Annotated in this window: 52 protein-coding genes and 2 pseudogenes (1 of these 54 running past the window's edge); 30 read left to right on the top strand and 24 right to left on the bottom strand. The window is 74.0% G+C overall.

Annotated features, from left to right (window positions below):
- The 7 genes from ACFXHB_RS25230 to ACFXHB_RS25200 all read left to right on the top strand — a co-directional run.
- On the top strand, positions 1-1,097 hold the 3' portion of the coding sequence (locus ACFXHB_RS25230; protein WP_380576886.1) for a sulfate adenylyltransferase subunit 1. 229 nt of this gene lie to the left of the window's left edge; 1,097 of the gene's 1,326 nt are visible here — the last part of the coding sequence; the start codon falls outside the window, past its left edge; it ends in the stop codon at positions 1,095-1,097.
- Between the two features lie 269 nt (positions 1,098-1,366).
- On the top strand, positions 1,367-2,539 hold the full coding sequence (locus ACFXHB_RS25225; RefSeq protein WP_380576885.1) for an aliphatic sulfonate ABC transporter substrate-binding protein: 1,173 nt from the start codon (positions 1,367-1,369) through the stop codon (positions 2,537-2,539).
- Between the two features lie 248 nt (positions 2,540-2,787).
- Positions 2,788-3,591 (top strand): ABC transporter ATP-binding protein, encoded by an 804-nt coding sequence (locus ACFXHB_RS25220; RefSeq protein ID WP_380576884.1) that lies wholly within the window; start codon positions 2,788-2,790, stop codon positions 3,589-3,591.
- Complete coding sequence (locus ACFXHB_RS25215; RefSeq protein ID WP_380576883.1) at positions 3,578-4,480, top strand: ABC transporter permease; 903 nt, start codon at positions 3,578-3,580, stop codon at positions 4,478-4,480. The genes ACFXHB_RS25220 and ACFXHB_RS25215 overlap by 14 nt, the downstream gene beginning before the upstream one ends.
- A gap of 310 nt (positions 4,481-4,790) precedes the next feature.
- Entirely contained in the window at positions 4,791-5,240 is a 450-nt protein-coding gene (locus ACFXHB_RS25210; protein ID WP_380576882.1) for a hypothetical protein, read from the top strand.
- Between the two features lie 128 nt (positions 5,241-5,368).
- Positions 5,369-6,502 (top strand): hypothetical protein, encoded by a 1,134-nt coding sequence (locus ACFXHB_RS25205; protein ID WP_380576881.1) that lies wholly within the window; start codon positions 5,369-5,371, stop codon positions 6,500-6,502.
- Positions 6,503-6,621: 119 nt separating this feature from the next.
- On the top strand, positions 6,622-7,374 hold the full coding sequence (locus tag ACFXHB_RS25200; RefSeq protein WP_380576880.1) for a sirohydrochlorin chelatase: 753 nt from the start codon (positions 6,622-6,624) through the stop codon (positions 7,372-7,374).
- A gap of 119 nt (positions 7,375-7,493) precedes the next feature.
- On the opposite strand, the pseudogene ACFXHB_RS25195 reads toward ACFXHB_RS25200, so the two are convergent.
- The 4 genes and pseudogenes from ACFXHB_RS25195 to ACFXHB_RS25180 all read right to left on the bottom strand — a co-directional run bounded on the left by ACFXHB_RS25195 (position 7,494) and on the right by ACFXHB_RS25180 (position 12,886).
- Positions 7,494-8,121, bottom strand: a pseudogene (locus ACFXHB_RS25195) (class I SAM-dependent methyltransferase).
- Between the two features lie 249 nt (positions 8,122-8,370).
- A complete protein-coding gene (locus tag ACFXHB_RS25190) occupies positions 8,371-10,140 on the bottom strand; it encodes a DEAD/DEAH box helicase (RefSeq protein ID WP_380576879.1) in 1,770 nt (589 codons plus the stop codon).
- Between the two features lie 70 nt (positions 10,141-10,210).
- Positions 10,211-10,414 carry a cold-shock protein gene (locus tag ACFXHB_RS25185; protein WP_380576878.1) on the bottom strand — a complete coding sequence of 68 codons (204 nt, stop codon included), beginning with the start codon at positions 10,412-10,414 and terminating at the stop codon, positions 10,211-10,213.
- 297 nt (positions 10,415-10,711) lie between these two features.
- Positions 10,712-12,886 carry an MMPL family transporter gene (locus tag ACFXHB_RS25180; protein WP_380576877.1) on the bottom strand — a complete coding sequence of 725 codons (2,175 nt, stop codon included), beginning with the start codon at positions 12,884-12,886 and terminating at the stop codon, positions 10,712-10,714.
- Between the two features lie 531 nt (positions 12,887-13,417).
- Between ACFXHB_RS25180 and ACFXHB_RS25175 the strand changes: the two genes are divergently transcribed.
- The 3 genes from ACFXHB_RS25175 to ACFXHB_RS25165 all read left to right on the top strand — a co-directional run bounded on the left by ACFXHB_RS25175 (position 13,418) and on the right by ACFXHB_RS25165 (position 17,915).
- Complete coding sequence (locus ACFXHB_RS25175) at positions 13,418-15,706, top strand: MMPL family transporter (protein ID WP_380576897.1); 2,289 nt, start codon at positions 13,418-13,420, stop codon at positions 15,704-15,706.
- A gap of 151 nt (positions 15,707-15,857) precedes the next feature.
- Positions 15,858-16,751, top strand: a complete 894-nt coding sequence (locus tag ACFXHB_RS25170; protein ID WP_380576876.1) for a phosphotransferase enzyme family protein — start codon at positions 15,858-15,860, stop codon at positions 16,749-16,751.
- A 171-nt stretch (positions 16,752-16,922) separates the two neighbouring features.
- Positions 16,923-17,915: a polysaccharide deacetylase family protein gene (locus ACFXHB_RS25165; protein ID WP_380576875.1), complete on the top strand. Its 993-nt coding sequence runs from the start codon at positions 16,923-16,925 to the stop codon at positions 17,913-17,915.
- 471 nt (positions 17,916-18,386) lie between these two features.
- Here ACFXHB_RS25165 and ACFXHB_RS25160 read toward each other — a convergent pair whose 3' ends face one another.
- The 5 genes from ACFXHB_RS25160 to ACFXHB_RS25140 form a co-directional block, all read right to left on the bottom strand.
- On the bottom strand, positions 18,387-19,088 hold the full coding sequence (locus ACFXHB_RS25160; RefSeq protein ID WP_380576874.1) for an exonuclease domain-containing protein: 702 nt from the start codon (positions 19,086-19,088) through the stop codon (positions 18,387-18,389).
- Between the two features lie 93 nt (positions 19,089-19,181).
- Positions 19,182-20,459 carry a Dyp-type peroxidase gene (locus tag ACFXHB_RS25155; protein ID WP_380576873.1) on the bottom strand — a complete coding sequence of 426 codons (1,278 nt, stop codon included), beginning with the start codon at positions 20,457-20,459 and terminating at the stop codon, positions 19,182-19,184.
- 258 nt (positions 20,460-20,717) lie between these two features.
- Positions 20,718-21,119 carry a hypothetical protein gene (locus ACFXHB_RS25150; protein WP_380576872.1) on the bottom strand — a complete coding sequence of 134 codons (402 nt, stop codon included), beginning with the start codon at positions 21,117-21,119 and terminating at the stop codon, positions 20,718-20,720.
- A 48-nt stretch (positions 21,120-21,167) separates the two neighbouring features.
- Positions 21,168-21,641, bottom strand: a complete 474-nt coding sequence (locus tag ACFXHB_RS25145; protein WP_380576871.1) for a GNAT family N-acetyltransferase — start codon at positions 21,639-21,641, stop codon at positions 21,168-21,170.
- 114 nt (positions 21,642-21,755) lie between these two features.
- Entirely contained in the window at positions 21,756-23,033 is a 1,278-nt protein-coding gene (locus ACFXHB_RS25140) for an SAV2148 family HEPN domain-containing protein (protein ID WP_380576870.1), read from the bottom strand.
- Positions 23,034-23,544: 511 nt separating this feature from the next.
- Here ACFXHB_RS25140 and glgX point away from each other — a divergent pair.
- From glgX to treZ, 3 genes are all read left to right on the top strand, one after another.
- Positions 23,545-25,677, top strand: coding sequence for a glycogen debranching protein GlgX (gene glgX / locus ACFXHB_RS25135; RefSeq protein WP_380576869.1), 2,133 nt, complete (start codon positions 23,545-23,547; stop codon positions 25,675-25,677).
- A gap of 80 nt (positions 25,678-25,757) precedes the next feature.
- Positions 25,758-28,277, top strand: a complete 2,520-nt coding sequence (gene treY, locus ACFXHB_RS25130; protein ID WP_380576868.1) for a malto-oligosyltrehalose synthase — start codon at positions 25,758-25,760, stop codon at positions 28,275-28,277.
- The gene (gene treZ, locus ACFXHB_RS25125; protein WP_380576867.1) at positions 28,274-30,019 is read left to right on the top strand and encodes a malto-oligosyltrehalose trehalohydrolase; all 1,746 of its coding nucleotides are present in this window, start codon (positions 28,274-28,276) and stop codon (positions 30,017-30,019) included. Before treY ends, treZ begins: the two co-directional genes overlap by 4 nt.
- Before the next feature lie 103 nt (positions 30,020-30,122).
- On the opposite strand, the gene ACFXHB_RS25120 is transcribed toward treZ, so the two are convergent.
- Together ACFXHB_RS25120 and ACFXHB_RS25115 are read right to left on the bottom strand one after the other, a co-directional pair.
- Positions 30,123-31,016 carry a transketolase family protein gene (locus ACFXHB_RS25120; protein ID WP_380576866.1) on the bottom strand — a complete coding sequence of 298 codons (894 nt, stop codon included), beginning with the start codon at positions 31,014-31,016 and terminating at the stop codon, positions 30,123-30,125.
- A gap of 72 nt (positions 31,017-31,088) precedes the next feature.
- Positions 31,089-31,790 carry a transketolase gene (locus ACFXHB_RS25115; protein WP_380576865.1) on the bottom strand — a complete coding sequence of 234 codons (702 nt, stop codon included), beginning with the start codon at positions 31,788-31,790 and terminating at the stop codon, positions 31,089-31,091.
- A gap of 56 nt (positions 31,791-31,846) precedes the next feature.
- On the opposite strand from ACFXHB_RS25115, the gene soxR reads away from it, so the two are divergent.
- The 6 genes from soxR (at position 31,847) to ACFXHB_RS25085 (ending at position 35,522) form a co-directional block, all read left to right on the top strand.
- Positions 31,847-32,395, top strand: coding sequence for a redox-sensitive transcriptional activator SoxR (gene soxR, locus ACFXHB_RS25110; protein ID WP_380576864.1), 549 nt, complete (start codon positions 31,847-31,849; stop codon positions 32,393-32,395).
- Between the two features lie 97 nt (positions 32,396-32,492).
- A complete protein-coding gene (locus tag ACFXHB_RS25105) occupies positions 32,493-32,942 on the top strand; it encodes a hypothetical protein (RefSeq protein ID WP_380576863.1) in 450 nt (149 codons plus the stop codon).
- A gap of 183 nt (positions 32,943-33,125) precedes the next feature.
- On the top strand, positions 33,126-33,995 hold the full coding sequence (locus ACFXHB_RS25100) for a helix-turn-helix domain-containing protein (RefSeq protein ID WP_380576862.1): 870 nt from the start codon (positions 33,126-33,128) through the stop codon (positions 33,993-33,995).
- Positions 33,985-34,188, top strand: coding sequence for a DUF397 domain-containing protein (locus tag ACFXHB_RS25095; RefSeq protein WP_380576861.1), 204 nt, complete (start codon positions 33,985-33,987; stop codon positions 34,186-34,188). The genes ACFXHB_RS25100 and ACFXHB_RS25095 overlap by 11 nt, the downstream gene beginning before the upstream one ends.
- Positions 34,189-34,324: 136 nt before the next feature.
- Positions 34,325-34,984 (top strand): HAD family hydrolase, encoded by a 660-nt coding sequence (locus ACFXHB_RS25090; protein WP_380576860.1) that lies wholly within the window; start codon positions 34,325-34,327, stop codon positions 34,982-34,984.
- Positions 34,985-35,024: 40 nt separating this feature from the next.
- Positions 35,025-35,522, top strand: coding sequence for a class I SAM-dependent methyltransferase (locus ACFXHB_RS25085; RefSeq protein ID WP_380576896.1), 498 nt, complete (start codon positions 35,025-35,027; stop codon positions 35,520-35,522).
- Between the two features lie 180 nt (positions 35,523-35,702).
- On the opposite strand, the gene ACFXHB_RS25080 is transcribed toward ACFXHB_RS25085, so the two are convergent.
- Entirely contained in the window at positions 35,703-35,843 is a 141-nt protein-coding gene (locus tag ACFXHB_RS25080) for a hypothetical protein (RefSeq protein ID WP_380576859.1), read from the bottom strand.
- Positions 35,844-36,007: 164 nt separating this feature from the next.
- Between ACFXHB_RS25080 and ACFXHB_RS25075 the strand changes: the two genes are divergently transcribed.
- On the top strand, positions 36,008-36,430 hold the full coding sequence (locus ACFXHB_RS25075; protein ID WP_380576858.1) for a hypothetical protein: 423 nt from the start codon (positions 36,008-36,010) through the stop codon (positions 36,428-36,430).
- A gap of 72 nt (positions 36,431-36,502) precedes the next feature.
- Here the strand turns inward: ACFXHB_RS25075 and ACFXHB_RS25070 are convergent, their stop codons facing one another.
- Positions 36,503-36,982 (bottom strand): MarR family transcriptional regulator, encoded by a 480-nt coding sequence (locus tag ACFXHB_RS25070; RefSeq protein WP_380576857.1) that lies wholly within the window; start codon positions 36,980-36,982, stop codon positions 36,503-36,505.
- Positions 36,983-37,079: 97 nt separating this feature from the next.
- On the opposite strand from ACFXHB_RS25070, the gene ACFXHB_RS25065 reads away from it, so the two are divergent.
- Positions 37,080-37,463, top strand: coding sequence for a hypothetical protein (locus ACFXHB_RS25065; RefSeq protein ID WP_380576856.1), 384 nt, complete (start codon positions 37,080-37,082; stop codon positions 37,461-37,463).
- Positions 37,464-37,543: 80 nt separating this feature from the next.
- Here the strand turns inward: ACFXHB_RS25065 and ACFXHB_RS25060 are convergent, their stop codons facing one another.
- Entirely contained in the window at positions 37,544-38,731 is a 1,188-nt protein-coding gene (locus ACFXHB_RS25060; RefSeq protein WP_380576855.1) for a hypothetical protein, read from the bottom strand.
- 475 nt (positions 38,732-39,206) lie between these two features.
- Here ACFXHB_RS25060 and ACFXHB_RS25055 point away from each other — a divergent pair, with 475 nt between their 5' ends.
- Positions 39,207-39,623, top strand: coding sequence for a hypothetical protein (locus ACFXHB_RS25055; protein ID WP_380576854.1), 417 nt, complete (start codon positions 39,207-39,209; stop codon positions 39,621-39,623).
- Between the two features lie 59 nt (positions 39,624-39,682).
- Here ACFXHB_RS25055 and ACFXHB_RS25050 read toward each other — a convergent pair whose 3' ends face one another.
- Positions 39,683-40,564: a LysR family transcriptional regulator gene (locus tag ACFXHB_RS25050; protein ID WP_380576853.1), complete on the bottom strand. Its 882-nt coding sequence runs from the start codon at positions 40,562-40,564 to the stop codon at positions 39,683-39,685.
- A gap of 76 nt (positions 40,565-40,640) precedes the next feature.
- Here ACFXHB_RS25050 and ACFXHB_RS25045 point away from each other — a divergent pair, with 76 nt between their 5' ends.
- A complete protein-coding gene (locus ACFXHB_RS25045; RefSeq protein ID WP_380576852.1) occupies positions 40,641-41,375 on the top strand; it encodes a hypothetical protein in 735 nt (244 codons plus the stop codon).
- Complete coding sequence (locus tag ACFXHB_RS25040; RefSeq protein WP_380576851.1) at positions 41,372-42,010, top strand: HD domain-containing protein; 639 nt, start codon at positions 41,372-41,374, stop codon at positions 42,008-42,010. The genes ACFXHB_RS25045 and ACFXHB_RS25040 overlap by 4 nt, the downstream gene beginning before the upstream one ends.
- 33 nt (positions 42,011-42,043) lie before the next feature.
- Here the strand turns inward: ACFXHB_RS25040 and ACFXHB_RS25035 are convergent, their stop codons facing one another.
- From ACFXHB_RS25035 to ACFXHB_RS25025, 3 genes are all read right to left on the bottom strand, one after another.
- Positions 42,044-42,574 carry a GNAT family N-acetyltransferase gene (locus ACFXHB_RS25035; RefSeq protein ID WP_380576850.1) on the bottom strand — a complete coding sequence of 177 codons (531 nt, stop codon included), beginning with the start codon at positions 42,572-42,574 and terminating at the stop codon, positions 42,044-42,046.
- A gap of 38 nt (positions 42,575-42,612) precedes the next feature.
- A complete protein-coding gene (coaE, locus tag ACFXHB_RS25030; RefSeq protein ID WP_380576849.1) occupies positions 42,613-43,209 on the bottom strand; it encodes a dephospho-CoA kinase in 597 nt (198 codons plus the stop codon).
- Between the two features lie 108 nt (positions 43,210-43,317).
- Positions 43,318-43,959 carry an MBL fold metallo-hydrolase gene (locus tag ACFXHB_RS25025; protein ID WP_380576848.1) on the bottom strand — a complete coding sequence of 214 codons (642 nt, stop codon included), beginning with the start codon at positions 43,957-43,959 and terminating at the stop codon, positions 43,318-43,320.
- Between the two features lie 63 nt (positions 43,960-44,022).
- Between ACFXHB_RS25025 and ACFXHB_RS25020 the strand changes: the two genes are divergently transcribed.
- Positions 44,023-44,448, top strand: a complete 426-nt coding sequence (locus tag ACFXHB_RS25020; protein WP_380576847.1) for a MarR family winged helix-turn-helix transcriptional regulator — start codon at positions 44,023-44,025, stop codon at positions 44,446-44,448.
- Positions 44,449-44,515: 67 nt separating this feature from the next.
- Positions 44,516-45,577 (top strand): cell division protein ZapE, encoded by a 1,062-nt coding sequence (gene zapE, locus ACFXHB_RS25015; protein ID WP_380576846.1) that lies wholly within the window; start codon positions 44,516-44,518, stop codon positions 45,575-45,577.
- A 48-nt stretch (positions 45,578-45,625) separates the two neighbouring features.
- Here the strand turns inward: zapE and ACFXHB_RS25010 are convergent, their stop codons facing one another.
- Positions 45,626-47,854: an MMPL family transporter gene (locus ACFXHB_RS25010; protein ID WP_380576845.1), complete on the bottom strand. Its 2,229-nt coding sequence runs from the start codon at positions 47,852-47,854 to the stop codon at positions 45,626-45,628.
- Positions 47,855-48,087: 233 nt separating this feature from the next.
- Positions 48,088-49,578 carry a 30S ribosomal protein S1 gene (gene rpsA, locus ACFXHB_RS25005; RefSeq protein WP_329487183.1) on the bottom strand — a complete coding sequence of 497 codons (1,491 nt, stop codon included), beginning with the start codon at positions 49,576-49,578 and terminating at the stop codon, positions 48,088-48,090.
- 413 nt (positions 49,579-49,991) lie between these two features.
- Between rpsA and ACFXHB_RS25000 the strand changes: the two genes are divergently transcribed.
- The 3 genes from ACFXHB_RS25000 (at position 49,992) to ACFXHB_RS24990 (ending at position 53,989) form a co-directional block, all read left to right on the top strand.
- Positions 49,992-50,846, top strand: a complete 855-nt coding sequence (locus ACFXHB_RS25000; protein ID WP_380576844.1) for a class I SAM-dependent methyltransferase — start codon at positions 49,992-49,994, stop codon at positions 50,844-50,846.
- Between the two features lie 68 nt (positions 50,847-50,914).
- Positions 50,915-53,473, top strand: coding sequence for an ATP-dependent helicase HrpB (gene hrpB, locus ACFXHB_RS24995; RefSeq protein WP_380576843.1), 2,559 nt, complete (start codon positions 50,915-50,917; stop codon positions 53,471-53,473).
- A gap of 39 nt (positions 53,474-53,512) precedes the next feature.
- Positions 53,513-53,989, top strand: coding sequence for a hypothetical protein (locus ACFXHB_RS24990; RefSeq protein WP_380576842.1), 477 nt, complete (start codon positions 53,513-53,515; stop codon positions 53,987-53,989).
- Between the two features lie 25 nt (positions 53,990-54,014).
- Here the strand turns inward: ACFXHB_RS24990 and ACFXHB_RS24985 are convergent, their stop codons facing one another.
- The 4 genes and pseudogenes from ACFXHB_RS24985 to ACFXHB_RS24970 all read right to left on the bottom strand — a co-directional run.
- A complete protein-coding gene (locus ACFXHB_RS24985) occupies positions 54,015-54,482 on the bottom strand; it encodes an NUDIX domain-containing protein (protein ID WP_380576841.1) in 468 nt (155 codons plus the stop codon).
- Between the two features lie 29 nt (positions 54,483-54,511).
- Complete coding sequence (locus ACFXHB_RS24980; protein ID WP_380576840.1) at positions 54,512-54,703, bottom strand: DUF397 domain-containing protein; 192 nt, start codon at positions 54,701-54,703, stop codon at positions 54,512-54,514.
- Positions 54,700-55,287, bottom strand: coding sequence for a DUF5753 domain-containing protein (locus tag ACFXHB_RS24975; RefSeq protein WP_380576895.1), 588 nt, complete (start codon positions 55,285-55,287; stop codon positions 54,700-54,702). The genes ACFXHB_RS24980 and ACFXHB_RS24975 overlap by 4 nt, the downstream gene beginning before the upstream one ends.
- Positions 55,288-55,332: 45 nt before the next feature.
- A pseudogene (locus ACFXHB_RS24970) lies at positions 55,333-55,530 on the bottom strand (helix-turn-helix domain-containing protein); the annotation flags it as partial.
- 148 nt (positions 55,531-55,678) lie between these two features.
- On the opposite strand from ACFXHB_RS24970, the gene ACFXHB_RS24965 reads away from it, so the two are divergent.
- Positions 55,679-56,107: an ATP-binding protein gene (locus ACFXHB_RS24965; RefSeq protein WP_380576839.1), complete on the top strand. Its 429-nt coding sequence runs from the start codon at positions 55,679-55,681 to the stop codon at positions 56,105-56,107.
- The last annotated feature ends 225 nt before the right edge of the window (positions 56,108-56,332 follow it).

Raw genomic sequence — 56,332 nt, 5'->3', positions numbered from 1 at the left:
CCATCGATGTCGCGTACCGCTACTTCGCCACCCCCCGCCGGCGGTTCATCCTCGCCGACACCCCCGGGCACGTGCAGTACACCCGCAACATGGTGACCGGCGCCTCCACCGCCGAACTCGCCGTCGTCCTGGTGGACGCCCGCAACGGCGTGGTCGAGCAGACCCGCCGGCACGCCGCCGTCGCCGCGCTGCTGCGCGTGCCGCACGTGGTGCTGGCCGTCAACAAGATGGACCTCGTCGAGTACGCCGAGCCCGTCTTCGCCGCCATCGCCGAGGAGTTCACCGCCTACGCGGCCTCCCTCGGGGTCCGGGACGTGGTCGCGGTGCCGATCTCCGCCCTCGCCGGCGACAACGTGGTCGAGCCGTCCGCCCACATGGACTGGTACGGCGGCCCGACCCTGCTGGAGCACCTGGAGACGGTGCCGGTCGGCACCGACCCGAGCGACCGGCCCGCCCGCTTCCCGGTCCAGTACGTGATCCGCCCGCAGAGCGACGAGCACCCCGACTACCGCGGCTACGCGGGGCAGTTGGCCTCCGGCGTGCTGCGGGTCGGCGACCCGGTGACCGTGCTGCCCTCCGGCCACACCACCACCGTCGCCGGCATCGACGCACTCGGCCGGGAGACGGACCTCGCGTGGGCCCCGCAGTCGGTCACCGTCCGTCTCACCGACGACATCGACATCTCCCGCGGCGACCTGATCGCGGCCGGACCGGTCCCGGCGCCCACCAAGGACATCGAGGCCACGGTCAGCCACCTCAGCGAGCGCCCGCTGCGCGCGGGTGACAAGGTGCTGCTCAAGCACACCACCCGCACCGTGCGCGCGCTGGTCAAGGAGATCTCCTACCGGATCGACATCGACTCCCTCGAACAGCGTTCCGGCGCCGAGGGCCTGGACGTCAACGACATCGGCCACGTGGTGCTGCGCACCGCCGAGCCGCTGGCGCTCGACGGCTACAGCGAGAACCGCCGGACCGGCTCGTTCCTGCTGATCGACCCGGCGGACGGCACCACCCTCACCGCCGGCATGGCGGGCGAGGCCTTCGACACCGTACGCACCGACGCACCCGGCGTCCCCGAAGAGGAGGACTGGGTCTGATGCCCAGCGAGGCGTTCTCGGGCATGGACAAGGAAGGCGGCCGCATCGGCAGCGGCGTCCTCGGCAGCGGCCAGGGCGGCCTGACCCGATGTGTGGGCCGACAGGGCTGACCCCAGCCCTGTCACCGGGCCGGTCGCTGTCCCACCCCACAGCTGGTGCAGCCCACCGACCCGGCTTGCCCGGCATCCCCCGATGCCGCAAGCACGACCGACCGACTTTCCGCCCGGGACCGCTCTTCTGCCGGTCCGTCCGTGAACAGGACTTCGCCCATGGCACCGCACCAGGCACTTCCGCACTCGCCCGTCGCGCATAGCCCCGCACACCCCGCCGCCGGCCGGATCAGACGCTCCGCCGCGGCCGCGCTCGCCGGCCTCACCGCCGTGGCACTGCTGTCCGCCTGCGGCTACGGCTCGAAGAGCGAGGACAACAAGTCCACCACCCCGCCGGCGGCCGGTGACGCCACCTCCGGCCCGAAGCTCTCCGCCGACACGGTCAAGATCGGCTACTTCGCCAACCTGACCCACGGCACTCCCCTGGTCGGCCTCCAGGAGGGGCTCTTCCAGAAGGAGCTGGGCGCCACCCAGATCAAGCCCCAGGTCTTCAACGCGGGCCCGGCGGAGATCGAGGCGCTGAACGCCGGCTCCATCGACATCGGCTGGATCGGCCCCTCCCCCGCGATCAACGGCTTCACCCAGTCGAACGGCGAGTCGCTGAAGATCATCAGCGGCTCGGCCTCCGGTGGCGTCAAGCTGGTGGTCAACCCCGAGAAGATCCAGAGCCTGGACGACCTCAAGGGCAAGAAGATCGCCACCCCGCAGCGCGGCAACACCCAGGACGTGGCGCTGCTCAACTACCTGGCGGGCAAGGGCCTGAAGGTCAACCCCGACACCGGCGCCGGCGACGTCTCCGTCGTCCGCAGCGACAACAAGGTCACCCCGGACGCGTACAGCTCCGGCTCGATCGACGGTGCCTGGGTGCCGGAGCCGACCGCCTCCAAGCTGGTCACGCTCGGCGCGAAGGTCCTGCTCAACGAGAAGGACGTCTGGCCGGACAAGAAGTTCGTGATCACCAACATCATCGTCTCGCAGAAGTTCCTCAAGGAGCACGCCGACGTGGTGGAGGCCGTGCTGCGCGGCTCGGTGAACACCAACGCCTTCATCAAGGCCAACCCGGACAAGGCCAAGGCCGACGCCAACGAGGCCATCAAGAAGGAGGCCGGCAACGCGCTGCCGCCGGCCATCCTCGACCCGGCCTGGGCCGACATCGACTTCCTGGACGACCCGCTGGCCAACACGCTGCAGGCCGAGGCCGACCACGCCGTCACCGCCGGTCTGCTCAAGAAGCCGAACCTGGCCGGGATCTACGACCTGACGCTGCTCAACAAGGTGCTCAAGGAGAAGGGCCAGAGCCCGGTGGCGGACGCCGGACTCGGCGCCAAGTAGACCGCCACGCGGCACCGCGCCACCTAGGCGCCCCGCCGCGGCAAGCCCCGCCGCACCCAAGCCCCGCGGTCCGGCCCCCCGCCCACCCGGTCGATGCCCGATCGATGCCCCAGCACACGGGACGGGGGGGGCCGGACCCCGGCCCCGAACTTTCGCCACCCCTCCCTCCTCGCCGTCCACCGGCAGGAGGGGCCGTGACCGCCTCCAGCTCCGGCTGGGCGGTGCCCCCAGATGCAGGAGGTGCCCGGATGACCCCGGCACTGACCACCTCGGACGACGCCGTCGGCGTCGACACCCGCGGCGGCTCGCCCGCCGTCCGGATCTCGCACGTGCACAAGTCCTTCGGCCGCCCGGGCGCCCAGACGCACGTCCTGGACGACATCACGCTCGATGTCGCGCCCGGCGAGTTCGTCACGCTGCTCGGCGCCTCGGGCTGCGGCAAGTCCACCCTGCTCAACCTGGTCGCCGGTCTCGACAAGCCCACCGCGGGCTCGATCGAGGTGACCGGGGGTCGCCCCGCGCTGATGTTCCAGGAGCACGCGCTGTTCCCCTGGCTCACGGCCGGCAAGAACATCGAACTCGCGCTCAAGCTCGCCGGGGTGGCCCGCCCCGAGCGCCGGCCCGAGGCCGAGCGGCTGCTCGAACTCGTCCGCCTCGGCGGCTCCTACGGCAAGCGCGTGCACGAGCTCTCCGGCGGCATGCGCCAGCGCGTCGCGCTGGCCCGCGCGCTCGCCCAGGGCGGCTCGGTGCTGCTGATGGACGAGCCGTTCGCCGCGCTCGACGCCATCACCCGGGACGTGCTGCACGACGAGATCACCCGGATCTGGGCCGAACGGAAGCTCTCCGTCCTGTTCGTCACGCACAACGTGCGGGAGGCCGTCCGGCTCGCCCAGCGCGTGGTGCTGCTCTCCTCCCGCCCCGGGCGGGTCGCCCGTGAGTGGCGGATCGACCTGCCGCAGCCGCGTCGGATCGAGTCCTCCGGTGTGGCCGACCTGTCCATCGAGATCACCGAAGAACTGCGTGGGGAGATCCGCCGCCATGGCCAGCACTGACAGCACCACCACCCTGGCCAAGGACCGGCCGGGGGACATCGCCGACGTCGGCGCCGGGCTGGACGCGCTGGACGCCGTCCAGGTCCGGCGGGTGCCGCTCGGCGAGATCCTGCGGACCAAGGCGCTGCCCCCGCTGCTGGGGCTGCTCCTCGTGCTGGCGGTCTGGCAGGGCGCCTACAACCTCGAACTGACCTCCTCGTACAAGCTGCCCAGCCCGGCCGACGTGTGGGACTCGCTGATCGGTCTCTGGGAGGCCGGGACGCTCTTCGGCATCGTCTGGACGAGTGTCTGGCGCGGCATATCGGGCTTCCTGATCGCGGTCGTGATCGGCACCCCGATCGGCCTGCTGGTCGCCCGGGTCAGGCCGGTCCGGGCCGCGCTCGGTCCGGTGCTCTCCGGCCTGCAGTCGCTGCCCTCGGTCGCCTGGGTGCCGGCCGCCGTCATCTGGCTCGGCATCAACGACTCGATGATGTACGCCGTCATCCTGCTCGGCGCCGTCCCCTCCATCGCCAACGGCCTGGTGGCCGGCATCGACCAGGTGCCGCCGCTGTTCCTCCGGGCCGGCCGCACCCTGGGCGCCACCGGCCTGTCGAACGCCCGCCACATCCTGCTGCCGGCCGCCCTCCCCGGCTACCTGGCCGGCCTCAAGCAGGGCTGGGCGTTCTCCTGGCGCTCGCTGATGGCCGCCGAGCTCGTCGCCTCCTCCCCCGACCTGGGCCTGGGCCTGGGCCGGTTCCTGGAGAACCAGCGCGAGTCGGCCAGCATGTCCGGCGTCCTCCTCGGCATCATCCTCATCCTGTTCGTCGGCATCGCCATCGACCTCCTGCTCTTCGCTCCGCTGGAGCGCCGGGTGCTCCGCAACCGGGGTCTGATGGGCACCGCCCGCTGATCCCCGGCGCCGCACCGGCGCCCGCCGCACGCCCGCCGCACGCCCGCCGCACGCCCGCCACGGCCCCGAGCCCCGGCAGTCGAGTACTCCCGACTGCCGGGGCTTCGGCATTCCCGGACTCCGGGGGGGGCGATTCGTACAGGACACGCACCCCATGACGGATGTGTACGGACAAATCGGAGCGGGCCCACGACAAACCCATGGGATACGGAATATGAAATCACGCCAGACAATGGCCGGAATCATGGCATTGATTGAACATTTCATTTCGTGGACATAGGTTCGTACAAGTCAACCGAAAGGAATGGTCATGATTTCGTTCCACACCAAGGCCGTGGCCGTCGGCGCAATGGCGGCGGCCCTCCTGCTGGGTTCCGCACCGCTCGCCTCGGCCGACACCAGCCCGAAGGCTTCCTGCAGCTCCGGCCTCGGGTCTCCCGGAAATGACGCGACCTTCTCCGGCTACGCGCAGTACTTCGTCGTCAACAGCTCGACGATCAACAATGTCTCGTACTCGCTCGCCACCAACAGCCAGGGCCAGTACAGCAACTACAACAACAACAATTTCCAGGCCTACCTGCTGGACGGTGGCGGCAACAAGGGCTGGTACGAAGCCAACCACCTCGGCTACACGCTGGACGACATCTGGGGCCCGACCCTGGGCACCGGTGTTCAGACCAAGCGCGGGCAGACGAAGCTCACGGTCGCCGCCCGATTCCTCGACACATTCGCCTGCAAGGGCACCACCTGGTCCTTCTGATTCCCCTTCGGAACACTCCGGGCGACGCCCCTCGTGAAAGAGCGGGATAACCCCGGCCAGTCAGGCCCGTAACGGTGGGGCGGCGGAATCCGCCGCCCCACCTCCCGCACCCCCTGGAGAACCCGCTCATGCGCCGGACCGCACGTCTGGTCGTCACGCTCGCGCTCGCCGCGCTCGCCGCCGGCTGCGCCGGCCAGGGCACGCCCACCTCGGCCGAGCCCACCGGTCCGCGCCCCTACCTGGCCGACGCCGACGCCCACGGCTACCTCAGCTACGACCCCCGGACGCAGGCCCTGACCGGCTACACCCGCGACGGGACACGGCGGTGGCAGCGGGAATCCATCGACCCGTACGAGGTGCACTGCGTCCTGACCTGCCCCGATGCCGTGATCAGCCTGCGCCCGAAGGCCACCGGCGACGGCGACGGGACCGGCGCCCCGACCCCGGCCGACAACGCCGCCCCGGCCGCCGACACCACCGGCACCCCCGGCGTCCTCTGGATCACCGGCACCGCGGCGACCCCCGCCGGTGGCGCCGACACCAAGATCCACTGGGCCTCCTCCCGGGCGGACTGGATCGGCTCCACGCCCACCGAACTCCTGATCTCGAACCGGGGGAACATCACCCGGACGCCCCTGAAGAACTCCGCCTCGGCGCTTTTCCGGCTCTCTCCCGACGGCTCCTCCGCCATGATCTCGACCCCGGCCGGCGCGACACCGGAAAGCGGCTGGTCCGGACAGTCCGTGGACATCGGGAAAGACGGCCCTGGACTGGGCCGGAGCATCGCCTCCATTCCCGGCCCGATCGGCTGCTGGAGCCCCGACGGCAGTCGTATGGTGACCCTCGGGAAGAATCCTTCGGTGGTTTCCGCCCAGGACGGCGCGCCGGAGACCGGCCTCGCCGCGGAGTTCGCCAGTGAATGCAGCTCCGGACCGTCCGGAATCGCCGTCGGTGAATACCGTCCGAGCCTGGACGGGAACACCGGGCAGGCCACCCTTTTCGACGGGAACTCGTTCCGCCGGATGAGCACGTCCCACCAGCTGGCGGACGCCTCGGGATTCAAATCTGCCGGGCCCTGCGTGACGTTCACCCAGCACGGCAGAGTGGGATTCATGAATCCGGCGGACGGCTCCGTGAAATCCACCGGAATCCAGGGCGTCGACACCTGGGAGGTCGCGACCGGTGAACTCTGGGCGCTGCACCCGGACGGCCGGGCGGAGCTCGTCCCGGTCGGCCCGAAGAACTGCCCGCCGGCCGGCTGACCGGCCGCCGCGCACCGGGTGTGGCGCATATCCCAGCAGCCGGACGGGGCTTTCCCGGTGATTCACCGGCTGCTAGGGTCGGTATTCTACCCGATTCTTCCCGCACGCCGAGGCCTCGTGTGACCATCCCCGCACCCGCCCGACCGTTTCTGCTGATCGCCCACGGCAGTCGCGACCCCCGGCACGCCGCCACGGTGGCCGCGCTGGTCGAGCAGGTCCGCGTGCTCCGCCCCGGCCTGGAGACGGCCACCGCTTACCTGGACCACTGCGCACCGCGGATCCCGCAGGTGGCCGGCCGGCTCCCCGACGCCGTGGCCGTCCCGCTGCTGCTCAACCGGGCCTTCCACGCCAAGCACGACATCCCGGCGGCGCTGCGCTCGGCCGGCGCCGACCTGCCCGTCGCGGACGTGCTCGGCCCCTCCCCGCTCCTGCTCGCCGCGCTGGAGCGGCGGCTCGCCGAGAGCGGGCTCGACACCTCCTCGCCCCTGGTACGGGCCCGCACCGGCGTGGTACTGGCCGCCGCCGGCTCCTCCGACCCCGCGGCCGACGCCGCCACCCGCGCCCTGGCCGCCGGGTGGCACGAGGCCGGGGGCTGGGCCGGCGTCGAGGTCGCCTACGCCTCCGCCGGCGGGCCCCGGGTCCCCGAAGCCGTCGCGGCGCTGCGCTCGGCGGGCGCACAGCGGGTGGCGGTCGCCCCGTACCTGCTGGCGCCCGGGCTGCTGCCCGACCGCATCGCGGCGGCGGCCGGGGACGCCGACGTCCTCGCCCCCGTCCTCGGCGCCTCCCCCGAGCTCGCCGGCCTGCTGCTGCGGCGCTACGACGAGGCCTGCCGCGCGGCCCTCGCCGCACCGGCGCTCAGCGCCACCGCCTGACCGGGACAAGCCGCCTGGAGCCGGTACGGCGCCGGAGAACGCCTACCGTCACCGTCTCGCCGCCCCCGCGGCGAACCGACGCCGCATCAGGCCGTGCTCGCCGGCGGGAACGCCGTGCTTCAGCGGCGGCGGGCCGGCACATGGGCATCGAGGAAGCCCCGTTCGGAGGCCGGGTCGTGCAGCAGCCGGGCGAACGTGACGAGGCCGGCCCCGGCCGGCAGCTCGACGAACCGGTCCGCCGGCCGGCTGTGGGCGGGCGCCACCCGATGGCGAAGCGGAGCGGCTCGGGCCCGTCGGTCGCGAAGAACGAGACCAGGAGCAGGCCCCCCGGCGCCAGGACGCGCGCCTGCTCGGCGAGCAGCGCGGGCAGTTCCCCGGGCGGGGTGTGGATCATCGAGTAGTGGGCCGGCACTCCGCCGAGCGCCCCGTCCTCGACGGGGAGGTCCTCCGTCCTCGCCACGTCGAACCGCAGCGCCGGACGGGCCCGCCGGCCATGGTCGACCATGGCCGGGGAGAGGTCGAGCCCGAAGGAGTCCAGCCCCAGGTCGTGCGGGATGGCCGTCAGATGTCCCGGCCCGCACCCGACATCGGCCACCCGCCGGTTCCCCGTCCCGCGCACCAGCTCGGCGAAGTGCCGATCATGTTCCGGGAGGACGGCCGCGTCTCCAACCGACCGGCGAACATCGACGCGTACAGCTCGACGACCCCGTCGTAGGCCGCCCCGGTCCCGTCCTGGCGATCCACCACGGGAAGGAAGCCAACACCCGCGCCGTCGGGCGGGCAGCCGTTCTCCGCCCCTGGGCCGCGTCCCGGGCCCGCGGCGGCGGACTCGCTCCACCTCCACGGGATGACCGGCGCTCGGCTCCCCGACGGGACCGCCGGGACGGGAGCGACCCGCCGCCGCGAGGACGCCCCCGTCGGATTCCCGCCCGCCCGTGCGAACGGCCCGGCTCCCCCTCGCGCGGGGGAGCCGGGCCGTTCGTTCGACGAGGTCGGTCAGTCGGCCTTGCGGCGCTGGCGACCGGTGCCGTAGTTGCCACCGCTCTTGGAGCCGGAGCCGGGCTGCGGGCGGCCGGAGGAGCGGCCGATGAAGCCGGCCGCCTGGCGGCGCCCGCCGCCATCGCCGCCCTGGCCGCCGCCGCCGGCCGCGCCCATGCGCTGCTTCGGGCGGGGACGGCGCGGGTTGCCGTTCATGTCGACGTCGGTGGGCAGGCCGGAGCGCTTGCCCGGACGGCGGCGGGGCGCGCCCGCCTTGGCCTCGGCGGCCGGGGCGGCGGCCGGGGCCGGGACGACCACGGCCACCGGGACGCCACTGGGCGTGCGGGCGCCGGTGATCCGGGTGAGCTCGGCGTCGCCCGGGCGGATCTTCGTCGTGGTCGGGCGGATGCCGGCGACCGTCATCAGCCGGCTGACCTCGCGCCGCTGGTCGGGCAGGACCAGGGTGACGACCGTGCCGGACTCACCGGCGCGGGCGGTGCGGCCGCCGCGGTGCAGGTAGTCCTTGTGGTCGATCGGCGGGTCCACGTTGACGACCAGGTCGAGGCCCTCGATGTGGATACCGCGGGCGGCGACGTTGGTGGCGATCAGCGCGGTCACCAGACCGTCGCGGAACTGGTCGAGCACCCGGTTGCGCTGGGGCTGGGACTTGCCGCCGTGCAGGGCCGCCGCCTTCACGCCGTTGGCCAGCAGCTGCTTGGCCAGGCGGTCGGCGCCGTGCTTGGTGTGCACGAACATGATCACGCGCCCGTCGCGGGAGGCGATGTGCGCGGTGGCGGAGGCCTTGTCGGCCGCCTCCAGCTGGAGCACGTGGTGGTCCATGGTGGTCACCGCGCCGGCCGACGGGTCGACCGAGTGGGTCACCGGGTCGGTCAGGAAGCGCTTGACCAGCCGGTCCACGTTGCGGTCCAGCGTGGCGGAGAACAGCATCCGCTGCCCGCCCTCGGCGACCTGCTCCAGCAGCTTGGTGACCTGCGGCAGGAAGCCCATGTCGGCCATCTGGTCGGCCTCGTCGAGCACCGTGATGGCCACGTCGGACAGCCGGACGTCACCGCGGTTGATCAGGTCGTCCAGCCGGCCCGGGGTGGCGACCAGGACCTCGGCGCCACGGCGCACGGCGTTGGCCTGCCGGGTGATCGACATACCGCCGACGACGGTGGCGATCCGCAGGTTCACGGCGGTGGCGTAGGGGGTGAGCGCGTCGGTGACCTGCTGGGCCAGCTCACGGGTGGGCACCAGGACGAGGGCCAGCGGGTGCCGGGAGTCGGCGCGCTTGCCGGCCGTACGGGCCAGCAGCGGCAGGCCGAAGGCGAGCGTCTTGCCGGAGCCGGTGCGGCCGCGGCCGAGCACGTCACGGCCCGCGATCGAGTCCGGCAGGGTGGCGCCCTGGATCGGGAACGGCTCGGTGACGCCCTCGCGGGTCAGCGCGCTGAGGATGCCCTTGGGCAGCTCCAGCTCGGCGAAGGTCGCCGCCGGGGGCCTGGGCGGGGTGCCCTGGACGACGGTGAAGTCGGCGGGCGCCTGGACGGCACGCGGGGCGCTGTTGCGGGGGGCGCCGCCACGGGAGGCGCGGGGGGCGCCGCCGTTACGGGCGCCGCCGCCGGTGCGGGGCTTGCGCGAGCGGTCGCCGCCGCGGTCGTTGGTGCGGTCGCCGTCACGGGGCGAGCGGGCAGGGGTGGTCACGGATTCTCCATCCGATGGGAGGCACAGCCCGGTCGGGCTGGTCGGCCGTCGGAAAGGAAGTTCGCCGCCCCGGCCGTTCGGCGGCATGCACGAGGGCCCGCACCGTGCGGTACGGGCCCTCGCTACGCGAGATCGCGAGTCAGCTCGGAAGCTGGACTCAGATGACGCGGATGTTCTCGGCCTGCGGGCCCTTCTGGCCCTGCGTGACGTCGAACTCGACCTTCTGGCCCTCGACGAGCTCACGGAAGCCCTGAGCGGCGATGTTCGAGTAGTGGGCGAACACGTCAGCGCCGCCACCATCCTGCTCGATGAAGCCGAAGCCCTTTTCGCTGTTGAACCACTTCACGGTGCCGGTAGCCATAACCGTCTCCTCAAAAAACTGGGGCATCAGAGCCCACACTTCGTGGACCCCAAGTAGCCGCGATCCCCATCCGGAGACTGAAACACCGGACAAAACAAATGCGCCTGTTGGGTTGAACCAGCAGGCGCACACAAACGTTCATGGGAACCAAAACTGCAACTGAGTCGACTGTAGCACGGCGACACCCCGATTGACCGGGGACTTTTTGCCTGACACGTCACGTTTGCCGCCGCACGGGAACGGGCAAGCGGCGCCCGCCGAAGCGAACGCCGCCTGCCTGCCGTGCACCGGGTGCGGTCAGTACCGTCCGGCCGGCTCCGGCACACCGTGGCCACCGGCCACCGGGGTCGGGCCGGAGTGGTGCTCGTCGTCCGCGCCGTGGCCGGGCCACCAGGCGGCGCGGCCGATCAGCGCGGTGAGCGCCGGGGTGAAGAAGAGCGCCATCACGAAGGCCGCCAGGGCGATGCCGAAGGCCATCGCGAAGCCGAACTCCAGCATGAAGACGTTGCCCGCGAGCATGAAGGTCGCGAAGGAGGCCGCCAGGATGAACCCGGCCGCCGCGACCGTCGGACCGCCGTGGCGCAGCGCCTCACGGGCCGCCTCACGCGGGTTGCGGCCCGCGCGGGCCTCCTCCCGCAGACGGGCGATGATCAGGATGTTGTAGTCCGTACCGATCGCCACCACGAAGAGGTAGATGAGGATCGGCAGCATGAACATCAGGCCGGACTCGCTGCCGAGCTTCTGGAAGAGCAGCGTGGCGGACCCGAGGGTGGCCGTGAAGCCCAGGCCGACCGAGACCATCAGGTACCACGGGGCGACCACACTGCGCAGCTGCAGGCCGAGGATGAGCAGGATCAGCAGACCCGCGATCGGGAAGACCAACTTGTAGTCGTGGGTCATCGCGAGGTTGATGTCCTTGTAGACGGCGGTCAGACCGCCGACCTTCGCCTCCGTGCCGGCCGGCGCCTGGCTGTGCGCGATGTCCCGCAGGTCGGTGAGCGAGGCTATCGCGGCGTTGCTGGACGGCTCGTTCTTGAGCAGGACGGTGAAGTCGGCCGTCGTGCCGTCCTCACTGAGCTGCGGCTTCGCCGCGACCGGGGACACCCCGGACACCGTGCTGAGCTTGGCCGCGTAGCTCTCGAACGCGGCCGGGTCGAGCTTGGCGCCGGCGGTGCTGGTCAGGTAGACGTGGCTCGGGTCGGCGGCGCCGGCCGAGAAGCCGTTCATCAGCTTGTCCTGGACGACCATCGACTCCTTGTCCTTGGGCATGGAGCTGCCCGCGAGGTCGAAGGTGCCGTTGTAGCCGAGGGCGCCGGCCGACAGCGCCACGAGCACGCCGCCGGAGGCCAGGGCCACCAGGGCGGGGCGCTTCTCCACCATCCGGCCGAGCGCGGCGAACCGCGCGTTGCTCGGCTCGTTCATCCACTTCTTGCCCGGCCAGAAGACGCCGCGGGCCGGAATGACGGCGAGCACGGCGGGAGCCAGCGTGAGCGAGGCGACCGCGGTGACGACGACCGCGATGGCCAGGGCGGGGCCGAGGGCCTTGAACATGCCGAGGCTGGAGAGCACCAGCACCGCGAAGGCGACGGTGACCGCGCCGGCCGCCGAGGCGATCGCCTCGCCGACCCGGCCGACGGCGTTGGCCACGGCCTCCTTGCGGTCGTCACCGGCCCGCAGCCGCTCGCGGTAGCGGAAGGCCAGGAAGAGGAAGTAGTCGGTGCCGACCCCGAGCACGACGACGATCAGGATCGCCGAGAGCACCGGGGTGCTCTCCAGGTTGAACGCCTTGGTCGCGTAGGCGATCACGCCGTTGGCGGTCGGCATGGCGACCACCAGTGAGATCAGGACCGGCAGGATGCCGGCCAGGATGCTGCGGAAGATGATTCCGACGATGATCGCGACCAGGAGGACCGTGGACAGCGCGATGAGGGCGTCGGCGGAGCCGGAGGACTCCTTCTGGTCCAGCGCCTGGGCGGCGGCGCCGCCGAGCTGGAACTTCAGGTCGGTCCCCGAGGCGAGCGACTTGCCCTCCTCGCGGAGGTGCTTGGCGGCCTCGCCGAAGTCCTCGGACTGCTGCTTCGCCTTGTCGATGGCGATCGGCGCGAGCGCGTACTTGGCGTCCTTGGAGGTCGTCTGCTCGCTGACCGGGATGATCTTCTCGACGTCCGCGATCTTCTTGTCCGTGAGACCCTGGACGATCTTGGCCATGGCGGCCTTGTCGGCATCGGTCATCGCGCCGCCATCGTTGCGCTCGAAGAGCGCCAGCGCGGAGGGCGTGAAGCTGGCCGGGAAGGCCTTCTCCTGGAGCACCGAGGCCTGGATGGACTCGTAGTGCTTGGGGAGGAACGAGGCCTCGTCGGTCTGGGCGGTGATCTTCGGCGCGCCGGCCACGATCGCGATCATCGCGACAACCCATGCCGCGATCACCCACCAGGCGCGGCGGACGACGAAGTGTCCAAGTCGGTGGAACATGCTCGTGATGCCTCCTGGGCATGGTTCACCGCAGCCCTCGGGGGACGGGACGTCGGGCGACGGAGGACCGGCAGGGCATGGCGACGAGGCCCGCCCCTAGCCGGTCGGCAGGTAAGTGAGATGAGGACATCATCCTACGAGAACTTGCTTGCCGCCCGGCAAGTTGCCCCCGTAAGCCAACCCCCTCGGAGACGCCGAACAGCGGCCCCGCACCATCTTCACCCGGCGGACGGCCCGCTCACCTCGTGCTCCGGGTGGAGACAGCTCCCCCTCAGGGTGGAGTTCGCACCCACCCCGAGGGAGGAGAAGTCAGGGTTCCCCGGTAGGGATAACCCCACCCCGGGCCCGTGGCAGACCCCCCGGGGAACTCCCCCGCCACCCGGATACCCGCTCAACAGCCGCTTCCCTACTGTCGATCGCGACGCCGGACCCGCAGCCGGCGCCCGATCCCGGCGGCCGGCTCCCGGCCCCGCGCGCACCCGGCGACGACCGCCGCTCTCCCAGGGGGAATCCGTGAAGACCAAGCTCGGCATGGCTGCCGCGATGGGCGCCTGGAGCGCCCGGCACAGAAAGACGGCCCTCTTCGGCTGGCTGCTGTTCGTCATCCTCTCCGCCTTCCTCGGCGGACTGCACGGCAGCACGGAGGTCGCCGACTCCGAGGCGATGCCCGGCCAGGTCTCCCGCGCCGCGCGGATCCTCGACGAAGCCGGGCTCACCGCCCCCGCGAGCGAGACCGTCCTGGTCCAGAGTGCCACCCTGACCGCCGACGCACCGACCTTCCGCGCCGCCGTCGAGCAGGTGGTCGCCGGGGTGAACGGCACCGGCCGGGCCACCGACGTCCGCTCCCCGTACGACACCGGTGCGGTCTCGGCGGACCGGCACTCCGTCCTGGTCCAACTCGACGTCAAGGGCGAGCGGAAGGAGGCGGTGGCGAACGTCACAGCCGTCCTGGACGCCGTCGCCGCCGTCCAGGAGCACCACCCGGACCTCACCGTGGCCGAGCTCGGCGACGCCAGCTCCGGCAAGTGGATCGACGAGCAGTTCTCCAGCGACTTCACCCGCGCCGAGTGGACGGCCGTCCCGCTCGCGCTGGGCATCCTGCTGATCGCCTTCGGCGCGCTGGTCGCCGCCCTCCTGCCGGTCGTCCTCGCCGTCACCGCCTTCGTCGCGGCCGGCGGACTGGTCGCGCTCAGCAGCGGCGTGCTGCACACCACCGACAGCGCCGGCTCGGTGATGCTGCTGGTCGGCCTGGCCGTCGGCGTCGACTACTGCCTCTTCTACCTGCGCCGCGAGCGGGAGGAGCGGGCCGCCGGGCGGGACTCGGCGACCGCGCTGAAGATCGCCGCCGCCACCAGCGGCCGGGCGGTCCTGGTCTCCGGTGTCACCGTGGTGGTCGCCATGGCCGGCATGTTCCTCACCGGTATCGCCGAGTTCCGGGCCATGGCCTACGCCACCATCCTGGTCGTGATCACCGCCGTGCTCGGTTCGCTCACCGTGCTGCCCGCCCTGCTGTCGATGCTGGGCGACCGCGTCGAGAGGGGCCGCCTCCCGCTGCTCGGCCGGCCGCGTCGCCGCTCCACCGCCACCACCGGCGGCCGGTTCTGGAACGCCGTCCTCACCCCGGTGCTGCGCCGCCCGCTGGCCGCCGCCCTGCTCGCCTGCGCCGTGCTGCTCGGCCTGGCCGCGCCGCTGCTGACCATGCGCACCGCCAACCTCACCTTCCGCCAGCAACTGCCCGCGGGCAACGCGCTGGTCGCCGTCTCGGACAAGATCGAGGCGGCGTTCCCCGGCAGCCCCGCGCCGGCCTCGGTGGTGATCAAGGCCGCCGACATCGACTCCCCGGCGATGACCGCCGCGATCGCCGACCTCCGCGCCAGGGCGCTGGCCGGCGGGCGGACGCACGGGCCGGTGAACGTCACCGTGCATCCCGAGCAGAACGTCGCCACCGTCGACATCCCGCTCAACGGCAGCGGCAACGACGCCACCAGCGTCGCCGCGCTGAAGAGCCTGCGCGAGGAGTTGGTGCCCGCCACCGTGCTCCGGGTGCCCGGCACCGAGGCGCCGGTCACCGGACGGACCGCCGGCTCGCACGACTTCAACGCGAAGATGACCGGCTCGATGCCGCTGGTCCTCGGCTTCGTGGTGGTCTTCGCCTTCCTGCTGATGCTGACCACCTTCCGCTCCCTGGCCGTCGCCGCCACGGCCGTGCTGCTCAACCTGCTCTCGGTCGGCGCCGCGTACGGGGTGCTGACACTGGTCTTCCAGCACGGCGTGGGCGCCTCGCTGCTGGGCACCGCCGGGGTCGGCGCGGTCGAGTCCTGGGTGCCGCTGTTCCTCTTCGTGATCCTCTTCGGCCTCTCGATGGACTACCACGTCTTCGTGGTCTCCCGGATCAAGGAAGGACACGACCAGGGCCTGTCGACCCGGGCCGCCGTCGCGCACGGGATCCGCTCCACCGCCGGGGTGGTCACCAGCGCGGCAGCGATCATGGTCGCGGTGTTCGCGGTCTTCGGCACCCTCTCCATGCAGGCCATGAAGCAGATGGGCGTCGGCCTCGCGGTCGCCGTACTGATCGACGCGACGCTGATCCGCGCGGTGCTGCTGCCCGCGGTGATGACCCTGCTGGACGAGCGCAACTGGTACCTCCCCCGCCGGCTGCGGTGGCTGCCCGACCTCTCGCACGGCGGGAGCGTCCCGCCGACGGGCCCCGGCCCGGCGGTGCGGGGCGCCGACCCGACCGCACCGGACAGCGGCCCGACCGCACCGGACAGCGGCCCGACCGGCTCCGAGCAGGCCCGGCACCGCCGGATCGGGGTCTGACACCCCGCCCGCCCCGACCGTCCACCGGCCCGTCCCGCAGCCGTCTCCCACCCGTCACCGACCCCGGCCGGGCCCCGCGTCACACGGGGCCCGGCCCGCGTGCGTCATGATGATCACCGTCCTGGCGTCCCCGCGGAACGGAGCAGCCCCCATGATCCCCTTCGACGAGGGCCGTGCCCGGCCGCTGCTGGCCCGGGCCTGCGCCGGCGCCGGCCTGCCCGAGCCCGGCGACGCCCGGCTGCTCGCCCTGGGCGAGAACGCCGTCTTCGACCTCGGCGACCCCGCCGTGGTGGCCAAGGTCGGCCGCGGTCCCGAGCTGTCCGACCGGGCCGGACGGGAGCTCGCCGTCGCCCGCTGGCTGGCCGACCGGGGCATCCCGGTGGTCCGCCCCTACGCCGCCGCCCCGCCCGGACCGCAGGTCGTCGACGGACACCCCGTCACCTTCTGGCACCGGCTCGCGCCGGCCGAGCGGCCCGCCCGGCCGGCGGACCTCGCCCCGCTGCTGCGTGCCCTGCACCGGCTGCCGCCGCCGCCCTTCGAGCTCGCCCGGCGCGACCTGCTGGCGCCCGTCGAACGCTGGCTGGCCTCGGCCGAGGGCCATGTCGACCCGGCCGACGTCGCCTTCCTCCGGGAGCGCCGCGACGCCTTCGCCGACGCGCTGCCCGACCTGCCCGCGCACCTGCCACCCGGCTTCATCCACGGCGACGCGCTGCCGCGCAACGTCCATGTCGGGCCGGACGGGCCGGTACTGCTCGACCTGGAGTACGCCTCGCACGACCTGCGCGAGCACGACCTGGTGGTGCTCGCGCTCAGCCACGACCGGTACGGCGTCCCGGCCGAGGACTACCAGGAGTTCACCGAGGCGTACGGCTGGGACGTCCGGGAGTGGTCCGGCTTCGCGGTGCTGCGCGGGGCCCGCGAGACGGCGAGCGCCTCCTGGGTGGCGCAGCAGGCGCCGGGCAACCCTGCCGCGCTGGCGGAGTTCCGCCGGCGGGTCGACTCGCTGCGCGAGGGCGCCACCGAGGTCCGCTGGTACCCGTTCTGAGCCTGCCTCGGGCGGCTCGCGGGCCCGCCCGATCCGTGCCCCGGGGCCCCGGGGCACGGACCTCGTGACCCGTGCCCCGGTACGCAACCGGGAGCGGTCCGATCGGCGTCTTGTCGGACAGTCGCCCTGACCGAGGATCGGTACCCGCCCAGTACCTCAGGAGCCGCCGTCATGCCGGAGCACACCACTTCGCCGCGTCCCCCGTCCCGCCCCCGGCGCCGCCGACGACTGGTCGCCGGCTGCGTGGTGGTGGCCGCCTCGCTGGCCCTGGCCGGCTGCGGCACCGCCAACGGCGCGCTCCGGCCGGAGCCGAGCACCACCGTGTCGGTCACCGCACCGCCCACGTCGTCCACGTCGTCGGCCGGGGCGCCGTCGAGCGGGGCTCCCGTCTCCGCCCGGCCGAGCGCCCCGGGCCCGGCGTCGAAGCCCGCCGCCCCGCGGTCCGGCACGCCGTCGCCCGCCGCCCCGCGGTCCGGCACGCCCAAGCCTCCGCCGCCGGCCACCACGCCGACCCCGGCACCGGCGGCGGCCACCACGACACCCGCCCCGCCCGTGAGCGGCGTGTCCACCGCCGTCGTCCGCTCCACCGCCTCGGGCGGTCGGACGGTGGCACTCACCTTCGACGACGGACCGGGCCGCGCCACCGGCGAGATCCTCGACCTGCTGGCCCGGTACGGCGCCAAGGCGACGTTCTGCCAGATCGGCCGCCAGGCGGCCGCCGACCCCGCCGTGGTCAAGCGGATCCGGGCCGCCGGCCACCGGCTCTGCGACCACAGCGTGAACCACCCGCAGCCCTTCGCCTCCCTCACGCACGAGAAGGCGGTGTACGAGATCTCCGCCGCCAAGGACATGATCGTCCAGGCCGGCGGTCCGGGCACCGAGGTCCCCTGGTTCCGCGCCCCCGGCGGCGGGTTCACCGCCGACAACCAGCGCGTCGCCGCCGATCACGGTCTGCGCCCGCTCGGCTGGTCGGTCGACCCGCGCGACTGGTCCCGGCCGGGGGTGGCCTCGATCGTCTCGACCGTGCAGAGCCAGCTCAGGCCCGGTGGTGTGATCCTGCTGCACGACGGCGGCGGCGACCGCGGCCAGACCGTCGCCGCGCTGAAGCAACTGCTCCCCTGGCTGGTCGCCCAAGGCTACCGCTTCGACTTCCCCGCCCGCTGAGCCCCCGCTCACCTGCGCCGGCCGGCGCCCGCGCGGACGTGCCGTGCGAACGCGTCGTGCGCACACGCCGTCAGCCGGACGGGCGGCCGGGATCCGGCACGCGCGGTCCGGGCGGCGACACCCGGCGGCGAACCGGCCCCGGTCGGACGGCGTCGACCGGTGGCGCGGCGCGGACGGGGCCGCCGAGCTCCGACCAGGTCCGGGCGGCGAACCGGCCGCCGCGTCGGGGCCGGCGGCCGGTTGCTCCCCCTCGACGAAGGCCGGCTCGGCAGCGCCCGGCCGGTCGAGGTCGAGGTGTCCCGGGTAGCCGCGGGCGCACCGAGCGCCCGTGACCGGTGCGCCCGCGGGCGCACGACGGCGGCGCCGGTCACGCGCGGCCGCGGTGACGGCGTCCACCGGGGCGGCCGTCACCGAGGTGGCCTCGGCCGCCGAGGACGTCGCGCACCGCCGGGCCTCCGCGGGCCCGGACGCTCAGCGCAGCGGCCAGCGCGGGTCGATGACGGCCTGCGGGTCCTTGGCGCGGCGCAGCCAGGCCTCCAGGCTCTCCGCCCAGTCGCGGTGCCAGCCGATCTGGCGGGCGTGCAGGTCGGCGAGCGGGACCTCCCCGACCTCGGCGGGGTAGCGCTCGGCGAGGGCGACGGCGACCCGGACGGCGGCGAGGGCGTCGCTGCCGGCCTCGTGGGCGTCGGTCAGCTCGACCCCGTACACCTCGCAGACCCGCTGGAGGGTGCGCGAGCCCTTCCGGTACTTGTCGACCGCCCGGTCGATGACCAGGGCGTCGAGGACCGGCGCGACCGGCCCGCCCAGCCGCTCGGCCAGCGGGGCCAGGCCGTGGCGACGCAGCTCGGCGTCGAGCAGCGACAGGTCGAACGGGGCGTTGAAGGCGACCACCGGGCGGCCGGCGGCGAGCCGCTCGCACAGGGCGCCGGCTATCTCCTCCACCGCCTCCTTGGCCGGCCGGCCCTTGCTGCGGGCGAGGTCGTCGCCGATGCCGTGGATCGCGGCGGCCTCGGCGGGGATCGGGACGCCCGGGTCGAGCAGCCAGCCGGTGGCGCTCAGCCGGCGGGCTCCGACGGTGTCCACGAGGGCGGCCGTGACGATGCGGTCCACGGCCGGGTCGGTGCCCGTGGTCTCCAGGTCGAAGCCGACCAGTGGCTGCTGCCACCAGCTCATAGGGGTGTGTCCTTCCGTCCTGCTGGTCGAAACAGCCCCTATCATCGCCCGCCCCACCGACAACGCGGCCGGTGGGGCGGACGGGCGGCGGGCTCAGCCCGCCGCGAGCAGGCTCCGCCCCAACCAGTCGGCGGCGTCCTGGACACCGGGGAGGACGTAGAAGTAGCCGCCTCCGGTGGGGCGCAGGAAGCGGGCCAGCGGCTCGTCGGCGAGGCGGGTCTGGACGGCCTCGAACTGGCGGACGACGTCCTGCTGGTAGCAGCAGAAGGCCAGGCCGAGCTCGGGTTCGCCCTGGTCGTCGAGGCCGCGGTCGTAGGTGAAGGCACGGCGCAGGATGCGCTCGGCGCGGGTGGCGGCGGTCCTCGGGTTGGCCAGCCGGATGTGCGCGTCCAGGGCGATCACGGCACCGTCCGGGTCGTGCCCGAAGTCGGGGGTGTCGGTCTCGCCGGTGCGGCCGAGCGGGGCGCCGTCGGCCTTGCGCCGGCCGATGATCCGCTCCTGTCGCTGGAGCGCGACCTCGTCCCAGGGGCCGACCAGGGTGCGGATGGCACGGATCACCTGGTAGCAGCCGCCGGCGGCCCAGCGCGGTTCGCCACCGGCCTCGCCGACCCAGACCAGCTCGTCCATCTCGCGGGCGGACCCGGTGTCGGGGTTCTCGATGCCGTCCTTGAAGCCGAGCGGGTTGCGGGCGGCCCCGGTCGGCCGCGAGCGGTTCTGGAAGCCGTCGAGCTGCCAGCGCGGGCGCAGGCCGCCCTTCGCGCTGCGCAGCAGGTCGCGCAGGGCGTGCTGGACGGTGTCGCGGCTCTCGGCGCAGATCTGCAGGGAGAGGTCGCCGTGGCACTCGGCGGGGCGCAGCGCGTCCTGGGGGAAGGCGCGCATGGGCGTCAGGTTCCTGGGCCGGGCGGCGGTGAGGCCGTAGCGGCCGTCGAAGAGGGAGGCGCCGACGGCGACGGTGACGGTGAGGTCGTCGGTGGGCAGGGTGGGCCCGAGGGTGCCGCTGTCGGCCGGGGCCGCGGCGGGGCCGAGGTCGGGCGGGGTGCCGCCGGCGGTGAGGAAGCGGATCCGGTCGGTGAGGGTGCGCAGCAGCGTCTCCAGCGCCTTGCGGTCGGGGGCCTGGACGGTGAGGGCGGCGAAGGTGCCGTAGCCGGGCGGCGGGTTGGTGATGCCGGCCTGGTGGACGCCGTGGAACGGGATCCGGCCGGCGGCCGAGCGCGGGGCGGCCGGCGGGGCGGCCCGGGCGGGTGAGGGGGCACCCAGGGCGAGTGCCCCGGCGGTGCCGGCGCCGAGGGCGGTGCGCACGAAGCTTCGACGCGAGGCGGTGGCGGGCGCGTCGGCGGCGGCGTCCGGGCCGGTCGTGTACTGACTGGTCAACGGCGGGCCTTCCAGATCGTCGGGCGGGGGGCGGGCGGGCCGGAGCCGGGGCTCTCGCGGGCGGGCCGGAGCGAGCTGCGGCTGCTGCGGCGCGGGCTCGAACGAGGGCTTCGGCGGGGCGGAGATCCGTCAGCGACCCGGGACCGGGCAGCTGATCATGAAAGCGACGCTAGCAAGCCCCCCGCGCCCCGCGCCTGCCCGCGCGCCCCCGACTGACCGCCCATCGGCCGAATACCCGTCGGTCACCATCCGTCCGGCCTACGGAGCGGGCGGCCCGACCTCGTTGGCCTGCCCGGCCTTTCCGGCCCGCCCGTCGGCGGCGCCCGCGGCGTGCGCGGCCGGCCGACGGGCCTCGGCCCCCACCTCGGCGTCGAGGAGGGCGAGCGCCGGGGCGAGCGCTTCGGCCGGCGCGAACTCGTGCCCCTGGCGTCGGTGGACCACGTGGGCCGGCTCCCGCGGCGCCGGCCCGCCCGTCGGCAGCCGGGCCCGCCCGCTCGCCGGAACGGCCGCCGAGCGGGTGGAGAACAGGCCGGACCCGGCCGGCGCGGGGGGCGACAGGTCGGCCGCGAAGGCGTCCGCCTCGCCGTGGACGCGGGCGGCGAGGGTGCGCGGGGCCGGGGAGTCGAGCCCGGCGACCAGCGCCTCGCAGGCCGCCGTCACCACCTCACGGTCCCGCGGCCCGCCGATGCTCCACAGCGGGGCGTGGTCCTACCGCCGGACGGCGGCGGGCGGGGCGACCGGCCGGCGGAGCAGCCGGGCGTCGATCGGGTCCTCGGACTCCAGGGTGAAGCCGTGCCGCTCGTAGAGGCGGCGGGCGGGGCTGCCCTGGAGCACGTCGAGCCGGACGGTCTCACCGGCGGCGTCGGCCTCGGCGAGGACGGCGCGCAGGACGGCGGAGCCGAGGCCCCGGCCCTGGTGCCGCGGGGCGAGGTAGAAGTGCTCCAGCAGCCGGCCGCCCGACGCCGCGGGGCGGACGGTGACGCAGCCGGCGAAGGCACCCTCGGCCAGGACGATCGACGTCCAGCGGGTGGAGAACGAGTCACGCAGCCGCTGCCGGACGCGGTGTTCGTCGTAGCGGCCGAGTCGCTCCAGGTCGGGGCGCAGCACCACGGCACGCAGCTCGGCCACGGGTTCGACATCGTCGGCCTCGGCCGCGCGCAAGGTCCAGTCAGGGGTGTTCACCCGGGCAGTGTTCCAGCGGCCCGCCCGGCCGGGCCAGCGGGTTTCCGGGCGGTCCGGCCCCTGACCACCGGTCTCCCGGGCAGCCCCGGCCGGGGGCTCAGGAGACCGGGCGGCTCAGGAGACCGGGCGGGAGTCCCCCCAGATGCCCTCGAACTCCTCGCGGTAGACCTCCAGCAACCCGGCGTCGGTGCCGCCCGGCTGCTGGCCGGCGCCGCCGCGCAGCACCAGCGCGGGCGATTCCATGCCCCGGGCCCGGCGCAGGTAGGGCTGGACGACGCCGAGGTCCCGGGTCTGCCGGCGGGGGCCGCCGGTCTGGCCGGACGGGCGCGGCCCCTCGACCAGGTAGGCGGTGAAGCGCGGGGTCTCGTCGAAGACCCGGATCTCGAACCCGCCCTGGTCGCGCAGCCGGGCCCGGACCCGGCGCACGTGCATGATGTTCATCTCGATCGAACGGGCCAGTTCGCCGCGCCCCAGGCCCAGTTCACGCTCCCGGCGGCGGACGGCGCTGCTCGCCGGGTTGAGGAAGAGCAGCCGGACCCGGCAGCCGTCGGTGGCGAGCCGGACCAGGCGCTTGCCGGTGTAGTTCTGGCAGAGCATGCCGAGCCCGATGCCGAGCGCGTCCAGCCGCCGGGCGCCGTCCAGCAGGTCCTCCACCGGCAGGTCGCGCTGGAGCCGGACCCGGTCGGCGTGCACCGCGACCACGTCGGCGTACCGGCCGGCCACCAGGGATTCGACGACGTCGGCGGGGACCCCGCCGGTGCCGCCGTCCAGCACGGCGAGCAGCCGGGCGGCGGCGCGCTCGGTCTGGGCCAGCACGGTCTGGGTCAGCACGCGGTTGCGGGAGACGACGTGCCGGGCGACCTCCAGCTCGTCCAGCGCCAGCTCGATCTCCCGGCGGTCGGCCAGGTAGGGCTCGAAGCACGGCCAGTGCTGGACCATCAGCTCGCGCAGCTGGGGCAGCGTGAGGAAGACGAGCGGGTCGTCGTCGGCCGGGTCGAGCAGGTAGCCCTTGCGGCGGCTGACCTCGCGGACGGCGCCGGCCCGGTGGGCCCATTCCTCGCCGGCCGGGCCGGCCGCGGCGGTGACCCAGTCCTCGCCGTGGGCGGGCGCGTAGATGGGGTAGAGCACCTCGTCGACGAGGGAGCGCAGCCGCTGCTCGACCAGGTTGAGCCAGACGTACGCCCGCCCGGTCAGCCGGACCCGCTGGTAGGCGTCCTCCCACTCGGCACCGGACCACGCGAGGGCGGGTATCTCGACCGGTCCGCCCTGGGCGGGCACCACGGCCCGGCCGGTCAGGGCGGGGCGCATGACGACCGTCGGAGCCTCGCTGCGGGCGCCGCCCCGGTCGGGGGCGCCGGGCCCACCGCCACGGCCGCCGGCGGGGTACACCATGCGCCACCTCACCTGGTTGCTGCCGGAGCCGGTGTGTCTGCCGGATCGTCGGTCGGGTCTTCGGTCGGTCGGGTCTTCGGTCGGACTTCCGTCGGGCCGCGGTCGCGTCCTCGGCCGGCCGAGTCGCCGACCGGAGCCCGCCGGCCCTGCCGCGACCGTCGCCGCCGCGCCCCCTGATGGATCGCCACGACGCCGGAGCGGCCGGACGATCAAGGGTACTGCCCGCCGCGAGGAGCCCGCAGCCGGTTGGCCGAGGGGAGCGCGCGCACCCCGGCCGCCCCGCGCGGCGCGACGGCCCCGCGAGCACCCGCCGGACACCCGTTCGGGCGAACACAAGGCGAATGGCCCCGCAGTCGGGGACGGCGTCGGGGAGTATGCGGACTGTGCCGTGCGTCACGGTGCGCGACCGCCGCACATGCCCGGCCACCCGGCCGGGAAGAGAGCGTCGGGGTCCGGGCCGATTGTCGGACTACCTGTCAGTTTCCCTTCTAGCCAAGGACGTTGAGGACTCATGCAGGTCTGGCCAGGGAAGCCCTACCCCCTCGGTGCCACCTTCGACGGGGCCGGCACCAACTTCGCGGTGTTCTCCGAGAGCGCCGACCGGATCGAGCTCTGCCTGCTCGACGAGGACGGCTCGGAGACGGCCGTCGAGCTGCGCGAGACGGACGCCTTCGTCCGGCACGCCTACCTCCCCGGGGTCCAGCCCGGCCGGCGGTACGGCTTCCGCGTCCACGGACCGTACAACCCCGGGCTCGGACAGCGGCACAACAGCGCCAAACTGCTGCTGGACCCGTACGCCAAGGCGATGAGCGGGAACATCGACTGGGACGAGTCGGTCTACGGCTACCACTTCGGCGCCCCCGAGCGGCGCAACGACCTCGACTCCGCCCCGCACACGATGCACTCGGTGGTCGTCAATCCGTACTTCGACTGGGGCACCGACCGGCCGCCGCGCACGGACTACCACCGCACCGTGGTCTACGAGGCCCATGTGAAGGGTCTCACCAAGCTCCACCCCGGCATCCCCGAGGAGATCCGCGGCACCTACGCGGGCCTGGCGCACCCCGCGGTGATCGAGCACCTGGCCAAGCTCGGCGTCACCGCGATCGAGCTGATGCCGGTGCACCAGTTCGTCCGCGACCACCGGCTGCGCGACCTCGGCCTGTCCAACTACTGGGGCTACAACACCGTCGGCTTCTTCGCCCCGCACTCCTCCTACTCCTCCACCGGGGACAGAGGCCAGCAGGTGCAGGAGTTCAAGTCGATGGTGAAGGCGCTGCACGCGGCCGGCATCGAGGTGATCCTGGACGTCGTCTACAACCACACCGCCGAGGGCAACCACCTCGGCCCGACGCTCTCGCTGCGCGGCCTGGACAACGTCTCCTACTACCGACTCGCCCAGGACCAGCGGTTCTACGAGGACACCACGGGCACCGGCAACAGCCTGCTGATGCGCAGCCCGCACGTGCTCCAGCTGATCATGGACTCGCTGCGCTACTGGGTCACCGAGATGCACGTCGACGGCTTCCGCTTCGACCTCGCCGCCACCCTGGCCCGGCAGTTCCACGAGGTGGACCGGCTCTCCTCGTTCTTCGACCTGGTCCAGCAGGACCCGGTGGTCTCCCAGGCCAAGCTGATCGCCGAGCCCTGGGACCTCGGCGAGGGCGGCTACCAGGTGGGCAACTTCCCACCGCTGTGGACGGAGTGGAACGGCATGTACCGGGACACCGTCCGCGACCTGTGGCGCGGCGAGAACGCCACCCTCGCCGAGTTCGGCTCCCGGCTCACCGGCTCCTCCGACCTCTACCAGGACGACGGCCGCCGCCCGATCGCCTCGATCAACTTCGTCACCTGCCACGACGGCTTCACCCTGCGCGACCTGGTCTCCTACAACGACAAGCACAACGCGGCCAACGGCGAGGACAACCGGGACGGCGAATCCTTCAACCGCTCCTGGAACTGCGGCACCGAGGGGCCGAGCACCGACCCGGCCGTCGAGGAGCTGCGCGCCCGCCAGCAACGGAACCTGATCGCCACCCTGCTGCTCTCCCAGGGCGTGCCGATGCTCTCGCACGGCGACGAGCTCGGCCGCACCCAGCAGGGCAACAACAACGCCTACTGCCAGGACAACGAGCTCGCCTGGGTGCACTGGCCCGAGGGGGACGGACCGGAGGGCCGGCTGCTGGAGTTCACCCAGGGCATGATCTGGCTGCGCCGCGACCACCCCGTCTTCCGGCGGCGCCGCTTCTTCCACGGCCGCCCGGTCTCCGGCCGGCCCGCCGCCGGGCACTACGAGGACCTCACCGACATCGCCTGGTTCACCCCCAGCGGGGAGGAGATGACCAAGCGCAACTGGGGCGCCAGCTACGCCAAGTCGCTCACCGTCTTCCTCAACGGCTACGCCATCTCGGAGCCGGACCGGCGCGGCGGGCGGATCGTCGACGACTCCTTCCTGCTGATGTTCAACGCCCACTTCGAGCAGCTGGAGTTCACCGTCCCGGCCGATCACGGGCAGGAGTGGCAGGTCGTGGTCGACACCGCCCAGCCGCGGCTGCCCGCCCCCGGCACCGGCGCCCGGGTCAAGGCCGGGGACGCGCTCTGGCTCACCGACCGCTCGCTGATGGTGCTCCAGCGGCCGGCCTAGCCGCGCCGCGCCCGGCGCGTTCACCTGTTCGGATCAGCAACGGGTCTTGGCCGCGGGCTCGCACGGGTACTCATGGACACATGACCTACGCCGCCGAGCCCGCGCAGCCCCGCCCGGCCGCAGTACCGTCCGCCAGCTACCGGCTCCAGCTGCAGCCCGGCTTCACCCTGCGCGACGCCACCGCCGCCGTGCCCTACCTCGCCGCCCTCGGCGTCTCGCACCTGCACCTCTCCCCGCTGCTGGAGGCCGCCCCCGGCTCCACCCACGGCTACGACACCGTCGACCACGGGCGGATCAGCGCCCAGCTCGGCGGCGAGCCGGCGCTGCGCGCGCTGGCCGCCGAGGCCCACCGGCACGATCTGCGGCTGATCGCCGACGTGGTGCCCAACCACATGGCCGTGCCCGTCCCCGAACGGCTCAACCGGCCGCTCTGGCACGTCCTGCGGGACGGCCCCGACTCGCCGTACGCGCCCTGGTTCGACATCGACTGGGCCGCCCAGCCGGGGCCGGTGGACGCGCCCGGACGCGGCCGGGTGCTGCTGCCCCTGCTCGGCGACCGGCTCGGCGCCGTCCTCGGCGAGCTCGTCGTCGACGGCGAGGAGCTGCGCTACCACGACCACGCCCTCCCGCTGCGGCCCGGCACCGCCGACCTCCCGCTCGCGGACCTGCTCGCCCGGCAGTGGTACCGGCTCGCCTGGTGGCGGCTGGCCCGCACCGAGCTGAACTACCGACGGTTCTTCACCGTCAACGAGCTGATCGCCGTCCGGGTCGAAGTCCCCGAGGTGTTCGAGGCGACCCACGGCGTGCTGCTGCGGCTGCACCGCGAGGGCGTGCTGGACGGGTTCCGGATCGACCACCCGGACGGCCTGGCCGACCCGCGCGGCTATCTGCGCCGGCTCGCCGGGGCCACCGGCGGCGCCTACACGGTGGTGGAGAAGATCCTCACCGGCGAGGAGCGCCTCCCCGGGGACTGGCCGTGCGCCGGCACCACCGGGTACGACGCGCTGCGCCGCATCGACGGCGTGCTCACCGACCACGCGGGGGCCGGTCGGCTGGCCGGTGCCTACGAGCGCGCCGTCGCCGGGAACGGCGCCGACGGGGCCGGTCCGGCCGGTGAGCCGTGCGCCGACCCGCACCCGGCGGTCGCGGCCGCCCGGCAGGGGCGGGCCGACATGACCGACCCGCACGGCGAGCTGGCCGCCGAGGTCGAACGCCTGGTCCGGCTCGCCGTGCGGATCGGCGCCGCCGAGCCCGCCCACGCCGACCACGCGCCCTGGCAGCTGCGGGACGCCCTGCGGCGGGTGCTCACCGGCTACCCGGCGTACCGCCCGTACGTGCGGCCCGGCGAGCCCGCCCCGGAGGCGTCCGAGCGGCAGGTCCGGGCCGCGCTCGACGCCACCGACGCCACCGGGGACGCCGGGGACGCCGGGGGCTCCACCGGGGACGCCGCCGAGGAGGCCGCCGAGGAGGCCACCGCGCGGCTGGTCGCCGACCTCGCCCTCGGGCGGCTGGGGAGCGGCGCCGAGAAGGACGAGTTCTGCGAGCGCTTCGCGCAGACCGCCGCCGCCGTCGCCGCCAAGGGCGTCGAGGACACCGCCTTCTACCGGTGGAACGCGCTGCTCGCGCTGAACGAGGTCGGCGGCGAACCGGCCCGGCCGGGGCTCCCGCCCGCCGCCTTCCACGACTGGTGCCGTTACGTCGAGGCGCACTGGCCGGCCACCATGACCGTGCTCTCCACCCACGACACCAAGCGCAGCGCCGACGCCCGCGCCCGCCTCGCGGTGCTGGCCGAACAGCCGGACGCCTGGGCCGCCGAGGCCGCCGCCTGGTCCACCGCCGCCGGCCCGGGGGGCGACCCGAACAGCGACTGGCTGCTCTGGCAGACCCTGGTCGCGGCCTGGCCGATCACCCCGGAACGGCTCGTCCCCGCCCTGCTCAAGGCCGCCCGTGAGGCCAAGGCGCGGACCTCCTGGACGTCCCCCGACGCCCGCTTCGAGCAGGCCCTCGCCGACCGCGCCCGGTCCGTCCACGGCCACCCGGGGCTGCTCCCCCGGATCGAGGGCATGGTGCGGTCACTGGCACCGCACGCCCGGGTCAACACCCTCTCCGCCGCCCTGCTGCACCTGACCGTGCCCGGCGTGCCGGACCTCTACCAGGGCAGCGAGGAGCCGCTGTACACCCTGGTCGACCCGGACAACCGGGGCGTGGTGGACCTCGGCGCGCTCGCCGCCCGGCTGACCGACTCGGCCACCGCGCGGGCGGGCGACCTCGCCCGGGAGAAGCTGCACCTGACCACCACGGCGCTGCACCTGCGCCGGCACCGGCCGCTGGGCGACTACCGGCCGCTGGCCGCCCGGGGCCGCGCCGCCGACCACCTGCTGGCCTTCGCGCGCGGGGCGGACGTGATCACGGCGGTCACCCGGCTGCCCTACGGGCTCGCCCGGTCCGGCGGCTGGCAGGACACCGCGCTGGACCTGCCGGCCGGCGGGGCGTGGACGGAGGAACTGACCGGGCGCCGGTTCACGGCGGGCCCGGTACCGGTGGCGGAGCTGCTGGCGGTCCAGCCGGTGGCGCTGCTGACCAGGAGGGGCGAGGCGTGACGACGCACGAGGTCCAGAGCTACGAGGTGTGGGCCCCGGCCGCCACCGAACGGGTCGAGGTGGAGGTCGACGGCACACGGCACCCGCTGACCCGGGACGACGACCGGGCCGGCTGGTGGCACGGGCGGGCACCGGCCGGGGACTACGCGTTCCGGCTGGACGGCGGCCGGCCGCTGCCCGACCCGCGCTCCCCCCGGCAGCCGCACGGACCGGACGGGCCCAGCCGGCCGGTCGACCACGCGGCGTTCCACTGGTCGCGGCCCGACCGGCCCGGCCGTCCGCTGCCCGGAGCCGTCCTGTACGAGCTGCACATCGGCACCTTCACGGCCGCCGGCACCTTCGACGCCGCCGCCGAACACCTCGACCATCTGGTCGAACTGGGCGTGGACTTCGTCGAGCTGCTGCCGGTCTGCCCGTTCCCCGGCCGGCACGGCTGGGGCTACGACGGCGTCTCGCTCTGGGCCGTGCACGAGCCCTACGGGGGCCCGGAGGGGCTGAAGCGCTTCGTGGACGCCGCGCACCGCAAGGGCCTCGGCGTCGTCCTCGACGTGGTGCACAACCACCTCGGCCCGTCCGGCAACCACCTGCCCGCCTTCGGCCCGTACTTCACCGACCGCCACCACACGCCGTGGGGCTCGGCGGTCAACCTGGACGCCCCCGGCTCGGACGAGGTGCGCCGCTATCTGATCGGCAGCGCGCTGGCCTGGCTCCGCGACTACCGGATCGACGGCCTGCGCCTGGACGCCGTGCACGCCCTCGCGGACGACCGGGCCGTCCACTTCCTGGAGGAACTCTCTTTCGAGGTCGAAAAGTTGGCCATCGCCACCAACCGGCCGCTGTTCCTGGTCGCCGAGTCCGACCTCAACTCCCCCCGCACCACGACCCCGCGCGAGGCCGGCGGCCAGGGCCTGACCGCCCAGTGGAGCGACGACTTCCACCACGCCCTGCACACCGCCCTCACCGGCGAATCCCAGGGCTACTACGGCGACTTCGCCCGCGCACCACTGGCCGCCGTGGCCAGGACGCTCACCCACGGCTTCTTCCACGACGGCGGCTGGTCGTCGTTCCGCGGCCGCGGCCACGGCCGCCCCTTCCCGCCCGCCCACGGCCACCGGCTGCTCGGCTACCTGCAGACCCACGACCAGGTCGGCAACCGGGCGCTCGGCGACCGGCTCTCCCCCGGCCTCTCCCCCGGCCGGCTGGCCTGCGGGGCGGCCCTGGTCCTCGCCTCGCCGTTCACCCCCATGCTGTTCATGGGCGAGGAGTGGGGTGCGGCCACCCCCTGGCAGTACTTCACCGACCACACCGATCCGAACCTCGCCGAGGCCGTCCGGCAGGGCCGGCGGCGGGAGTTCGCCGAGCACGGCTGGCGGGCGGACGCGGTGCCGGACCCCCAGGAACCGGCCACCGTGCTGCGCTCCGTCCTCGACTGGACCGAGCCGGGGCGCGCCCCGCACGCCGAACTGCTGTCCTGGTACCGGACGTTGATCCGGCTGCGGCGCACCCGGCCGGAGCTCACCGACCCGGACCTCGGGGCCGTCCGGGTCGAGTACGACGAGGCGGCCCGGTGGCTGCTGCTGCACCGGGGAGGCCTGCGGATCGCCGTCAATCTGGGCGACCGGACCGTCGAACTGCCCCTGGGGGCGGCGGATCCGCAGTCGCTGGCGTCCTTCGGGACGTGCGCGCTCGACGGGGCGACACTGCGCCTGGGGCCGGACTCCGTCGCGGTCGTCCGGCTCTGACCCGGCACGCGAACGGCCCGGGCGACGGACGGCCCCGGCACGCGAACGGCCCGGGCGACGGACGGCCCCGGCACGCGGACGGCCCTGCGTCCCGCGCGCCGGCTCACCAGAGGAAGGTGCCGATCCGCTCCCGCAGCCCCGCCGCGTCCAGACCGTAGGCGGCCAGGTGCTCGGCGATCGAGCCGTAGTGCCGGTGCTCCTCGCGCGGCACCCCGAGGCCCAGCACCCGGTGCGGCCGGTCCGCCAGGGCCGCGTGCGCCTCCCCGGCGGACGTCCCGGCCAGGTAGGGCTCGACCAGCACCACGTCCGCGCGCCCGCCCACCGCGGCCCGCAGCCCCGCCGCGTCGAACGGCCGGACGGTGGCCGCGTACAGCACGGACACGTCCAGCCCCTCGGTGGCCGCCAGCACCACGTCCAGCATCGGGCCGACCGCGAGCACCACGCCCTTCGAACCCCGCCGCACGACGGTGAACCGGCCCGCCTCCACGGGCACCGCCGTCGCGTTCCGGTGCTCGGACAGGCGCAGGTAGACATTGCGGTCACCGTCGGCCGCCGCGTGCCGCAGCAGCAGCTCCGCCTCGTCCGGGTGGCCCGGCACATGGACCGTCCAGCCCGGCAGGGTGTCCAGCAGCGCGACATCGCCCGGCGCCATGTGGGTACGGCCGCCGGCCGGCCAGTCGTAGGAGCCGGCCGCGCTCACCAGCACCGCTCCCACACCCTGGTGCACCAGGTCCAACTTGACCTGCTCGAAGGGTCGTTCGATCAAGAAGCTGGCGAAGGTGTGGGCGATCGGCCGCATCCCGGTGAGCGCCAGGCCACCGGCCGCGCCGATCAGCAGCTGCTCGCGGATCCCCACGTTGACCACCCGGTCGGGGTGGCGTTCGGCGGCGGGGGCGAAGCCGGCGGCGCTGATGTCGGCCAGCACGAGGGCCAGCCGGGGGTCGTCGTCGAGCAGCCGGGTGGTCACGTCGAGGAAGCGCTCGCGCATGGTGTCCATGGGGTGAAGTCCCTTACTGGTCGGATGTCCTGGCGGTATCGGAGGGCGGCGGGGCCGGGGCGGGCCCGAGGATCAGTTCCCCTTCGGCTCCACCCGGGCGACCACCACCCGCGGGCGTCCCGGGTGCTCGGCCGTGAACGCCGCGTACAGCGCCTCGTGATCGCGCCCGTCCACGGTCTCGGCCGACCAGCCCTCGGCGGCGAAGCGCGCCGCGACACCGCCCCGCCAGCCGTGCGTGGCGGAGGAGTTGTCGATGACGACGACGTGCAGCCGGTCCAGCCCGTAGGCCCCGGCGAAGGCCACCGCCTCGTGGTTCGAGCCCTCGTCGAACTCCGCGTCGCCGAGCAGCACCCACACCGCCGGGTCGGCGAGCCCCTGGGCCCGGAGCCCGAGCGCGGAGCCGACCGCCAGCGGCAGACCGTGCCCGAGCGACCCGGAGGCGATCTCCACCCCGGGGATCAGCGTGCGGTCCGGGTGGTGGCCGAGCGGCGAGTCGTAGGCGCCGAAGCTCGGGAGGACGGCCGGATCGATGAACCCCTTGGCCGCGAGCACCGCGTAGTACGCCATCGGACCGTGGCCCTTGGAGAGCAGGAACCGGTCGCGGTCCTGGTCCTCCGCGGTGGCCGGGGTGACGCGCAGGACGCGGTCGTAGAGCACCCACAGGACGTCCAGTGTGGAGGTGGCGGCGGGGCCGTGCTTCTCGGCGCCGGTCATCAGGCCCATCAGGCCCGCGAGCTGCTCGAAGCCGGTGGCGGTACGGGTGTTCGTCGTCATGCCCACGATGGTGCAACTTGAAGTCAGCTTGAAGTCAAGCGACTACAGTGAGCGGCATGACCGCTCCCGCATCCGCCGGCGACGAGTCCGCCGAGGCCGCCACCGGACCGAGCCGGCACGACCTGCTCACCATCGGCCAGCTCTCCGAACGCAGCGGCCTCGCCACCTCCGCCCTGCGCTACTACGAGAAGCTCGACCTGATCCACGCCACCCGCACCACCGGCGGCCAGCGCCGCTACACCCGCGGCACGCTGCGCCGGGTCGCCTTCGTCCGCGCCGCCCAGCGGGTCGGCCTCTCCCTCGACGAGGCCAAGGTCGCCCTGGACCGCCTCCCCGAGCACCGCGCGCCCTCCGGCGCCGAGTGGGACGGCGTCGCCCGGTCCTGGCAGAGCCGGATCGACGAGCAGATCGCCGAGTTGGAGCGCCTGAAGGCCAAGCTCACGGGCTGCATCGGCTGCGGCTGCCTCTCGCTGTCCCGCTGCACCCTGTACAACGCCGCCGACCGCGCCGGCGCCGCCGGCCCGGGGGCGCGCTACCTGCTCACCCGCGACCCGGCCACCGGCCCCGAGCCGATCCCCGGCGAGGCACGGGCCGACGGCCACTGACCGTCACCGGGGCACCGGACGGACGCCCCCGCGCGGGCCGGACGGGACGGCGCGGGACCGGGTCGGGTTCCCACCTCGGCCCTCTACCATGATCACCATGACCGAGACCGCCGCCCGCCCCGAACGGCCCCAACGGCTCGCTCCCGCCGGGCGGTCGGCGCTCGCGCTCGCGGTCCTCTGGGCGGCCGGCGCGCTCTGCTGGGGCCTCTTCGCCCTGACCTACGGCCCCTCCGCGCGGGAGGCCGCCGGGAGCGACGGCGACGACCTCATCGGCCACACCTTCGCGAGACTCCTCGCCGGCGCCCTCGTGGCCGCCTGCGCCGCCCTGGCGGCGCTCTGGCTGACGGCCTTCCGGCGGATCCGCGGGGGCCGCCCGGGCGGCGGCCACGCCTGGGCCGCCGCCGTCCTGTCGATCGTGGGCGTCGCCCTGTGGCTCCCGATGATCCTGGTCGCGCCCCTGCCCTGGGACACGCTGTTCATCTTGTTCCTCGGCACGACCGTCGCCGGCGGCCTGCGCGCCGCGGGCCAGGCGGACGACCTGCCCTGAGGCCGTGCGGCCCTCGCCGTCCTTCTCCGGCCGTCCATGGCCCTCTCCCCCTGTCCGGGCGGACCCGACATCGCGGGTCCGCCGCCGCCGTCACGCGCAAGTGCGCGCCGTCGCACGACCCTTGTGATCACCGAGCGGGGTGGCAGACTGTGGTTCGACGTCGACCGAGAGGGAGCCACCAGAGTGGACAGTCCGACCGTCCTGCGGCGCAGGCTCGGCTCCGAGCTGCGCCGACTGCGAGAGCGGACCGGGCTCCAGGCGAAGTCCGCGGCCGACACCCTGCGGTTCAGCGCCACGAAGATCTCGCGCATCGAGTCCGGCCGGACCACGCTGAAGGAATCGGACGTCCGCGCGCTGCTCGCACTCTACGGCGTCACCGACGAGTCCGAGCTGCGGCAGTTCATCTCCCTCACCCGCCGCAGCACACAACGGGGTTGGTGGCACGACTACGGGGACACCCTCCCCGACTGGTTCCAGACCTACGTCGGCATGGAGTCCGACGCCGAACGCATCCGTGCCTACGAGACCGAGCTGGTCCCCGGCATCTTCCAGACGGTGGACTACGCGCGGGCTACGTTCCGCACCTCGCTGTCCGGACGGCACGCGGACATCGAACCCATCGTCGACCGGCGGGCCGAACTGCGCATGCAGCGGCAGGAGGTCTTCGCCCGCCCGACCCCGCCGACGGTCTGGGTGGTCCTCAACGAGGCGGTGCTGCGCCGCTCGGTCGGCGGCCCCCGCGTGATGCGGGAGCAGGTGGCCCACCTGATCCGGCTCGCCCAGCGGCCGACGGTGCGGATCCAGCTGCTCCCCTTCAGCGCCGGGGCCCATCCGGCGATGAGCATGGCCTTCCACATCCTCTCCTTCGCCGACGTGCCCGGCCGGATCGTCTACGTCGAGGCGCTGACGAGCAGTCTGTACCTGGAGCGGGAGCCGGATGTCGCCCGGCACGAGTTCGTCTTCGAGCAGCTTGCGGAATCCGCCCTGAGCCCCGAGGATTCGCTGTCCTGGATGAGCGAACTCGTAGCAGAGGGGTACGGACATGACGGCTGACCTCAGGTGGCGCAAGAGCACCTTCAGCGGCGGAGAGGGCGGCAACTGCGTCGAGGTCGCGTACGGCGACCCCGGTGCGGTGCCGGTCCGGGACAGCAAGGACCCCCAGGGGCCCGCCCTGACCTTCACCGCCGACGCCTGGCGGTCCTTCCTCGCCGCGCTGCGCACCGGCGACCTCCCCGCCCACTCCTGACACCGGCCGCCACCGACACCGGCCGCCACCGACCCGGCGTCCGGTGCCGCGGGCGGGAGCCGGGGCGGGCCGGGGCGGGCCGGGGCGGGAGCCCATCCCTTCGGCCCCGCAGGCCCGTTGTGGTGTACTGCCGGTCATGCCGCTGCTGATGCTCGACCTCGACAACACCCTGATCGACCGTGACGCCGCCTTCCTGGCCGCCGTCCGGGCGTTCCTGACGGAGCACCGGCTGCCCGGCGGCGACCTCGGCTGGTTCGCGGAGCTGGACGCGAGCGGCTACACGCCCGAGGACCGGATGGCCGCCGCGATCGCCGCGCGGTACGGGAGTTCGGTGTCCGCGAGCGCCGTCGACGCCCTGCTCGACGGCGGGGGCGCCGACCTCGTGGTGCTGGCCGAGTCGACCCGGGCGGCCCTGGGCCGGGCCCGGGCCGCCGGGTGGACCTGCGTCATCGTCACCAACGGCCGGACCGGACAGCAGGAGGCGAAGATCCGCCGGACCGGGCTCGACCGGCTCGTGCACGGCTGGGTGGTCTCCGAGGCCGTCGGCCACAAGAAGCCGGGAGCGGAGATCTTCCGCGCCGCGGCCGTGGCGGTGGAGCACCCCCTGCCCGGTGCCTGGATGATCGGCGACTCGGCGCACGCCGACATCGCGGGCGCGCACGCGCTCGGCCTGCGCAGCGTCTGGGTGTCGGCCGGCCGGCCGTGGACGGCGGAGGCGTACCGGCCCACCCTGGTCGCCGACGACGTCGCCACCGCGATCGACCGCGCCGTCGACGGCGCGGCCGCGCACCGCTGACAGCCGGACGTCTTGACCTCCCGTTGGGAAACGCGACCCCCTGCCCCGCCTCCCGACACCCCCTCCAGGGCTCCCGGAGGCACCGTCGACGGGCGGGACGCCCACCGCCGTCGCATGGGCCGGGGAACGGGCCCGCGAGGCCGGGGTCGACGTCCGGTTCCGCTGCGGCGACGCCTTCGACACCGGACTCCCGCTCGGGCAGTACGACCTGGTGTACGACTCCGGCTGCCTGCACCACCTGCCGCCGCACCGCCGGATCAGCCACCTCGCGCTCCTGGAGGGCGTGTTGAAGCCAGGCGGGCACGTCGTCGTCAACGCCTTCGCGGCCGGTGCGACGGGGTCCGAACTCCCCGACGCGGAGCTCTACCGCAACGGCCGGCTCGACGGCGGACTCGCCTGCACACCCGACGAACTTCGCCACGTCTTCTCGGACTTCACCGAGATCGAGATCCGCCCAATGGAGCCCCAGGGCCCCGACTCGCCGTTGTTCGGCATTCCGGTGCCGCTGACCGCGCTGTTCCGGCGCCCGCCCCGGTAGCGGGGTCGGGCCGAGGCTCCGCGCCGAAGTGGCCTGCCGCCGCCCCCCGTTGGCGGCAGGCCACTTCGGCCTACTTCTTCGGCACCGGGGCCGGCACGGCACTCGCCGCCCACACGACCGGGAGCGTCGGGGTGCCCCCGATCCCCTGCGGGCCCGGGTTCGTTCGTCGACGGACGGTGGTCATAGGACCTCTCCCGTCTCCGTGACGGACCACGGCACGTCCCACATCGAGAGGTCCCCGACCTGCTCGCCCAGTGGGGCGCCCAGGGCGTCGGCACCGGTGGACAGCCTGGCATAGCGCGCGTCCCAGTCGTCGAGCACGTCGGCCCCCTCCCCCCCCGCGGGCCCAGCGGCCGCTCCCCCCGCAGCGGCGCGAAGTCCTGCATATGCGCTTCCCTTCCCAAATCACCCTCACCCCCATGACGGGGCCGGGCCCCGATTCCTTGCGGCCGCAACGCGAACCGCCCCGGCCACGTCGAGGGAGCATGGACGACTCCGCACTCCCGCCCCTGCCCCGGCACCACCTGGCGCGCGCCCTCCTCCTCGGCGAGGACCTGGTCGGCTGGCGCACCGCGCTGGTGGTCGCACTGGTGGCCGCCGTACTTCTCGAACTCGCCACCGCCGCGGTCCGCAGGGCCCTGCGGCGCCTGCCCGCCGCCCTCCCGACCGTGCTGGTCCGCCCGCGGCTCACCGGTGCGGCCTGGCTCCGGCTGAAGTCCGGCCGGGAGGGCGAGCCGGCGAGGAGGCCGGCTCCCGGGCCGGGCCGGCCGCGGCGCCTGCTGGGCGCGGTCCGGTTCGTGCTCGCGCTCGCGCTCGTGCTCGTGCTCGTGCTCGTGCTCGCGCTCGCGCTCGGCGGCGCCGGCCGGCCGGCCCTCGGCCTGACGCCGCGCCGGGAGCGCCGCCGGTAGTACCGGGCGGCCACCCCCGTCCGGTCGGTCCCGTGCGCCCGGCACGGCACCGACCGGCGGCACCCGCCGGGCCTACCGGCCGTCGACCGTGACCGCGGCCTCGTAGGCGAGCAAGGTGTTCACGAACATCCGCCGCTCCTCCGGGCTCAGCGGCGTCAGCGCCGTGCGCCACGCGGCCGCCCCCGGGGCGAGCCAGCCCGCGATCGCGGGCCGCTGCTCCGGGACGACGGTGACGATCCGCCGGCGCCGGTCCGCCTCGTCCTCGCGCCGTTCCAGGATTCCCTGCCGGCTCAGCTCGCCGACCATCAGGCTCACCGTGGTGGGCGCGACCTCCAGCCGGCCGGCCAGCTCGTTGACGGTCATCGCGCCGTCGAAGAGCAGGTAGGAGAGCAGGGACAGGTGCCGGGGCGCGAGGGCGAAGGACCGCAGCGCCTCGGGGGGCGGAATCCGCTTCGCCCGGCCCACCAGCCGCGGCATCAGCAGCAGCAAGGCCCGGACCGCGTCGTCGACCGCCTCACCGTCATCGCCCGTGCCCTCCTTCGGCGTTGACATCACGCACCCCTATCCGGATACCTTTGTCATCAAAGATGATTGACCGGCAAAGCCACTACGCACCCGCGGTCCGAACCGACCCGAACGGAGCTCCGCCATGCCGCACTTCAGCCTGCACATCCGCGAGGAAACCCTCGACGGAACCATCGAACCCCAGCTCATCGGCGCCCTCACCGACGCCGTCGCCGCCGTCTTCGGCGACGGCGCCCGGCCGCTGGTCGGGGTGGAGCTCATCGGCGTTCCGCAGAACCGCCGGGGCAGCGGCGGCGTCCCCACCGACCGACCCGACCCGCGGGTCACCCTCAGCATGCGGGAGGCCGCCCTCCGGCTGGACCACGTCCCGGACGCGACCGCCCGGCTGATCGCCGCCACCTACGACGCCCTCGCCGGCGTCCTCGGCGAGGAGATCCGCCCGCGGACCGTCGTCACCGTCGTCGGCGTCCCGCAGGGCAGCTCCGGCGCGGGCGGGGAACTCGTCTGAACGGCGGGGCACGGTGGCCGGGCCCCGCCCGACCACCGCGCCCCGCACCACCGGGCCCGCGCCCGCGCCCGCGCGCGCCGCTACGCCACGAAGGCGAGCGGCATCACGCGCCCGCCGTCGGTCAGCAGCATCGCCACCGCGCTCACCGCGCCGGTGGCGAGGTCGACCTTCAGGACCAGCACCCGCTGCCCCTGGTTCTCCGAGCCGTGCTGGACCGTGGTGTACGCCGCCCGGCCGGCGCGGTCCACCACGAACGCCTCCTCCTGGACGGCGGCCCCCCAGAACTGCTCGGGGATCGTGGCGAGCGGCTTGAGCGCGACGCGCGGGTGGGCCGGGTCGGCGGTGTCCACGGTGGCGAGCGCGAGTTCCCGCCCCGCGGCGCTGAGGACCTGACGGTCACCCACCAGCGCCTTGGGGCTGAGCGCCCCACCGCTCACCTCGGCGACCGGGTTGGCGGCGAGGGTGGCCACCGGGCCGACCCGGACCGTCCCCCCTTCGTCCGCCGCGACGGTCAGCGAGCCGTCGCCGTTGGCCACCGCCCGCTTCGCCGTCTGCGCGGACACCACCCGGCCGCCGAGGAAGGCGAGCGCCTCGGGGGGCCGGACGCCGATCCCCTCCACCGTGTGCTCCCCGGTGCCGTCCGGCCGGACGGCCCGCAGGCGCCCGTCGACCGCCGGGCCGCTCGACTCGGTCCAGTGCACGACCTCACCGGTCACCGGGTCGACCACCGGGGCGCTCTGGCGGGTGCCCGCGCCGGTGGCCGGCAGGCCGGAGATGTCCTTGAGGTCGGTCGGGCCGCCCTGACCGAGCACCGAGACGCGCGGCTCGCCGGGGTTCGCCGCGTCCTGGAAGCCGTACTGGGCGGTGCCGACCATGCCGGCGAAGCCGGCGGTGAACCCGGCCGGGCTCGCACAGCCGCGGACGTTGGTCGGCGGCTTGGCCAGCCCGTTGGAGACCGCGAAGCCGCGCACCTTCGCCGCCGCGCCGTCCGCGCCGACGGCGACCAGGACGCAGCGCTCCTCCGGCGTCCCCGCGCGGGTGCTCACCGAGAGCACCAGCCCCTTGGCCTCGGTCGCGGCGGGCAGCGCGTCGAGCAGGACCTTCTCCGGGAACCGCACCGCGGCCGTCGGCCCGCCGCCGGTCCCCGTCGCCGTGGCCGTGGCCGTCGAGGTGGCCTCCCCCGTTCCCCCGCCACCGCTCTGGCACGCCGTCAACGCCATCAGCGGCACGGCGGCCGCCGCCAGGACAGCACTGCGCAAGGGCCTCATGCCCCCCACCTCCACCCGTTCGGTTTCGGGCCCAGGGTAACCGGGCCCGAAACCGGCGCACGCGGCGGCGGCCGCGTTCGGCCCAGCGGGTGATCGGGGGACGGAGGCCGCCGCGACGCGCTCGGTGCCGGTGCCGTCGCCCTCGGCGGCCTCGTGCCCCTCGGCCACGGTGACGGCGGTGGCGGCGGTGGCGGCGGTGGCGGGCCCGGACGGCGGTGAAGCCGGCGGAGGACGGATCCACACCCCCCGGGCGCCCACCGCGGTGACGCCGGCCCCGAGACGCCCACGCATCGCCGCGGAACCGGCACGCGGACGCCCTCCGGGCAGACCGCCACCCCAACCCGGGCAGACCGCCACCCCAACCCGGGGAACCGAACCGCAGCGGGCCCCCGGACCGGCACCCCGCCAACGACCGCACCCCGCCGACGGCGGCGACGGGCGATGACCTACCGTGGGCCCCGAACAGGGGGTCACCATGACGACCGGCCAGCTACCGGACTCCACCGCACCGGCGGGGAATTCCGTCCTGCTCGACCACGCCCGCCCGTTCCCCGAGCGGGTCGCCGCGGCGGCCCGGGCCTGGGACGAGGCCGGCCGCGACCCGGGCGGCCTGGTGGACGGCCGGGCCTTCTTTGCCCTCCGCTGCTGGCAGTTGGCGGCCGCGGCCCGGGGAGAGCGGCCGGGCGAACCGACGACGGCCTTCCTCGACCAGGCCTACGCCGCTCTCGGCGGCCACTCCGGCTGGGACCTGACGCTGCGACAGCGGGCCCTCTGCGCCTGCCACGGCGACACCTGGCGGCTGGAGAACATCGAGGTCTGCCTCGGGTGCCTGCGCTACCTCTGCTACCAGCTCGACGGCCCGTGCTGCGAGGGCGCCGAGATCGTCGGGTAGGACCGGTCCGATCGGCCCCGGCGCACCCGGCCGGACCCGGCCCACAGGCCGCCGGGCCGTCACCCGTCGAGCAGCCGCGCCAGCAGCGCCGCCGGCCCCTCGGGCAGGCTGCCGTGCACCAGCTCCGTCCGGTGGACCAGTCGCGGCTCACCGACGGGCACCGCCACGACGCCGGCCGTACCCGCCACCGCCGCCTCCGGGAGAACGACCAGGCCGTGCCCGGCGGCGACCAGGGCGAGCAGCCCGCGCACGTCGGTGCCCAGGTACCGGGCGACCGGCCGGAAGCCGTCGACGGCGGTGGCGGCGCGCAGCCGGGCGGCGCCGGGGGCGATGTCGGGGGCGTCCAGCCAGCGGGCGGCGGAGAGGTCGGCCAGCGCCAGACCCCGGTGACCGGCCAGCGGGTGCCCGGCGGGCAGCGCGACGGCGAGCGGCCGCTCGGCGACGGCGACGGTGCTGAGCGGGCCGACGTCCGGCAGCGGCAGCGGATCGCTGGGCGCGGCGAGGCCGTCGATCAGGGCGAGGTCCACCTCGCCGGTGGCGACCAGGGCCGGCAGCGCCTCCTGGGCGAGCACCCGGACGGCGAGGTCCACCCGCGGGTACTCCCGGCGCACCTCGGCGAGCGCACGCCCGAGGGCCGCGTCGACCGCCAGCGGGGTGGTGCCCAGCAGCAGCCGGGCGGCCGGGGCGCCGGCCAGGCGCGCGACGTCGGCCCGCGCCGCGTCGAGCCGCAACAGCAGCGGACCGGCGTGCTCCAGCAGCCGCGCGCCCGCCTCGGTCGGGCCGACCGGACGGCGGAGCAGCAGGCTGGCGCCGAGGTCCGCCTCCAGGGCCGCGATCTGCTGGGAGACGGCGGACTGGGTGTAGCCGAGTTCCCCGGCCGCCGCGGAGAAGGAGCTCAGCCGGGCCACGGTGACGAAGGTGCGCAGCTGGTGCGGATCCACGGCTATCAGTACCTCTGATCGAAGGGTCAGAAATCATCGTTGGCGCTGATGCCCAACGGAGGGTCAGGATAGCCGCATGACCTACCGGACCCCCCGCGTCGCCCTGGTCGGCGACCGCTCCCCCGCCGTCCGCTCGCACGCCCGCGTCCCCGGGCTGCTCGACGCCCTCGCCACCCGTGACCAGCTCGTCCTGGACGCCTACTGGATCCCCACCGAGGACGCCGGGGCGCCCGGCGCCCTCGACGGCTTCGACGCGATCTGGCTGCTCCCGGGCAGCCCCTACCGCAGCGAGGCGGGCGCGCTGGCCGCCGTCCGGACGGCCCGCGAGCGCGGCATCCCGTTCCTCGGCACCTGCGCCGGCTTCCAGCACGCCGTCCTGGAGTACGCGCGCGACGTCTGCGGGATCGGCGCGGCCGCGCACGGCGAGAGCCACCCGGACGAGGAGGAGCTGGTGATCGTGCCGCTCAGCTGTTCGCTGGTCGGGCACGAGGGCGCGGTACGGATCGCCCCCGGCACGCTGGCCGAGCGGATCCTCGGCACGACCCGCACGCTGGAGCGGTACCACTGCGCCTACGGGCTGAACGCCGCCTACCTGGAGCGGCTGCGCGAGCACGGACTGCGGTTCAGCGGCGTGGACGACGACGGCGACCTGCGGATGCTCGAACTCCCCGGGCACCCCTTCTTCCTGGCCTCGCTGTTCCAGCCGGAGCTGGCCGGCGACGGCACCCGCGCCCACCCGATCCTGCGCGCCCTCGCCGCCGCCGCGGTCGACCACGCGAACACCACCACCCCCGAAGGAGCGGCCGCGTGAGCACCGAGATCGCCGGGGTGCGGATCCCCGACAGCGCACTCGCCACCGAGGCCACCGAACTGGTCCGGGACGTCTCCTCCGAGCTGCTCTACCACCACTCGCGCCGGGTCCACCTCTTCGGCGCCCTCCAGGGGCAGCGCCGCGGCCTCGCCTTCGACGCCGAACTGCTCTACCTGGCCGCGCTGTTCCACGACCTCGGCCTGGCCCCCGAACACCGCGGGTCCGGCCGGCGGTTCGAGATCGACGGCGCCGAGGCGGCCGCCGCCTTCCTGCGCGCCCACCAGGTGCCGCAGCGGCGGATCCGGCTGGTCTGGGAGGCGATCGCGCTGCACACCACGCCCGGCATCCCGGAGTACCTGGAGCCGGAGATCGCCCTCACGACGGCGGGCGTCGAGTTGGACGTGCTCGGCATCGGCTACCACGACCTCCCCGCCGGGGCCCGGGACGCGGTGGTCGCCGCCCACCCCCGGCCGGACTTCAAGCGCGGCATCCTGCGCGCCTTCCACGAGGGCGTCGCCCCCAGGCCGGCCACCACCTTCGGCAACGTCAAGGCGGACGTACTGGCGCGGTTCGACCCGGAGTTCGAGCGGACCGACTTCGTCGAGGTGATCGAGGGCTCCGCCTGGCCGGAGTGAGCCTCCCCGGGGCACCCCGCCCCGGAGCGCCCGCTACATCGGGAGGGAACGCAGCCGCACCGGACCGTCGGGCCGGCCGGTGCCCTCGCGCAGGGGTATCCACATCGTGCGCAGCGGCATGACCACGACCCGCCCCCCGGGCTGCTCCACGTGGACGGTTCCCGGCACCTCCCGGAAGCCGAGCCGCCGGTAGAGCGCGACCAGCGGCGGCCGGCAGAACAGCAGCGCGTGGCGCGGGCCGAGCGCCCGCGCGTGGTCCAGGGCCGCGCCGACCACCGCGCGGGCCAGGCCGCACCCCCGGGCGGCGGGGGCCACGGCCACCCCGCCGACACCCGCCACCACCAGGTCGACGCCGCCCACCGTGAACGGCAGCCGTCGCAGGCCGGTGTGGGCGAGCAGCCGGCCGTCCTCGCCGCGGACCCCGAAGTGGATCTCCTTGGGGAGGAAGGCCAGCCCGGTGTCCGCGACCCCGTACGGATCTGGGTCGTCGCCGAGGATCTCGGCCTGCTCGGCCGGGCCGTAGTCGGCGAGGCGGACGACGTCGGGAGTCATGTGATCAGTCATTGCTCCATGATCGCCGCCGGCCGGGCGGTCCGGCCCGATCAGATCTGACGGGACTTCAGCTCGTCCCAGACCTCGTCCACCCGGGGGGAGAGCGCCTCCAGCGGACCGCTGTTGTCGATCACCAGGTCCGCGACGGCCAGCCGGTCGGCCCGGTCGGCCTGCGCGGCCATCCGGGCCCGGGCCTCCTGCTCGGTCATCCCGCGCGACCGGACCAGCCGGTCGATCCGCACCGCGTCCTCGGCGTCGACCACCAGCACCAGGTCGTACAGCGGGGCGAGCCCGTTCTCCACCAGCAGCGGGACGTCGTGCACCACCACCGCGTCCGGTGCCGCGGCCGCCTCCAGTTCGGCGGAGCGGGCCCGGACCAGCGGGTGGACGATCGCGTTCAACGCCCGGAGCCGCTCGGGGTCGGCGAAGACGACGGCGCCGAGCGCGGGCCGGTCCAACGACCCGTCCGGCCGCAGCACACCCGCGCCGAACTCGGCCTCCACGGCCGCGAGGCCGTCCGTCCCGGGGGCGACCACCTCGCGGGCGATCACGTCCGAGTCCACGATCACGGCGCCGTGCGCGGCGAGCAGCCGCGACACCTCGCTCTTGCCCGCGCCGATGCCACCCGTCAGTCCGATCTTCAGCATGGCGCCAGGCTACCGGCGCACCCCGCGCCGGTCAGCCCCGCCCGAGCCCGACGCCATCACGGCCCGCCCGCCCGCGCCCGACGCCATCACGGCCCGCCCACCCCGGGCTCAGCCCAGGTCGAGGCTCTCGCCCTCCCCGAGCGTGCACAGCTCGGCACCGGTCCCCGGGCCGGCGGGGCCGACCAGTCGGGTGTGCACCGCCAGACCCGCCGGGCTGAGCACCGCGTCGTGGATCGGCAGCGCCCGGCGCGGACCGGCTTCCCGGACGTAGTCGACCAGCTCGGACACCTTGGTCCACGGACCGGCGATCGGCAGCAGCAGCGTCTCCACCACGTGCGGCGGCACGGTCAGCGCGTCACCGGGGTGGAAGAGCCGGCCGTCGAAGAGGAAGCCGATGTTCGGCACCAGCGGGATGTCGGGGTGGATCACCGCGTGCCACTCGCCGTGCACGGAGACGCCGATCCCGCCGACCTCGAAGGCGTCGCCCTCACCGACCACCGCCACCCGCTGCGCGAGACCGTCCAGCTGGGCGGCGACCGCGCCGTTGGTCCAGACCCGCAGTGCCGGATCCGCCGCCAGCGCGGCCCGCAGCCGGGCCTCCTCGAAGTGGTCGACGTGCTCGTGGGTGATCAGCACCGCGTCCGCGCCGGCGAGGGCGGCGGGGTCGGTGAACATTCCGGGGTCGATGACGAGAGTGGTGTCGCCGTGCTCCAGGCGCACGCAGGCATGTCCGAACTTCGTGATCCTCATACCCAGTAAATGTACAGCAAGACTGCGCAGTCTCGCTGTACATAGTGCCGGTAGGCTTCTCCCATGAACAGCCCGTCCCCCGAAGCCCTCGAACTCGCCGCCGACCTGCGCGCCGCCGTCGGCGACCTGGTCCGCGCCCTGCGCGACACCGACACCCTGCCGCAGAACCAGGCCGCCGTCCTCGGCCTGCTCGTCCGCGACGGCCGCGCCCGCACCGTCAGCGAGCTCGCCGCCCACCAGCGCGTCCGGCACCAGTCGATGGCCCGAACCGTCGCCCTGCTCACCGAGACCGGCCTGGTCACCCAGGAGCCGCACGCCACCGACGGCCGCAAGCTCCTCGTCACCCCCACCGACGCGGGCCGCGCCGCCCTGTACGAGCAGCGCGCCCGCCGCGAGACGGTGATCGCCACCGCCGTCGAGACCCGTCTCGCCCCGCAGGAGCGGGAGACCCTGCGCACCGCCGTCGAACTGCTGCGCCGACTGCGCTGAACGGGCGGGCAACCGGGCAACTCCACGCGATCATGCCCGTTCTGACGCCCTGCTAGGGTCGCGAGGCGTGACGGACAGGGCGGGGAAGCACTACGAGTCGATGCGCGCGCACTTCCTGCGCGCCGCCGAACAGCGCGGATTCACACTCGACCCGGCGCAGGAACCACCGGTCGAACGGCTCAGCCGGCTCGCGGGCGAACTGGCCCACCCCGCCTGGCGGCTGCGGCGGCCGCCGCGCCACCTCTACCTCTGGGGTCCGGTCGGCCGCGGCAAGAGCTGGCTGGTGGACACCTTCCTCGACGGCCTGCCCACCCCGCGCAAGCGACGGCTGCACTTCCACGACTTCTTCCGCCGGCTGCACGAGGGCGTCGCCCAGCAGTCGCACGCCCCCCACGAGGGCTCGGCGGTCGACCGCGCCGTCGACGAGCTGCTCGGCGACTGCCGGCTCCTCGTCTTCGACGAGTTCCACGCCCATGACGCGGGCGACGCCATGCTGGTCGCCCGCCTCTTCGGCACCCTGCTGGAGCGCCGGATCACCCTGGTCACCACGTCCAACTACCCGCCGACCGGGCTGATGCCCGACCCGCTCCACCACCACCTCTTCGAGCCGACGATCCGGCTGATCGAGGAGCGGATGGACGTCCTGGACGTCTCCGGGGCGGTGGACTTCCGACGGCGGCCGCGACCGGACGACGCGCACCGGCGCTTCACCCTGGGCGCCCGGCTGGCCACCGGGACGGAGGAGGCCGCGGGCCTCACCCCGCCGCGCCCCGAGGAGGCCGGTCCGGTACGGGCGCACCACCGCGTGCTGCCGGCCCGGGCGGTCCGTGACGACCTGGTCTGGTTCGGCTTCGACGAGCTGTGCGAGGGCCGCACCGCCGTGTCCGACTACCTCGTGCTCGCCGAGCGCTTCCCCACCCTCGTCCTGGACGGGGTGCCGCCGCTGGCCGACGTGTCCCCCGACGCCCGTCGGCGCTTCGCCGATCTGGTCGACGTCTGCTGCGACCGGGACACCCGCCTGGTGCTGATCGGCGCCGACCCGCTGGCCGGACTGTCCGACGACTCGGGCCTGCTGCTCGACCTGGACCGCACCGCGAGCCGCCTCGCCCTGCTCCGCCGGCCCGGCTGAGCCGGGACGCGGCGGGAGCCGGACCCGGCCGGTCTTCCGGCCGGCCCCTCAGCCGCGCGCGTCCGCGCCCGCCAGGTCGTGGACCGGGGCCCGCGGCACCGGCAGCACGGCCGGCTCGATGGCCGGCAGTTCGACGTGCTCGCTCAGGCCGAACCGCCGGTGCAGCCGCCGCAGCGGGGCCGGGGCCCACCAGTTGAACTCACCGAAGAGGCTCATCGCGGCGGGGACGAGCAGGCACCGGACCACCGTGGCGTCCACCGCCACGGCGACGGCCAGCGCGATGCCCATCTGCTTGACCATCAACATGTCCCCGAGCGCGAACCCGGCGAAGACGATCACCATCAGCAGGGCCGCCGATGTGATGATCTTCCCGCTGCGCTGGACGCCCAGTTCGACGGCCCGGGTACAGCTGTGTCCCTTGTCCCGCAGCTCCTTGATCCGGGCGAGCAGGAACACCTCGTAGTCCATCGACAGCCCGAACGCGAAGGCGAAGACCAGCACCGGGATGAACGTCTCCAGCCCGCCGGTGGGGCTGAAGCCGAGCAGACCGCTGAACCAGCCGTCCTGGAAGACCAGGGTCAGGGCGCCCAGCGAGGCACCCAGCGAGAGCAGGTTCATCAGCAGGGCCTTGACCGGCATCACCACCGAGCCGGTCATCAGGAACAGCAGCAGCAGCGTGCCGAGCGCCACCAGGCCCAACGCGATCGGCCCCCGGGTGAGCAGCTCGTGCTGGAAGTCGACCACCGAGGCGGCGCCGCCGGTCACGTAGGTGGTGAGCCCGGACCGGTCGGCCCGCAGCTCCTTCACCACCTGCTTGGCCTCGCCCCCCTGCGGATCGCCGTGCACCAGCACGTCGATGGTGGAGAGCTTGTCGCCGACCGGGGTCACCGCCCGGACGCCGTCGACCCCGGGCAGCTTGGCGACCACCTCGTCCGCGTACGCCTGGGCCACCGGTGCGCCGCCCGCGACGACCACGGTGATCGGCGCCTGCGAGACCTGCGGGAAGCGCTGGTCGATGGTCTCGGCGACCTGCCGGCCGGCCGAGGAGGCGGGCAGCACGGCAGCGCCGGAGGTGCGCATGTCGGCGTGCAGGAACGGTGCCCCGGCCGCCATCAGCAGCGCGGTACAGGCGAGCGCGACCGGCACGGCGCGCTTGCGCACCCGACGGACGGTGCGACTGAAGAAGCCCTCGTCGGGGACGGGCGCGTCGGGGGCCTTGATCCGGCTCCCGGCGAAGCCGAGCAGCGCGGGGATCAGGGTGAGCGCGGCGGCGACGGCGATCACCACCACGCTCACCCCGGCGGCGGCGACCGCGCCGAGCACCGGGCTGGTGAAGACGAAGAGGCCGGAGAGCGCCACGGCGACGGTCAGCCCGGAGAAGGCGACGGTCCGGCCGGCGGTGGCGGCGGTCCGTTCCACGGCGGCGGCGATGCCCGCGCCGTGGCCGCGTTCCTCGCGGAAACGATTCACCATGAGCAGCGCGTAGTCGATCGAGAGGCCCAGCCCCAGCACCGTGGCGATCGGCAGCACGCTGGTGTCGATGTCCATGATCCTGCTGAACCCGAACATGGCCAGCAGCGCACCGCCCACCGAGGCGACCGCGCCGATCACCGGCAGGCTGGCGGCGGCCAGTCCGCCGAAGACCAGCACCATGACGATCAGGGTGACCGGCAGGGTGACGATCTCGCCGAACCTGGTGTCCTTCTCGGTCTGCTTCTTGACCTCCTGCTCCAGCACGAGGTCACCGCCGACCGTGACGTGGGCCCCGTCCGCCTGGATCCCGGCCAGCCGCTGGGTGACGGCATCGGTCTGCGCGGCGGTGCTGCCGTCGGCCATCCGGACCGAGACCAGGCCGGCACCGCCGTCGGCCGAACGCAGCGCGGCACCGGCCGGGCCGGGGCCGTAGGCGTCGCTGACCGAGGAGACCCCGGGCAGCGCGGCGATCTCGGCGGTGGCCCGGGTCACGGCGTCCCGGACGCCCCGGTCGTCGACGGGCCTGCCGTCCACGACCGCGGTCACGGTGCCCCGGGCCGGATCGGCCGCGGCGACCACCGCGCCGCCGCGGTCGGCCTCGGAACCGGCCGACGAGGCACCCGCCACGGACCCCTCGAACACCCGGCCGCCGATCAGGACCCCGACCACCAGGACGACGGCCCAGAAGCCGAGCACCCAGCGCCGGTGCCGGAAGCAGAAACGGCCGAGGGCGGCAAGGCGTCCGTCGACCTGCCGGCCGGCGGAGGTGCGGGTGGGGGGTGTCACTGCGGTGCTACGGCGCATGTGCAGGGGTGCCTAGCGTGCGGGGCCGGGTGAGCGACCCATCGGGCAACTGATCCCAAGGTAGGCCCCGGGTCCTGAAACACCCATAGGCACCCGATGAGCCCCTTATCACATAAATCCCACAGATAAGGAACAAATAAGTGAATGCCCCAAACAATGAGCCCCACCCGGAATTCCGGGTGGGGCTCATCGATCAAGCGGCTATGCGCGGGGCACTAGCGAGGGGCGAGAGCTCAGCTCTGGCCGCCCGCCAGCTTCTCGCGCAGGGCAGCCAGAGCCTCGTCCGAAGCGAGAGCGCCGGAGCCCTCGTCGCTGCTGGAGGAGTACGAGCCACCGGCGGCGGCGGCGACAGCGTCGCCACCCTCGGCAGCGGCCTCGGCGTCGGCCTCGCGGCTCTTGATGACCTGGGCCTGGTGCTGCTCGAAGCGGGACTGCGCCTCGGCGTACTGGCGCTCCCACTCCTCACGCTGCTTCTCGAAGCCGGGCAGCCAGTCGTTCGCCTCGGGGTCGAAGCCCTCCGGGTAGATGTAGTTGCCCTGGTCGTCGTACGAAGCGGCCATGCCGTACAGGGTCGGGTCGAACTCGACCTCCGCCGGGTTGGCACCGAGGGCCTCGTTGGCCTGCTTCAGCGAGAGGCTGATGCGACGACGCTCCAGGTCGATGTCGATGACCTTGACGAAGATCTCGTCGCCGACCTGGACGACCTGCTCCGGGATCTCGACGTGGCGCTCGGCCAGCTCGGAGATGTGGACCAGACCCTCGATGCCCTCGTCCACGCGGACGAACGCACCGAACGGAACCAGCTTGGTGACCTTACCCGGAACGACCTGGCCGATCTGGTGGGTACGGGCGAACTGCTGCCACGGGTCCTCCTGGGTCGCCTTCAGCGACAGGGAGACGCGCTCGCGGTCCATGTCAACGTCGAGAACCTCGACGGTGACCTCCTGGCCGACCTCGACAACCTCGGACGGGTGGTCGATGTGCTTCCAGGACAGCTCGGAGACGTGAACCAGACCGTCGACGCCGCCGAGGTCCACGAACGCACCGAAGTTGACGATCGAGGAGACGACGCCGGAGCGGACCTGACCCTTCTGCAGGGTGGTGAGGAAGGTCTGGCGGACCTCGCTCTGGGTCTGCTCCAGCCAGGCACGGCGGGACAGGACCACGTTGTTGCGGTTCTTGTCCAGCTCGATGATCTTGGCCTCGAGCTCCTTGCCCACGTAGGGCTGGAGGTCACGGACGCGACGCATCTCGACGAGCGAGGCCGGCAGGAAGCCACGGAGGCCGATGTCGAGGATGAGACCACCCTTGACGACCTCGATGACGGTACCGGTGACGATGCCGTCCTCTTCCTTGATCTTCTCGATCGTGCCCCAGGCACGCTCGTACTGAGCGCGCTTCTTGGACAGGATGAGACGACCCTCCTTGTCCTCCTTCTGGAGAACCAGGGCCTCGATGTTGTCCCCGACGGAGACGACCTCGTGCGGGTCGACGTCGTGCTTGATCGAGAGCTCACGGGACGGGATGACGCCCTCGGTCTTGTAACCGATGTCGAGGAGCACCTCGTCACGGTCGACCTTCACGATGACGCCCTCGACGATGTCGCCATCGTTGAAGTACTTGATGGTCTCGTCGATCGCGGCGAGGAACGCCTCAGCGTCGCCGATGTCGTTGACCGCGACCTGCGGGGTGGTGCTGAGGGAGGAGTCGGTGGGGCTCGTCATTAGGAAAAGGGCTCCGGTACGGACATGAAGTCGTAGGTAATGCCACGCGGAGGGCCCGTATCGCTCCCACCGAAAGCCGGACAGCCAAGAAAACGGCGCACCGATGCTTCCCGTACAACGAGAAATCGGCGTCCGTCTCGCGACCGTGGGGTCTTCGACAGATGCGAGCGCGACCTGCTCCGTCCGAGGCGCGCAGGCCCGCAGCGCAACTTGTAGCATACGGGGACGGCCAGGCACGGTCAACGCCAAGGGCGCCAAGACGGTGGAGGCCGGTATGGATCAGGCCATATCCTCCGATTGCGCACCTCACGGTGGCGGCCGCAGGAAGCCTTTCCCCGGATGCCACCGCCTGGATCCGAGCCCTGACGGGCCGGGTCGCGGCAGCGGCGCTTCCGCAGACCACACCCTACGCGATGGGCTCTATCACCGTGGCCACCACCCCCCCGTCCGACCTGCATGATCTTGACGACGACGGCGACGACGCGCTAAGGCGCGAGGCCGAGTCCGGCGAGAGCAGCCGGGCCAGCCGGCACTGGTGGGACCGCAACGCGGACGAATACCAGGACGAGCACGGCGAGTTCCTCGGCGACGACCGCTTCACCTGGTGCCCGGAGGGCCTGGACGAGGCGGACGTCCGCCTGCTCGGGGAGGTCGCCGGCCGCCGCGTCCTGGAGATCGGCGCCGGCGCCGCCCAGTGCTCGCGCTGGCTGGCCGCCCGGGGCGCCCGGCCGGTCGCCCTGGACATCTCGCACCGCCAGCTCCAGCACTCCCGCCGGATCGACCTGGTCCGCGGCGGCGCGCCCGTCCCGGTGGTCCAGGCCGACGCGGCGGTGCTGCCCTTCGCCGACGGCTCCTTCGACCTGGCCTGCTCGGCGTACGGCGCCGTGCCGTTCAGCGCCGACACCGCCGCGCTGATGCGCGAGGTGCGCCGGGTGCTGCGCCCGGGCGGGCGCTGGGTGTTCTCGGTGACCCACCCGATCCGCTGGGCGTTCCCGGACGAGCCGGGTGTCGAGGGGCTGACCGCCACCGCCTCGTACTTCGACCGCACCCCGTACGTCGAGCAGGACGCCCAGGGCCGGGCCACCTACGTCGAGCACCACCGCACCGTCGGGGACCGGGTGCGCGAGCTGGTCGGCGCCGGGTTCCGGCTGCTGGACGTGGTGGAGCCGGAGTGGCCGGCCGGGCTCGAACAGGAGTGGGGCGGCTGGTCGCCGCTGCGCGGGCGGTTGATCCCGGGCACCGCGGTCTTCGTCTCCGAACGGGACTGAGCCGGGCCCCGACGGGCCCCGCCCGGGCGGGGCGGCTGCCGGCCGGTGCGATCGGGGAGACTGTGCGGGTGAACCCCGCCTGGCGCGAACTGCCCGTCCGTACCGCCCTGCCGGCCCTGCGCCACGCGCTCGACGAGCGCGGGGTGGCGGTGCTGGCCGCCCCGCCCGGCACCGGCAAGACCACGCTGGTGCCCCTGGCGCTGGCCGGGCTGCTCGACGGGGACGCCGACGGCCCGGTCCGCCGGGTCCTGGTCGCCGAGCCGCGCCGGCTCGCGGTGCGGGCGGCGGCCCGGCGGATGGCCTGGCTGCTCGACTCGCGGTGGGGGTTGGGGGCACCCCCGGCCGAAGGCTGGGGGAAGATCGGCCACACCGTGCGCGGCGAGCGCCGGGTCGGACCGGGGACGGTGGTCGAGGTGGTGACCACCGGGGTGCTGCTCCAGCGCCTCCAGCGCGACCAGGAGCTGCCCGGGGTGGACGTGGTGGTGCTGGACGAGTGCCACGAGCGGCACCTGGACGCCGACACCGCGCTCGCCTTCCTGCTGGACGTCCGGGCGGCGCTGCGGCCCGACCTGCGGATCCTCTGCGCCTCGGCGACCTCCGACACCGAGGCCTGGGCCCGCCTCCTCGGCGACGCGCAGGGTCCGGCGCCGGTGGTCGAGGCCCACGGCGTCTCGCACCCGGTCGAGGTGGTGTGGGCGCCACCGCCGCGCGCCGTCCGCCCCGCGCACGGCACCCGGGTCGACCCCGCCCTGCTCGACCACGTCGCCACCACCGTCCGCCGGGCGCTCGCCGAACGGGACGGCGACGTGCTCTGCTTCCTCCCCGGCACCGGCGAGATCGCCCGGGTCGCCGGGCAGTTGGGCGGCGTCCCGGCCGAGGTGCTTCAGCTGCACGGCCGCGCGCCGCAGGCCGTCCAGGACGCGGCGCTCACCCCGTCCTCCGCGCGGCGGGTGGTCCTCGCCACCGCCGTCGCCGAATCCTCCCTCACCGTGCCCGGCGTACGGGTCGTGGTGGACGCCGGACTCGCCCGCGAACCGCGCACCGACCACGCCCGCGGCCTCGCCGCCCTGGTCACCGTACGGGCCTCGCTCGCCGCCGCCCGCCAGCGCGCCGGCCGCGCGGGCCGCGAGGCGCCCGGCACCGTCTACCGCTGCTGGGCCGAGGCCGAGGACGCCCGCGCCGCCCGCTACCCCACCCCCGAGATCGCGCTCGCCGACCTGACCCCGTTCGCCCTCCAGGCCGCCTGCTGGGGCGACCCCGACGCCACCGGCCTCGCCCTCCCCGACCGGCCGCCGGCGGGCGCGATGGCCGCCGCCCGGGAGACCCTGCTCGCCCTCGGGGCCGTCGACGCCGACGGCCGGGCCACTCCGCGCGGCACCCGCCTCGCCCGCACCGGGCTGCACCCCCGGCTCGGGCGGGCGCTGGTCGACGGCGCCCCCGCCGTGGGCGCCCGCCGGGCCGCCGAGGTGGTCGCGCTGCTGTCGGAGGAGCCGCCGCGCGCGCTGGGGGACGACCTCGGCGCGGTGTGGCGGCTCGTCCGCTCCTCCGGCGACCCCTACGCCGGGCGCTGGCGCGACGAAGTCCGCCGCCTGCGACGCGCCACCTCCGACGAACCCGCCACCGCACTGCCCGACGTCGCGGCCGCCGGACTCGTCGTCGCCCTCGCCTTCCCCGAACGCATCGCCCGCGCCCGGGTCGAGCGGCCCGCCCCGGGCGAGCGCAGCCCCTACCTGATGGCCTCCGGCACGGCCGCCGAACTCGCCCCCGGCACGGCGCTCGGCGCGCTGCCCTGGCTCGCCGTCGCGGCGGCCGACCGACCGGCGGGGGCGCACTCCGCGCGGGTCCTGCACGCGGCGGCGCTCGACGAGGACACCGCACTGCTCGCGGGCGCGTCCCTGCTGAGCGCGCGCGAGGAGGTCCACTGGGACACCCGGCGCGACGAGGTCACCGCCCGCCGGGTGGAGTCCCTCGGCGCCATCGAACTCGCCGAGAAGCCGCTGACCCGTCCCGACCGGGCGCTCGTCCGGGCAGCCGTCCTCGAAGGCCTCACCCGCGAGGGCGTCAGTGCCTTGCTGACCTTCCCGTCCCCGGGCCTGCGCGAACGCCTGGCGTTCCTCCGCGCGGCGATCGGCGACCCCTGGCCGGACGTCAGCGACGAGGCGCTGCTGGACCGTGCCGAGGAGTGGCTGGAACCCGAACTGTCCCGCGCCCGCCGCCGCGCCGACCTGGCGAGGATCAACACGACCGACGCCCTGCAACGCCTGCTGCCCTGGGCGAGCGGCCAGGCCGGCCGGCTGGACGAGTTGGCGCCCGAACGCGTCGCCGTGCCCAGCGGATCGCGGATCCGGGTCGACTACAGCACCGGACGCCCGGTGCTGGCCGTCAAGTTGCAGGAACTCTTCGGCTGGAAGGCCGCCCCGGCCCTGGCCGGCGGCCGCGTCCCGCTCACGGTCCAGCTCCTGTCCCCCGCCGGCCGCCCCGCCGCCATCACCGGTGACCTGGAGGGTTTCTGGCAGAACGGCTACCACGCCGTCAGGGCAGATCTGAGGGGCCGCTACCCCCGCCACCCCTGGCCCGAGGACCCGACCACGGCCGAGCCGACGAAGCGCACCAACGCCAGGAAATAGCAGCCGGGATCAGCGGGAGGAAGCGGCGATACTCTCCGGGTGTTCTACGAAGATCTCAGCACGTACGACTACATGGTCCACGACTCGTTCACGGACAGCGAGTCGAACTTCTACGGGCTCTGGTACCGGCCGGCCTACACCCGCTTGAGCGTCGGCTGGCTGCAAGCCGACAAGCCGTATTCGACCGGGCCGGTCCCCGCCCGCTTCGTGGACAAGCTGAAAGCCGTCCAGGAGGTCCAGTGGATGAACGTCTGCCTCGGCGTTCACGACTGCGACCTGTGCCCTGAGGAAGTGGCACCCGAAGGGAACGGCGAGGTAAGGATCCCGGGGGAGGCCGGCATCGCCTACGCTGCTCCGTTCCTGATCACCCACTACATCACCGTTCACGGCTACCGGCCGCCGCAGGTCTTCGTCGACGCCGTTCTGGCCGTCGATCTCGACGCCTGGGCTGCCGCACGGTGGCCCGACGTCCCGTTCCCGTGGGTCCCCGATGACGCGGAGCGCATGCTGGAGTGAGGCGGGTTCACCCGCATCGGATCGGTTACCGCACCACGGGGATCACCCCGGAACGCCAGTCGGCGAGCCGCCTGCGGATGTTCGGCACCATCGGCAGCCCGTCCGTCTCGGCCGGGCTGAACCAGGCCACCTCGTGGGACTCGTCGGACACCCGCAACTCTCCGCCGAGCGGGCGCCCGAGGAGGCAGATCGAGAACTCCTGCCGGACCTCGCCGTCGTCGTAGGCTAAGACGTGACGGGGGTCGGAGTAGGTGCCGACGATCCCGGTGATCTCGATGTCGATGCCGGTCTCCTCGCGCGTCTCCCGGACACCGCAGCCGGAGATCGACTCACCGATGTCCATCACGCCGCCCGGCAGCGCCCACATCCCGTTGTCGGTACGGCGCTGGAGGAGGACGCGGCCCGCGTCGTCGACCACGACGACCGAAGCGGCCGGGACGAGGGAGTTGGCCGCAGGGGCACTCGGATCGTCCGCGTAGTCACGCCTGGGCACGGTGCAATCACCGCCGTCGTCGGGGTCGGTCAGACGTCACCGAACTCGCCGGAGCGAACAGCCCGCACGAACGACTGCCACGCCTCCGCCGGGAAGGCGAGGACAGAACCCTCAGGATCCTTGGAATCACGGACGGGGACAGTGCCGGGCATACTGCTGGACACCTCGACGCACTGCCCGCCGTTGCTGCTGTAGCTGGACTTGAACCAGTCGAGGGTCATAGTTGCCTCCGTAGCTCGCGGATCATCGCCACCGAGTCCGCCTGTGAAAGGGCATGCGTCTGCAGCTGATAGTAGGCCGTCAACTCGGCCGTGACAGCGCTGGCAGCCCGCTCCAACCGCCCCTGATGCGCGCTCTCGGCATAGGAGATCAACGATCGGTCCGGCAACGTGAGTATCGACACCGGAAGATCGAACGCCCGGTCCTCCCCAAGGTGATACGGGGCGATCTGGAGTCTGACAGTGGGCTCCCCCGCGAACTCGACGAGGCGATCGAGCTGGGCCGCCATCACCGCATCCCCACCCACGGTCCGACGAATACAACTCTCGTCCATGACCACGTGGACCAAGGGCGACGGCTCTCGACGCATGCTGGCCTGGCGATTCATAAGGACGCCCACCCGCTCGTCCGCCTGGCTCTGCGTGATGCTTCTCCTGCGCACGGCACCAGCCGTGATGGCCGTCGCATACTCCCTGGTCTGCAGCAGGCCCGGCACGATGCCGAGTTCGAAGAGCCGAAGCTCAACGGCCCGCTTCTCCTGGATGACGAACTCGGCGAACCCGTCCAGGAGCGCGCTGTACTTCACATCACTAGCTCGGTACTTGAACGTGCCCGCACTCGATGTGCCAAATGCTACGTCAAGTGCTGCAGAGATTCGTTGAGTTGGTTTTCTCCGACCATTTTCGAGGGCCGAGACATGCGACGAGGTGCACCCGACCAGTCGCGCAAGGTGCTCCTGCGTCCATCCGCCCTCCTCGCGCCACGTGCGAAGAAACGCTCCGAACTCGGCTGCCGGAGAGGCCTGCGGGTCAAGCTCCCTCTTGTTCAAGGCTATTGGCCCTACCAATCAAACGGCATGGACAGGTTGAACAGTTCTGAAGTCTAGACGACAGTGGAAGCACTGGGTAGTCGCTCCGCTACGCAAAGGAGCGATGCCATGGTCTTCTGCCAACCCGCCCCCACCGAGGTGCTCCGCCATGCCCGTTTCCCGCCGCCCCCGCACGTTCGCCGCCCGGCTCGACTCCCGCGTCTCCTCCACCCCCACCGCCCGCCATCTCCTCCGGGCCTATCTCGCCGCCCTCCCCAGCGGCGACCGCTACCACGACATCGCCGAACTCCTCCTCGGCGAACTCTTCGCCAACGCCGTCCAGCACAGCGACGCCCCCGCCGACCGGCTCGTCGAGATCCGCATCGGCCTCGTCGGCGACCGCCTGCGCCTCGAAGTCCACGACGCCGGCAGCGGCCGCCCCGCCCTCCACGCCGCCACCACCGACCAGGAGCACGGACGCGGGCTCCTCCTGGTCGACGAGCTCGCCGAGCGCTGGGGCTGCTGCCCCCGCGCCGGTGGCGTCGGCAAGTTCGTCTGGGCGATCGTCGCGCCGTCCTTCTCCTTCGCCGCCGCCTGAACGAAGCCCGCCCCGCGGATTCCGGGCCTCAGCGACGCTGATCGCCAGGAACCCCAACGGGCAGGGGCCCGGCAGCCGACCGGGACACCGACCGGATCGCGCACACGATCGCCGACCGACCCGAACGGGGCCGGGGCACGTCACCGCTCCCGACGCCTCGGCAGCCAGGTCGCGGGGGGGGGGCGGGCGGAGGACGGACAGCCGCCCCCGTGAAGACGGGGAGGA

The sequence above is a fragment of the Kitasatospora sp. NPDC059327 genome (assembly GCF_042752535.1).
Taxonomy (GTDB): Bacteria; Actinomycetota; Actinomycetes; order Streptomycetales; family Streptomycetaceae; genus Kitasatospora.
This window is presented reverse-complemented; position numbering and strand designations above follow the sequence as displayed.

Coding starts and splice junctions, on each gene's coding strand:
- ACFXHB_RS25225 (WP_380576885.1), top strand. CDS start 1,367: ATGGCACCGCACCAGGCACTTCCGCACTCGCCCGTCGCGCATAGCCCC.
- ACFXHB_RS25220 (WP_380576884.1), top strand. CDS start 2,788: ATGACCCCGGCACTGACCACCTCGGACGACGCCGTCGGCGTCGACACC.
- ACFXHB_RS25215 (WP_380576883.1), top strand. CDS start 3,578: ATGGCCAGCACTGACAGCACCACCACCCTGGCCAAGGACCGGCCGGGG.
- ACFXHB_RS25210 (WP_380576882.1), top strand. CDS start 4,791: ATGATTTCGTTCCACACCAAGGCCGTGGCCGTCGGCGCAATGGCGGCG.
- ACFXHB_RS25205 (WP_380576881.1), top strand. CDS start 5,369: ATGCGCCGGACCGCACGTCTGGTCGTCACGCTCGCGCTCGCCGCGCTC.
- ACFXHB_RS25190 (WP_380576879.1), bottom strand. CDS start 10,140: ATGCCGCCGAACGGCCGGGGCGGCGAACTTCCTTTCCGACGGCCGACC.
- ACFXHB_RS25185 (WP_380576878.1), bottom strand. CDS start 10,414: ATGGCTACCGGCACCGTGAAGTGGTTCAACAGCGAAAAGGGCTTCGGC.
- ACFXHB_RS25180 (WP_380576877.1), bottom strand. CDS start 12,886: ATGTTCCACCGACTTGGACACTTCGTCGTCCGCCGCGCCTGGTGGGTG.
- ACFXHB_RS25175 (WP_380576897.1), top strand. CDS start 13,418: ATGGCTGCCGCGATGGGCGCCTGGAGCGCCCGGCACAGAAAGACGGCC.
- ACFXHB_RS25170 (WP_380576876.1), top strand. CDS start 15,858: ATGATCCCCTTCGACGAGGGCCGTGCCCGGCCGCTGCTGGCCCGGGCC.
- ACFXHB_RS25165 (WP_380576875.1), top strand. CDS start 16,923: ATGCCGGAGCACACCACTTCGCCGCGTCCCCCGTCCCGCCCCCGGCGC.
- ACFXHB_RS25160 (WP_380576874.1), bottom strand. CDS start 19,088: ATGAGCTGGTGGCAGCAGCCACTGGTCGGCTTCGACCTGGAGACCACG.
- ACFXHB_RS25140 (WP_380576870.1), bottom strand. CDS start 23,033: ATGGTGTACCCCGCCGGCGGCCGTGGCGGTGGGCCCGGCGCCCCCGAC.
- glgX (WP_380576869.1), top strand. CDS start 23,545: ATGCAGGTCTGGCCAGGGAAGCCCTACCCCCTCGGTGCCACCTTCGAC.
- treY (WP_380576868.1), top strand. CDS start 25,758: ATGACCTACGCCGCCGAGCCCGCGCAGCCCCGCCCGGCCGCAGTACCG.
- ACFXHB_RS25120 (WP_380576866.1), bottom strand. CDS start 31,016: ATGGACACCATGCGCGAGCGCTTCCTCGACGTGACCACCCGGCTGCTC.
- ACFXHB_RS25115 (WP_380576865.1), bottom strand. CDS start 31,790: ATGACGACGAACACCCGTACCGCCACCGGCTTCGAGCAGCTCGCGGGC.
- soxR (WP_380576864.1), top strand. CDS start 31,847: ATGACCGCTCCCGCATCCGCCGGCGACGAGTCCGCCGAGGCCGCCACC.
- ACFXHB_RS25105 (WP_380576863.1), top strand. CDS start 32,493: ATGACCGAGACCGCCGCCCGCCCCGAACGGCCCCAACGGCTCGCTCCC.
- ACFXHB_RS25095 (WP_380576861.1), top strand. CDS start 33,985: ATGACGGCTGACCTCAGGTGGCGCAAGAGCACCTTCAGCGGCGGAGAG.
- ACFXHB_RS25090 (WP_380576860.1), top strand. CDS start 34,325: ATGCCGCTGCTGATGCTCGACCTCGACAACACCCTGATCGACCGTGAC.
- ACFXHB_RS25075 (WP_380576858.1), top strand. CDS start 36,008: ATGGACGACTCCGCACTCCCGCCCCTGCCCCGGCACCACCTGGCGCGC.
- ACFXHB_RS25070 (WP_380576857.1), bottom strand. CDS start 36,982: ATGTCAACGCCGAAGGAGGGCACGGGCGATGACGGTGAGGCGGTCGAC.
- ACFXHB_RS25065 (WP_380576856.1), top strand. CDS start 37,080: ATGCCGCACTTCAGCCTGCACATCCGCGAGGAAACCCTCGACGGAACC.
- ACFXHB_RS25060 (WP_380576855.1), bottom strand. CDS start 38,731: ATGAGGCCCTTGCGCAGTGCTGTCCTGGCGGCGGCCGCCGTGCCGCTG.
- ACFXHB_RS25055 (WP_380576854.1), top strand. CDS start 39,207: ATGACGACCGGCCAGCTACCGGACTCCACCGCACCGGCGGGGAATTCC.
- ACFXHB_RS25045 (WP_380576852.1), top strand. CDS start 40,641: ATGACCTACCGGACCCCCCGCGTCGCCCTGGTCGGCGACCGCTCCCCC.
- ACFXHB_RS25035 (WP_380576850.1), bottom strand. CDS start 42,574: ATGACTGATCACATGACTCCCGACGTCGTCCGCCTCGCCGACTACGGC.
- coaE (WP_380576849.1), bottom strand. CDS start 43,209: ATGCTGAAGATCGGACTGACGGGTGGCATCGGCGCGGGCAAGAGCGAG.
- ACFXHB_RS25025 (WP_380576848.1), bottom strand. CDS start 43,959: ATGAGGATCACGAAGTTCGGACATGCCTGCGTGCGCCTGGAGCACGGC.
- ACFXHB_RS25020 (WP_380576847.1), top strand. CDS start 44,023: ATGAACAGCCCGTCCCCCGAAGCCCTCGAACTCGCCGCCGACCTGCGC.
- ACFXHB_RS25010 (WP_380576845.1), bottom strand. CDS start 47,854: ATGCGCCGTAGCACCGCAGTGACACCCCCCACCCGCACCTCCGCCGGC.
- rpsA (WP_329487183.1), bottom strand. CDS start 49,578: ATGACGAGCCCCACCGACTCCTCCCTCAGCACCACCCCGCAGGTCGCG.
- ACFXHB_RS25000 (WP_380576844.1), top strand. CDS start 49,992: ATGGGCTCTATCACCGTGGCCACCACCCCCCCGTCCGACCTGCATGAT.
- ACFXHB_RS24980 (WP_380576840.1), bottom strand. CDS start 54,703: ATGACCCTCGACTGGTTCAAGTCCAGCTACAGCAGCAACGGCGGGCAG.
- ACFXHB_RS24965 (WP_380576839.1), top strand. CDS start 55,679: ATGCCCGTTTCCCGCCGCCCCCGCACGTTCGCCGCCCGGCTCGACTCC.